35 protein-coding genes and 2 pseudogenes are annotated in these 44,209 nt (G+C 41.8%); 18 read left to right on the plus strand and 19 right to left on the minus strand.

Going from position 1 to position 44,209, the window contains the following annotated elements; genetic code table 11:
* Nucleotides 1-189 precede the first annotated feature (189 nt).
* Complete coding sequence (locus ABLA85_RS12765; protein WP_367964663.1) at nt 190-699, plus strand: SprT family zinc-dependent metalloprotease; 510 nt, start codon at nt 190-192, stop codon at nt 697-699.
* 111 nt (nt 700-810) lie between these two features.
* Here ABLA85_RS12765 and ABLA85_RS12770 read toward each other — a convergent pair whose 3' ends face one another.
* A complete protein-coding gene (locus tag ABLA85_RS12770) occupies nt 811-1,161 on the minus strand; it encodes a DUF6694 family lipoprotein (RefSeq protein ID WP_367964665.1) in 351 nt (116 codons plus the stop codon).
* Between the two features lie 421 nt (nt 1,162-1,582).
* On the opposite strand from ABLA85_RS12770, the gene ABLA85_RS12775 reads away from it, so the two are divergent.
* Nucleotides 1,583-3,064, plus strand: coding sequence for an aldehyde dehydrogenase family protein (locus tag ABLA85_RS12775; protein WP_367964719.1), 1,482 nt, complete (start codon nt 1,583-1,585; stop codon nt 3,062-3,064).
* Between the two features lie 135 nt (nt 3,065-3,199).
* Here the strand turns inward: ABLA85_RS12775 and ABLA85_RS12780 are convergent, their stop codons facing one another.
* The 8 genes and pseudogenes from ABLA85_RS12780 to rlmD form a co-directional block, all read right to left on the minus strand.
* Complete coding sequence (locus ABLA85_RS12780; RefSeq protein ID WP_367964667.1) at nt 3,200-4,144, minus strand: hypothetical protein; 945 nt, start codon at nt 4,142-4,144, stop codon at nt 3,200-3,202.
* 295 nt (nt 4,145-4,439) lie between these two features.
* On the minus strand, nt 4,440-5,732 hold the full coding sequence (locus ABLA85_RS12785) for a dicarboxylate/amino acid:cation symporter (RefSeq protein WP_367964669.1): 1,293 nt from the start codon (nt 5,730-5,732) through the stop codon (nt 4,440-4,442).
* Nucleotides 5,733-6,185: 453 nt separating this feature from the next.
* Nucleotides 6,186-6,395 (minus strand): annotated as a pseudogene (locus ABLA85_RS12790) (Anion transporter); the annotation flags it as partial.
* A 374-nt stretch (nt 6,396-6,769) separates the two neighbouring features.
* Nucleotides 6,770-8,071: a phosphopyruvate hydratase gene (gene eno, locus ABLA85_RS12795; protein ID WP_367964671.1), complete on the minus strand. Its 1,302-nt coding sequence runs from the start codon at nt 8,069-8,071 to the stop codon at nt 6,770-6,772.
* A 90-nt stretch (nt 8,072-8,161) separates the two neighbouring features.
* The gene (gene pyrG, locus ABLA85_RS12800; RefSeq protein WP_367964673.1) at nt 8,162-9,793 is read right to left on the minus strand and encodes a glutamine hydrolyzing CTP synthase; all 1,632 of its coding nucleotides are present in this window, start codon (nt 9,791-9,793) and stop codon (nt 8,162-8,164) included.
* 327 nt (nt 9,794-10,120) lie between these two features.
* A complete protein-coding gene (gene mazG / locus ABLA85_RS12805) occupies nt 10,121-10,921 on the minus strand; it encodes a nucleoside triphosphate pyrophosphohydrolase (protein ID WP_367964675.1) in 801 nt (266 codons plus the stop codon).
* Nucleotides 10,922-10,927: 6 nt separating this feature from the next.
* A complete protein-coding gene (gene relA / locus ABLA85_RS12810; RefSeq protein WP_367964677.1) occupies nt 10,928-13,168 on the minus strand; it encodes a GTP diphosphokinase in 2,241 nt (746 codons plus the stop codon).
* 9 nt (nt 13,169-13,177) lie between these two features.
* Nucleotides 13,178-14,560: a 23S rRNA (uracil(1939)-C(5))-methyltransferase RlmD gene (rlmD, locus tag ABLA85_RS12815; RefSeq protein ID WP_367964679.1), complete on the minus strand. Its 1,383-nt coding sequence runs from the start codon at nt 14,558-14,560 to the stop codon at nt 13,178-13,180.
* Nucleotides 14,561-14,613: 53 nt separating this feature from the next.
* On the opposite strand from rlmD, the gene ABLA85_RS12820 reads away from it, so the two are divergent.
* On the plus strand, nt 14,614-16,962 hold the full coding sequence (locus tag ABLA85_RS12820) for an ATP-binding protein (RefSeq protein WP_367964680.1): 2,349 nt from the start codon (nt 14,614-14,616) through the stop codon (nt 16,960-16,962).
* On the opposite strand, the gene dgt is transcribed toward ABLA85_RS12820, so the two are convergent.
* On the minus strand, nt 16,955-18,490 hold the full coding sequence (gene dgt, locus ABLA85_RS12825) for a dGTPase (protein WP_367964682.1): 1,536 nt from the start codon (nt 18,488-18,490) through the stop codon (nt 16,955-16,957). The two genes, ABLA85_RS12820 and dgt, sit on opposite strands and share 8 nt — an antisense overlap.
* Before the next feature lie 137 nt (nt 18,491-18,627).
* On the opposite strand from dgt, the gene mtnN reads away from it, so the two are divergent.
* Nucleotides 18,628-19,326 carry a 5'-methylthioadenosine/S-adenosylhomocysteine nucleosidase gene (gene mtnN, locus ABLA85_RS12830; protein ID WP_367964684.1) on the plus strand — a complete coding sequence of 233 codons (699 nt, stop codon included), beginning with the start codon at nt 18,628-18,630 and terminating at the stop codon, nt 19,324-19,326.
* A 198-nt stretch (nt 19,327-19,524) separates the two neighbouring features.
* Here mtnN and ABLA85_RS12835 read toward each other — a convergent pair whose 3' ends face one another.
* Nucleotides 19,525-20,652, minus strand: a complete 1,128-nt coding sequence (locus ABLA85_RS12835; RefSeq protein ID WP_367964686.1) for a hypothetical protein — start codon at nt 20,650-20,652, stop codon at nt 19,525-19,527.
* Between the two features lie 567 nt (nt 20,653-21,219).
* On the opposite strand from ABLA85_RS12835, the gene ABLA85_RS12840 reads away from it, so the two are divergent.
* The 3 genes from ABLA85_RS12840 to btuF all read left to right on the plus strand — a co-directional run bounded on the left by ABLA85_RS12840 (nt 21,220) and on the right by btuF (nt 23,079).
* Nucleotides 21,220-21,528 (plus strand): hypothetical protein, encoded by a 309-nt coding sequence (locus tag ABLA85_RS12840; RefSeq protein ID WP_367964688.1) that lies wholly within the window; start codon nt 21,220-21,222, stop codon nt 21,526-21,528.
* Between the two features lie 85 nt (nt 21,529-21,613).
* Complete coding sequence (locus ABLA85_RS12845) at nt 21,614-21,922, plus strand: hypothetical protein (RefSeq protein ID WP_367964690.1); 309 nt, start codon at nt 21,614-21,616, stop codon at nt 21,920-21,922.
* Nucleotides 21,923-22,227: 305 nt separating this feature from the next.
* Complete coding sequence (gene btuF, locus ABLA85_RS12850) at nt 22,228-23,079, plus strand: vitamin B12 ABC transporter substrate-binding protein BtuF (protein ID WP_367964692.1); 852 nt, start codon at nt 22,228-22,230, stop codon at nt 23,077-23,079.
* Nucleotides 23,080-23,185: 106 nt separating this feature from the next.
* Here the strand turns inward: btuF and erpA are convergent, their stop codons facing one another.
* Nucleotides 23,186-23,530 carry an iron-sulfur cluster insertion protein ErpA gene (erpA, locus tag ABLA85_RS12855; RefSeq protein WP_047681311.1) on the minus strand — a complete coding sequence of 115 codons (345 nt, stop codon included), beginning with the start codon at nt 23,528-23,530 and terminating at the stop codon, nt 23,186-23,188.
* Between the two features lie 280 nt (nt 23,531-23,810).
* Between erpA and hemL the strand changes: the two genes are divergently transcribed.
* The gene (gene hemL / locus ABLA85_RS12860; protein ID WP_367964694.1) at nt 23,811-25,094 is read left to right on the plus strand and encodes a glutamate-1-semialdehyde 2,1-aminomutase; all 1,284 of its coding nucleotides are present in this window, start codon (nt 23,811-23,813) and stop codon (nt 25,092-25,094) included.
* A 51-nt stretch (nt 25,095-25,145) separates the two neighbouring features.
* Here hemL and ABLA85_RS12865 read toward each other — a convergent pair whose 3' ends face one another.
* The 3 genes from ABLA85_RS12865 to hrpB form a co-directional block, all read right to left on the minus strand.
* The gene (locus ABLA85_RS12865; RefSeq protein ID WP_367964696.1) at nt 25,146-25,886 is read right to left on the minus strand and encodes a sulfite exporter TauE/SafE family protein; all 741 of its coding nucleotides are present in this window, start codon (nt 25,884-25,886) and stop codon (nt 25,146-25,148) included.
* Nucleotides 25,887-26,029: 143 nt separating this feature from the next.
* Nucleotides 26,030-28,495, minus strand: coding sequence for a bifunctional glycosyl transferase/transpeptidase (gene mrcB, locus ABLA85_RS12870; RefSeq protein WP_367964698.1), 2,466 nt, complete (start codon nt 28,493-28,495; stop codon nt 26,030-26,032).
* Between the two features lie 54 nt (nt 28,496-28,549).
* Nucleotides 28,550-31,051, minus strand: a complete 2,502-nt coding sequence (hrpB, locus tag ABLA85_RS12875) for an ATP-dependent helicase HrpB (protein WP_367964700.1) — start codon at nt 31,049-31,051, stop codon at nt 28,550-28,552.
* A gap of 166 nt (nt 31,052-31,217) precedes the next feature.
* Between hrpB and sfsA the strand changes: the two genes are divergently transcribed.
* The 7 genes from sfsA (at nt 31,218) to panC (ending at nt 37,472) form a co-directional block, all read left to right on the plus strand.
* The gene (gene sfsA, locus ABLA85_RS12880; protein ID WP_367964702.1) at nt 31,218-31,928 is read left to right on the plus strand and encodes a DNA/RNA nuclease SfsA; all 711 of its coding nucleotides are present in this window, start codon (nt 31,218-31,220) and stop codon (nt 31,926-31,928) included.
* A gap of 194 nt (nt 31,929-32,122) precedes the next feature.
* A complete protein-coding gene (gene dksA, locus ABLA85_RS12885; RefSeq protein WP_038269417.1) occupies nt 32,123-32,578 on the plus strand; it encodes an RNA polymerase-binding protein DksA in 456 nt (151 codons plus the stop codon).
* A 57-nt stretch (nt 32,579-32,635) separates the two neighbouring features.
* Nucleotides 32,636-33,550 carry a tRNA glutamyl-Q(34) synthetase GluQRS gene (gene gluQRS / locus ABLA85_RS12890; protein ID WP_367964704.1) on the plus strand — a complete coding sequence of 305 codons (915 nt, stop codon included), beginning with the start codon at nt 32,636-32,638 and terminating at the stop codon, nt 33,548-33,550.
* A 293-nt stretch (nt 33,551-33,843) separates the two neighbouring features.
* Nucleotides 33,844-35,202: a polynucleotide adenylyltransferase PcnB gene (gene pcnB, locus ABLA85_RS12895; protein ID WP_367964721.1), complete on the plus strand. Its 1,359-nt coding sequence runs from the start codon at nt 33,844-33,846 to the stop codon at nt 35,200-35,202.
* A 20-nt stretch (nt 35,203-35,222) separates the two neighbouring features.
* Nucleotides 35,223-35,705 (plus strand): 2-amino-4-hydroxy-6-hydroxymethyldihydropteridine diphosphokinase, encoded by a 483-nt coding sequence (gene folK / locus ABLA85_RS12900; RefSeq protein WP_367964723.1) that lies wholly within the window; start codon nt 35,223-35,225, stop codon nt 35,703-35,705.
* A gap of 44 nt (nt 35,706-35,749) precedes the next feature.
* Nucleotides 35,750-36,541, plus strand: coding sequence for a 3-methyl-2-oxobutanoate hydroxymethyltransferase (gene panB, locus ABLA85_RS12905; RefSeq protein ID WP_367964706.1), 792 nt, complete (start codon nt 35,750-35,752; stop codon nt 36,539-36,541).
* A gap of 73 nt (nt 36,542-36,614) precedes the next feature.
* Nucleotides 36,615-37,472: a pantoate--beta-alanine ligase gene (gene panC / locus ABLA85_RS12910; RefSeq protein WP_367964708.1), complete on the plus strand. Its 858-nt coding sequence runs from the start codon at nt 36,615-36,617 to the stop codon at nt 37,470-37,472.
* Between the two features lie 212 nt (nt 37,473-37,684).
* On the opposite strand, the pseudogene sfnG reads toward panC, so the two are convergent.
* Nucleotides 37,685-38,786 (minus strand): annotated as a pseudogene (gene sfnG, locus ABLA85_RS12915) (dimethylsulfone monooxygenase SfnG).
* 124 nt (nt 38,787-38,910) lie between these two features.
* Nucleotides 38,911-39,063 carry a hypothetical protein gene (locus tag ABLA85_RS12920; RefSeq protein ID WP_367964710.1) on the minus strand — a complete coding sequence of 51 codons (153 nt, stop codon included), beginning with the start codon at nt 39,061-39,063 and terminating at the stop codon, nt 38,911-38,913.
* Between the two features lie 255 nt (nt 39,064-39,318).
* Here ABLA85_RS12920 and soxR point away from each other — a divergent pair, with 255 nt between their 5' ends.
* Entirely contained in the window at nt 39,319-39,777 is a 459-nt protein-coding gene (gene soxR / locus ABLA85_RS12925; RefSeq protein ID WP_367964725.1) for a redox-sensitive transcriptional activator SoxR, read from the plus strand.
* 308 nt (nt 39,778-40,085) lie between these two features.
* Complete coding sequence (locus ABLA85_RS12930) at nt 40,086-41,084, plus strand: MBL fold metallo-hydrolase (protein WP_367964712.1); 999 nt, start codon at nt 40,086-40,088, stop codon at nt 41,082-41,084.
* Nucleotides 41,085-41,231: 147 nt separating this feature from the next.
* Here the strand turns inward: ABLA85_RS12930 and budA are convergent, their stop codons facing one another.
* The gene (gene budA, locus ABLA85_RS12935; protein WP_367964714.1) at nt 41,232-41,864 is read right to left on the minus strand and encodes an acetolactate decarboxylase; all 633 of its coding nucleotides are present in this window, start codon (nt 41,862-41,864) and stop codon (nt 41,232-41,234) included.
* A gap of 411 nt (nt 41,865-42,275) precedes the next feature.
* The gene (locus ABLA85_RS12940; RefSeq protein WP_367964715.1) at nt 42,276-42,851 is read right to left on the minus strand and encodes a helix-turn-helix domain-containing protein; all 576 of its coding nucleotides are present in this window, start codon (nt 42,849-42,851) and stop codon (nt 42,276-42,278) included.
* A gap of 95 nt (nt 42,852-42,946) precedes the next feature.
* Between ABLA85_RS12940 and ABLA85_RS12945 the strand changes: the two genes are divergently transcribed.
* Nucleotides 42,947-44,131 (plus strand): benzoate/H(+) symporter BenE family transporter, encoded by a 1,185-nt coding sequence (locus ABLA85_RS12945; protein ID WP_367964717.1) that lies wholly within the window; start codon nt 42,947-42,949, stop codon nt 44,129-44,131.
* Nucleotides 44,132-44,209: the final 78 nt, after the last annotated feature.

Consider the following 44,209-nt stretch of genomic DNA (forward strand, 5'->3'; position numbering starts at 1 on the left):
TTTTACCTCAGAATGTATAAAGCCCCTAGGTTACTAGGCAAGTGCTCTGCAAAACACCCAGTTATCCTTATAAAAAAAGAACCGCTCGTGCTTAAGCGAGCGGTATTAGCCGATACCAGCGGGCTTTTTAGTATTACAGCCATACATATTCGTTTTCGTTAGTTAAGTTATTATATAATTATTGCTGTTATGAAATTCGTTAAGGTTCCGCTTCCTCTCCAGCAAGCAGTCATGCGTACTTTGCGGCAAAAAATAGTTCAGGCAAATGATTTTCTTGAACAAACCTTTCCCGAACCCAATGTGACCTATCAACAACGAGGTACAATTGCGGGAAGTGCTCGTCTACAGGATTGGGAAATTCGCCTTAACCCAATTCTGCTCATTGAAAATCAACAGTCATTCATTGATGAAGTGATCCCCCACGAACTGGCTCATTTATTGGTTTACCATCAGTTTGGCAAAGTGGCGCCTCATGGCAAGGAGTGGCGTTATATCATGGAAACTGTGTTTAAAGTACCAGCCAATCGAACACACCAATTTTCAGTCCAGTCCGTTTGTAGTAAAACATTCATTTATTCTTGCCACTGCCAACAGCATGAACTCACCATCAGGCAGCACAATAAAGTGCTAAGGGGAAAAAGTTGCTATGTTTGCCGTCAGTGCGGAGAACGATTAACTCTATTGAAAGCTCATAAATAACGGTAACAAAATGCCCATAATCAGGGCACTCCGTTTAAGAAATCAGTAAGTTATCATTGAGCGTACTCAATAAGGTTTGCAACTTGAAAAATGACAGGCAGATGATTGTATTCATTTGTTAATAATACGCGTATTCGACTTAATTCTTTCTGCTTCGCTAATAACCTGATCGGCTGTTTTTCCATTCAGTGATTGATAAAACTTATGTTCCAGCTTTTCCATATCTTCATATTTGATACTTCCATACTTGTTATTTTTAAATAATTCATCAAAATCGATACTATTAAGCATGACAATATTCAATGAATCATCAAATTTTAATTTTTTATCTTCAGATAAAGTATCTCTTATTTTTTCGATGGATGTTTTTACTGCCATTTCATTTTTACCGTCAATCTTAAGTTGATTATCACACCCGGCCAACGTAAAACCTAACAAACAAATTAATAACAAATTTTTCATAATCATCCCCGCCAATGATTGATGGTATAATAATAGCAGAGTGCTGAGAAAATAAATCACCTTAACTAAAAAAATTATCATTAAATATAAACGTATTGATAATTTGTTTACTTATTATCTTGTATCATTAAGTTGTTTATGGTCATTAAAACTACTCCTCCGATAACATCTTGAAAAAAGACAGCAGAAAAATAGACCACACAAAATATAATCACATACCAATAATAATTCTCAAAATTTATTTCATGTGTTTATTATTTTATTATAAAAATCAGCTATCCCCCCTTAAAAATCAGCTATCCCCCCTTATTTATTGATACAAGATTTTTATATTTAAATCCGAATTTAAGAATTAATCCAATAATACTCTTTGAACAGATGGTTTAGCATACCCAAAAATCAAAAGTACCTGGAGAATATGATGAAGAAATTACATGATATCGCAAAAGAACTATTACCTGCTAAGTCTTATAAGATGCTGATTGGCGGTGAATGGGTTGATAGTGTTTCAAAAGAAACAATGAAAAGCTATAACCCGGCAACCGGAGAATTACTCACTGAATATGTGGCAGGAAATGCTCAGGATGTTGAACTTGCTGTTCAGGCAGCAACTAAAGCCTTACCCGCCTGGAGCAAAACTTCAGCGACAGAAAGACAATCCATCCTGTTAAAAATTGCCGACTTATTGGAGGCAGAAGCAGAGCGCTTTATCACCCTTGAAACATTAGATGGTGGTAAGACACAAACTTTATGCCGCAATTTTGATATTCCTTTTGCTATCGATCATTTCCGTTATTTTGCAGGTGTGATCCGCTCTCACTCTGATGCAATGGATGTTATTGATGATGATAATCTGAGTCTGGTGATCAGAGAGCCAATCGGTGTAATCGGGCAAATCATTCCCTGGAACTTCCCACTGCTGATGGCAGCCTGGAAACTCGCTCCTGCCTTAGCGGCGGGTAATACTGTGGTTATCAATCCTGCCAGCCTGACTCCCATGAGTTTGCTGGAATTGGGACGTATCATAAATCAAGTTCTTCCTGCGGGCGTTGTCAATATTGTCACAGGCCGTGGTTCTGTTGTCGGTCAGGCAATCCTTGATCATGAAAGTATTGACAAAGTAGCCTTTACAGGCTCAACAGAAGTCGGTTACAACGTTGCCGCCGCCGCCGCTAAGAGACTTATTCCCGCCACACTGGAGCTAGGAGGAAAATCAGCCAATATCATTTTCCCTGATGCCAATATGAAAAAGGCTGTCAAGTATGCAGCTAACGCTATTTTACTGAATCAGGGACAGGCTTGTGAATCTGGTGCACGTTTATTCCTGCATAAAGATATCCATGATTCATTCCTGCAATCGTTGAAAACCGTCTTCGAATCCGTTCGAGTCGGTGACCCAATGGATCCTGCAACTGAAATGGGATGTCAGGTCAGTGAAGAGCAAATGAATACTATCCTGGGCTATATTGATCTTGCCAAACAGGAAGGAGCAACCATTCTTACTGGTGGCAAACGCATAACAGGAGCAGGATATGACGATGGGTTCTTTGTTCAGCCAACCATTCTCACTAATGTGACCAACGATATGCGTGTGGCACAGGAAGAAATCTTCGGGCCGGTTCTCTGTGTTATTCCATTCAGTAATGAAGACGAAGTCATTGAGATGGCTAATGATTCAGAATATGGTCTGGCCGGCGCGGTCTGGACGCAGGATATTAATCGTGCTCTGCGTGTCGCTAAAGCTGTTAAGACTGGCCGTATGTGGATCAATACCTATCATGAACTTCCTGCCCACACACCATTTGGTGGTTATAAAAAATCAGGGCTTGGACGAGAAACACATAAAATGACTTTGGATGCTTATACCCAGGTCAAAAATATCTATATCAGCACCAAAGAATAATCATAAAAGAAATAATCGCCACCTTCGAGGTGGCGATTAAGATTATTTAATTTTCTATGTCAAAAACCATGCGGTTATTTTGACTGACAGAGTGTCATTATTAATATACGGCTAATATTTATTTTCATATGGAAATTAAGATATTCTTGCTCTTAAAAGATGACGGGTTTTATCTTGAAAATCAGTTCTTGCATGTAATCCATAATGATTATCAATGATAATTAATTGATCTGAATAATTAGGAAATATTTTCCTTTCTGCTGTATTTTGAATGAAATCATTAAAAAAATTCACTGCCCATAATTTTTCTGAAGTTTTCATAACAGCTTTTTTTTCAAAACCCTTTATAATGCAGTCATATCTAAATCTAATTTTATTACTTCTTTCCAAAATAGAACCACAAAATACGGGAGAAGATTTATTAAATGAATGTGGTGTTTCAAATGGAAAAATTTCATTAGACAATATAGATAAGCATTTAGGCCCATAAGAAACTTTCATCATTTGTGTAATTAAGTTTTTCACCGAAATAAAGATAGAGTCACCTCCATCAGAAGCTGGTTTAATTACATACATAGTTAAATATTTCTCAGGAAATTCAGAAAATGCAGAAAATGCAGAAAATGCAGAAAATGCAGAAAATGCAGAAAATGCAGAAAATGCAGAAAATGCAGAATCAGAGTGTAATGGGCATTCTCCATAGCGTTCAGAGAAAGTACTGTTAGATTTTATTATATCATTACGATGCTTAATATCCCAAAAATAATCATTAATACTATGAGATGTCAAATTTCCCAGTGAAGATAAAAAAACAAACAAAGCTAATTCTCTAGTTTCTTTTTTACAATTCTTCAATCCTAAATCATCAATAACAACATAGCCATTCTTATTTATTTTGTTTTCTATATTTATTGGTATAGTCTTTATTTCCGGCCATATTAAACATATTTTATTTTTATGTTTAGAATACCATTCTTTTAAAGATTCAGAATTATCTTTATTATCCTCAATAAATTTTAGCAAGGAATCAGGAATTATTGGGTTATAATTGTTTTTAATGCAAGTACTTTTATTTAACATTCTACCTCTCTAAAAAAGTTAATAATTTTATTAAAATAATTCTAAAAAATTAACTAATATCATAATAAATGTCAAGCATTACAAACCACTTATCTTTATGATTTTAATCGCATTTGTTAATTTAATACACTAGCACTATAAACTTTAATATAATAAAAATAGCATCAATATATTTTTTTATAATTAATTAATGTTATATTACATATATGAAACTAAAAACCACCTACTTATTTTTAGGTGATTTTTAGTATTTTTTATCGAGTTTTATTTCTTCTTATTTCTCAGAGAGAAAATATTATAATCCTTTCACGGAATTCAGCACCTCTGCATTTAAAGACTGGTTCATTTTTTCTTTATCTAAAGCATTTTCCCAGCGAGCTACCACAATGCAGGCACAGGCATTACCGACCAAATTGGTCAATGCACGACATTCAGACATAAAGCGATCAATACCTAAAATAAGTGCCATACCCGCGATTGGTACACTGGGGACGACAGAGAGTGTAGCAGCCAAAGTAATAAAACCAGCTCCTGTAATACCTGCTGCACCTTTTGAACTAATCATTGCAATTAATAATAAAGAAATTTGTTCTGTAATGCTTAAATGAACACCCGTTGCCTGAGCTATGAATAGTGCAGCCATAGTCATATAAATATTAGTGCCATCAAGATTAAATGAATACCCTGTAGGAATAACTAACCCGACTACAGACTTTTCACAGCCTGCTTTTTCCATTTTTTTCATTAAACTGGGTAAAGCGGCTTCAGAAGATGATGTACCTAATACAAGCAGGAGTTCATCTTTAATATATTTAATTAATTGGATAATAGAAAAACCATTATATTTAGCTACCGCCCCCAGAACAACCAAAACAAAGAACAATGCTGTAATATAGAATGTGGCAATCAGCATCATAAGATTACCAATTGATGAAATACCATATTTTCCAATAGTAAACGCCATTGCACCAAATGCGCCAATCGGAGCTAATTTCATTAACATACTGACCATTCTAAAAACAGGTTCAGAAAGGTTTTGTAAAAACACTAATATTGGCTCACCTTTTTTTCCTATTAACGCTAGTGAAAGGCCAAAAACAACTGAAACAAAAAGAACCTGAAGAATATTGCCATTTACAAGAGGACTGATAACGGTTTCAGGTATCACATCCATCAGAAAGCCGACAACTGATGCATCATGCGCTTTTTCAACATACCCCACGATTTTACTGCTATCCAACGATTCAGGTGAGATATTCAGACCATCACCGGGACGGATAATATTTGCGACAACTAAGCCAACAATTAAAGCAAGTGTTGAAAATGTCAGGAAATACAACATCGATTTCCCTACGACACTACCCACCGCCTTCATATTATTCATACTTGCGATCCCTGTTACTACGGTTAGAAAAATAACAGGAGCAATAACCATTTTCACAATCTTTATGAAAGCATCACCCAGTGGTTTGAGTGATTCGCCTATATCTGGATAAAAATGCCCCAGAGCAATACCCAGTACAATTGCAAAAATGACTTGTACATAAAGGATTTTGTACAACGGTTTCTTCTTTAAACTATCACACATAACATATCCTGATTTTAATATAACGAAAAATAAATCTCATTTTTACTTTATAATATTGAATTTAAATAATAATTTTGAGCACACTGATAAATTTACAATATGAGTTTTACTGTGCTGAAAATCCAGCAAACAACAGTTAGCAGCGAACTCAACAATCACCCAAAATGATATTCAATCTGAAACACCATGTGGCTGCCATATCTGTAATCCATATTGCACCTCTTATGCAACACAGTATCGCAGCTAAAGCTGACCGACTAAAGTCGGTGGTTTTAACCTTTCATATGGACGAATGAACATTGCGATAACACGTTTACTATTTCATTCCAGATTTACCAGTTCCAGATCAAAGTTATGATTCAGATTCGGAAATAACACAATCATAACCGACAACAGAATAATCACTATAGATACGCCATACTTCATCTACGTGATGAAATCCATTCACAGCTGGACTGCAGTGATAATGACGTGAATGGCTTCGGTCAGCCATAACACCCCGATAAATGCCATTAATGCCAAACCTGCATTTGCTTTTTCGCTATAAGGCAAAAACTTCAGCAAAGCAATTAACAAAATGATATCCAGCGCGAGAATAATTAAGCCTCTTTTACTTGAGGGTATTGGCCCAACCGCAGGGGTTAAAGATTCTGAAGCGTCCATGAAGACTCCATGTAACAATGAAACATAACTCCGTAATGTAAAAATAATAATTGATGAATCATTGCCCTAAATGTTAATGAATTACATTACATCTGAAATAATAAGGAGTCTGAACGATAAATAAAATACAAGGAGTGTAATTTTGGGATCTGCTACGTGATATTTGCTTATTTATTAATTAAAGGAGTAAAAAAAAGAACTCATTTTAAGGAGTTATATCACATTTATTATTTTACGAATGGTTAAATAATCTTCCATTATGCATAAAGAAAAAAGCACATTGCTAAAATTGTCTTTTTAAGAAAGGCGAAAGAGTATTACTCTTTCGCCAAAATATAAATAAATATTTATTTTTTATTGAAACCAGTCAGCAATTATGCCTGACCTTTCACTTCTCTCAGTCCATTGAAAGGAGCACGGTTACCCAATGCTTCTTCAATACGAATCAACTGGTTGTATTTAGCAACACGGTCAGAACGGCTCATAGAACCCGTCTTGATTTGACCTGCCGCCGTACCTACTGCTAAATCAGCAATGGTTGCATCTTCAGTTTCACCAGAACGGTGAGAGATAACCGCCGTGTAACCTGCATCTTTTGCCATCTTGATTGCAGCCAGCGTCTCAGTCAAGGAACCGATCTGGTTGAATTTGATCAGGATGGAGTTAGCAATCCCTTTTTCGATACCTTCTTTCAGGATCTTGGTATTGGTTACGAACAGATCGTCACCAACCAACTGGATTTTATCGCCCAGAACTTTAGTCTGGTAAGCAAAACCGTCCCAATCAGATTCATTCAGACCATCTTCGATAGAAACAATTGGATATTCTTTAGTCAGCTCTTCCAGGTAGTGAGTGAATTCCTGAGAAGTGAAAGTTTTGCCTTCACCTTTCAGTTCATAGTTACCGGTTTCTTCGTTATAGAATTCAGAAGCGGCACAGTCCATCGCCAGAGTGATGTCTTTACCCAGTACATAACCTGCTTTTTCTACGGCTTCTTTGATAGCCGCCAGTGCTGCTGCGTTAGATTCCAAATTTGGTGCATAACCACCTTCATCGCCCACCGCAGTACTCATACCTTTTGCTTTCAGTACTTTTGCCAGATTATGGAAAACTTCAGAACCCATACGCACCGCTTCTTTCAGCGTGCCCGCGCCTACTGGCTGGATCATGAATTCCTGAATATCCACGTTGTTGTCAGCATGCTCACCACCATTGATGATGTTCATCATTGGCAGAGGCATGGAGAATTTACCCGGCGTACCGTTTAGTTCAGCAATGTGCTCATACAGAGGCATACCTTTTGCCACTGCCGCCGCTTTGGCGTTCGCAAGGGAAACGGCTAAAATCGCGTTAGCACCGAAGTTAGATTTGTTTTCAGTACCATCCAACTCGATCATGATCTTATCGATATTGGCCTGATCTTTCGCATCCTGACCAACCAGAGCTTGAGCAATTGGGCCGTTAACCGCTGCAATTGCTTTCAGTACACCTTTACCCATAAAACGGGATTTGTCGCCATCACGCAGTTCCAGTGCTTCGCGAGAACCGGTTGATGCACCTGATGGTGCCGCAGCCAAACCAACAAAGCCGCCTTCCAAATGTACTTCCGCTTCTACCGTTGGATTACCACGGGAGTCGATGATTTCACGGCCGAGCACTTTAACGATTTTGGACATTAGGTTTTCCTCAGTACAAGTTAAATTTTAGGCAATTGATGGTCACACAAAGAATCGAGTAAAGCCCCATCGATCACCCCATATCTTATTTCACTGGCCTTTCTGGTACTTGCGTGCGGCTTCAACAAAACCGGCAAATAACGGATGACCATCGCGAGGCGTTGAAGTGAATTCAGGGTGGAACTGACATGCCACAAACCATGGATGGTTCGGGTTCTCAATGATTTCCACCAATTTATTGTCGATTGAGCGGCCAGCAATACGTAATCCCGCGTCTTCAATGCGTTTTAACAATAGATTGTTCACTTCGTAACGATGGCGGTGACGCTCAATAATATCGTCCTGACCATAAAGTTTACGTACCAGACTGTTTTCAGTCAGATGACACAGTTGGCCACCAACACGCATCGTTCCACCGAGATCGCTCTCTTCACTGCGTACTTCTAAGTTGCCGTTCTCATCACGCCATTCAGTGATCAGACCTACAACTGGTAACTTACATTCAGGCTCAAATTCAGTAGAGTTAGCCCTTTCCATACCTGCAACATTGCGTGCGAATTCAATCAGGGCAACCTGCATACCCAGACAAATTCCCAGGTAAGGAACTTTATTTTCACGAGCGTAACGTGCTGTCATAATTTTGCCTTCGATGCCACGACCACCGAAACCACCTGGCACCAGAATCGCATCCAGATTTTTCAACACCTCAACACCACGGGTTTCGACGTCCTGAGAATCAATCAGTTTGATGTTGACGGTCAGACGGTTTTTCAATCCACCGTGTTTCAGTGCTTCAATAACTGATTTATACGCATCCGGCAGCTCAATATATTTGCCCACCATACCGATGGTCACTTCGCCGGATGGATTCGCCTCTTCATAAATGACCTGTTCCCATTCAGACAGGTCAGCTTCCGGGCATTCGATGCTGAATCGTTTACAAATATAATCATCTAAGCCCTGAGATTTCAAGAGGGCAGGAATTTTATAAATAGAATCAACATCTTTCAAGGAGATAACGGCTTTCTCTGGTACGTTGCAGAAAAGTGCAATTTTTGCCCGTTCATTAGCTGGAATAGTGCGATCTGAGCGGCAGATCAAAACATCCGGCTGAATACCAATGGAAAGCAGTTCTTTCACAGAATGTTGGGTGGGTTTAGTTTTCACTTCGCCTGCTGCTGCCATATAAGGCACCAGAGTCAAATGCATAAACAGAGTATTCTCGCGGCCAACTTCTACCGCCATCTGACGAATAGCTTCAAGGAATGGCAGGGATTCGATATCGCCTACAGTACCGCCAATTTCCACCAGCACAACATCGTAACCTTCCGCGCCACGGATGATACGATCTTTGATTTCATTAGTGATGTGAGGAATAACCTGAATGGTTGCGCCCAGATAATCGCCGCGGCGTTCTTTGCGCAGAACTTCGGAGTAAACACGACCTGTCGTGAAGTTATTGCGACGTGTCATTTTGGTTCGAATGAAACGTTCGTAATGGCCTAAATCGAGATCAGTTTCAGCGCCATCTTCGGTAACGAAAACTTCCCCGTGTTGGGTTGGGCTCATTGTACCTGGATCGACGTTGATATACGGGTCCAGTTTCATAATGGTGACATTGAGTCCACGGGCTTCGAGTATGGCCGCCAAAGAGGCTGCGGCAATGCCTTTACCCAGAGAGGATACGACCCCGCCGGTCACAAAAATATAATTAGTTTTCATGCTGAACCTGAAAGTTTAGGTTTAAAAGGATGATGAATATAACAGGACGGGAAAGTAGTATACCCTAACCTTAAATGCGCTACAAACTCTATCTCTTTTATCTATCCAATTGTAGAAATTTCAAATTGTAGTAATTTCCAAATGAAACTAATCACGACATAGATCAAAAAAAGCCCGGCTAATCTTAAGAAAAATCGGACTTTTTACATTAGCCTTAACACCGCCGCATCTTGGTTCTCTTGGCCCTGACGCTAAAAAATGACCGCTCAAGTAACACTCATCCAGAAATACACGGTGTTGCACTTACTATGTGATGCAAGTTTATCCCTAAATTTGTTGTTTTTTCACCCGCTGCCACATTGCTTCCATTTGATCCAATGTGGCAGTTTCCAATGACAATCCTTTATCGTGAAGATGTCTCTCAACATGACGAAAGCGATTTTCAAATTTCTGACAAGCTTTTTGTAACGTCATTTCAGGTTTATGCCCTAAATGACGGGATAAGTTAACGACTGCAAACAGTAAATCACCCAGTTCTTCCTCCACACGCGCATCATTTACAACCGCCTGCTTCGCTTCATCCATCACCTCGTCAATCTCTTCATAAACTTTATCCAGAACGGGCCCGACGCTCTCCCAATCAAAGCCAACAGAAGCACAACGTTTCTGGATCTTATACGCCTTCATCAATGCAGGCAGGCTGGCAGGGATATCATCCAGCACGGAATGTTGATCTTTTTCCGCTCTTTCCGCAGCCTTGCGTTGTTCCCAACTACCAATGGCTTCTTCGCTGTTGATGCCTGATTGTTGATTGAAGATATGGGGATGCCTGCGTTCCAGCTTATCGCAAACCGCTTCGCAGATATCGTCGAAGTCAAACAATTGCTGCTCTTTTCCCATCTGGGCATAAAAGACAATGTGAAACAGTAAATCACCCAACTCTTCTTTCAGGGCATTGGTATCATTGCGCTCAATGGCATCAATGACTTCATAAGTTTCTTCCAATGTGTAAGGGGCAATAGTAGAAGAAGTTTGTACTTTATCCCATGGGCAACCATCTTGAGGATGGCGCAGTTGCGCCATAATCCCTTTAAGACGTTCAATTGAGGTTGTATTTATCTTATCCATATTTTTCTAATCACCATGCAGACGTCTGGCTTCAATGACATCAGGCAGTTGGTTGAGCTTCGCCAGCACTCGCCCCAACACCTGTAAATTATAAATCTCAATGTTCATATCAATCGTAGCCAGTTGTTGCTTCACATCACTGCGGCTACTGACACCAAGCACATTGACTTTCTCATTGGCGAGTATCGTGGTGATATCACGCAGTAATCCGCTGCGGTCATTGGCAATTACCCGCACTACAAGAGAATAACCACTGGAATAACTCTCTCCCCACACAGCGTCCACAACCCGTTCTGGTGCACTGATTTCCAGCTCAGCCAGTTGATCACAGCTTGCTCTGTGGATAGAAATTCCACGTCCACGTGTAATAAACCCAACGATATCATCTCCCGGAATCGGCTGGCAGCAACGGGCAATATGATGCATCAGATTACCAACTCCTTCTACGACAACCCGGCCATTGTCTTTTTGCGTATTATTGCGCGGAGAGTATGTTTTGTTCTCCAGACTACGGAGTGCCTCACGATCGGCTTCTTCTGCCGTGGTTTTATTAAATTTGTTTTGCAGGAAATTCGCCAGTTGGTGAATACGGATATCGCCCACACCGATACCAGCCAGAACTTCTTCTAACGAATTCACGTTATAGCGGGAAATAAGTTCTTTTTCGGCCTCTTTAAGCGTGACACCTAAATGTGTCAGTTCATTGTCCAACATCTGGCGTCCGGCAATAATGTTCTTATCGCGATCCTGCTTACGGAACCAGTTATGGATCTTCGCCCGTCCACGGCTGGTAGTGACATAACCAAGGTTCGGATTCAGCCAGTCACGGCTTGGGTTGGGGTGTTTCTGGGTGATGATTTCAATCTGATCCCCCATCTGGAGCTGATAACTGAACGGCACAATCCGCCCGCCAATTTTCGCCCCAATGCAGCGATGACCGACATCGCTGTGAATATGATAAGCAAAATCCAGCGGTGTTGAACCAGTCGGTAAATCAATCACATCCCCTTTTGGTGTGAAAACATAAACACGATCATCAAACACCTGACTGCGGACCTCATCCAGCATCTCACCAGTATCTGCCATTTCCTCCTGCCATGCGATCAGTTTCCGCAACCATGCAATCCGGCTTTCATAACTGCCTGATTTACCGCCTCCAATCGCTGTGCCTTCTTTATATTTCCAGTGGGCAGCTACTCCAAGCTCAGCATCATCATGCATCTGACGGGTACGTATTTGGATTTCAAGTGTTTTACCGTTTGGCCCCAGTACCACGGTATGGATTGATTGATAACCGTTTGGTTTCGGGTTGGCAACATAATCATCAAATTCATCCGGCAAATGACGATAGTGAGTATGTACTATCCCCAATGCCGCATAGCAATCCTGTAACCGTTCAACGACAATACGGACTGCACGCACATCGAACAGTTCATCAAAAGAGAGGGATTTTTTCTGCATCTTGCGCCAGATGCTGTAAATATGTTTGGGACGCCCGTAAATATCTGCGGAGATCCCTTCTTTGAGCATATACCGACGCAAGGTCGTGATAAATTTTTCTATATACTGCTCACGATCAATCCTGCGTTCATGTAAAAGATTCGCTATTTTTTTATATTCATCAGGATGCAGGTAACGGAAGCAAAAATCTTCCAGCTCCCATTTTAACTGCCCAATACCCAGTCGGTTGGCAAGAGGGGCATAAATATTGGAACACTCTTTTGCGACCAATACCCGTTCATCTTCACTGGCATCTTTTACTTCCCGCAAATAGGCGATCCGCTCTGCCAGTTTAATAACCACACAACGAAAATCTTCTACCATCGCCAGCAACATACGACGTACATTATCCACTTGAGTTGAGCAAGTGGAATCCGTATGTGTCGCTTTCAACTGGCGGATAGCATCCATTTCCAGCACACCGTGCACCAGATCTGTGATGGATTTTCCAAAGGTTTCTGTCACTATTTCATTGCTGACTATCTTGGCATCAAGGAAGGGAAAAAGCAGTGCTGCACGCATACTGTCATTATCCATACTCAACGTAGACAGGATTTCGACCATTTCAACACCGCGCCACAACAGTAGCTCTGCATTGGGCTGATCCTGAACCTTCTCGTAACAGTAATGCCATGTTTCAGCTAATTTTTTACTGGATTGTGGATTGACAATGTTTAAACTCGCGATCCACCTATCGACAGCAAATTCACCTGCTGGAGTGAGATGAGCACTTCTTACCGCAACCATAATTTCTCCCTACTCGATGGTCATCAGCTCACGGCAGAACAGTGCCATGGACTCCAGATGACCAGTGTGCGGAAACATATCCAGCATCCGCACACTAACAAGATGATAACCGGCCTCTAGCAAAACTTTGCTATCCCGCGCCAAAGTTGTGGGATTACAAGAAACGTAAACCACTTTTTCAGGGGCCAGTTTTACTATATGTGACATGACACCCGCAGCACCGGCACGGGCAGGATCCAACAATACCTTATTGAACCCCTGCGCAGCCCAAGGTTGCTGGTGAATATCTGATTCCAGATTTTCGTGGAAAAAACTGACGTTATTAAGCCCATTTAGCCGAGCATTATCTTGTCCACGTGCAACCAATGCCGCAACGCCTTCCACACCGACAACTGCCTGTACTTTAGTGGCTATCGGCAACGTAAAGTTCCCCATTCCGCAGAAAAGATCCAATACCCGGTCTTTTGGCTGTAAGTCCAGCCACGACAAAGCCTGAGCCACCATTTGTTGATTAACTTCATCATTAACCTGAATAAAATCCCGTGGACTGAAAACCAGCTTCAAACCATCCACCTGATACCACGGCTCCGATTGCCCTTCCGCTGAATGTTCAGCAGACAGAGATTCTGGAAGCAACGCCCCAAGAGACAACAGCTCAAGGGATTTTTCATCACCAGCCAGATAAATCGCGACCTTATACTGCTCAGAAAAAATGCGCAGTCTTTCTCTGTCTTCATGCTTTATGGGGTCAAGATGACGTAAAACAACTAATGGGCTATTATTCGCCAGAATTAATTCAACATGCCCCAGTCGCTTAACGGCTTTCAGGCTGTTTAAACACTGAGATAATGGCTGTAACAATTTTTCCAGTTCAGGGTGCATTACCGGGCAATGTTTAACATTCACCAAATCGTTGGTCTGGCTCTGACGAAAGCCCATCAATAAATTACGTTGTTTGACTTGATATTGCAGGCCGAGCCTTGCCCGACGCCGATACCCATATTCCGGGCTGTGGATAATGGGCTGAGCACTGATACTGACCCCTGTTTCCCGCTGGATAAGATGTTCAAGCACATCAGCTTTAGTTTTAGCTTGTAATTCAGCCGCAACATGTTGCTGTTGACAACCCCCACACACCTTGAAATGCGGACAGCGCGGTTCCACACGAAATGGGCTGTCTGATAACCGTTTTATTACCTTAGCTTTAGCAAACTGGCGTTTTTCCTCTGTCAGTTGAATTTGTGCCTGCTCACCGGGTAATAGCCCCTGGATAAAAATCGTTTTTCCCTGATGACGGGCAATACCCTGCCCTTGAGCATCAAGATTATCTGCGGTAACTGAAATAATACCTGGGTTTACGGAGCGACGGTTTGGAGAGTAAAATTGCACCATGATTCTGACTGACTTTGAAAAATTGAGTTTTGATTTTCCCACAATGGACGCTTATGACCAAATATAGCCTACGCACCCGTATGATGAGCCTGATTTTGGTTCCTGTTCTACTGGTCGGAACGCTTGTGAGTATATCATTTATCTCATACCGCTATTATGAGTTGAAGAGCCTGATAGTTCGTAGTGGGATCAGCATTATTGAGCCTTTATCCATTGCCAGTGAGGTAGGGATCAATCTGGATAACAGTAAGCGCGTAAAATCATTGATAAATAGTCTTCATCACCGCAATTCCGAAATCGTTATGGCTATTGCGATTTTCGATGAACATCATAAATTATTCGAAATTTCCAATGATAAATATGATGTCGATCTACTGCGTCTCAGGCCAAATGATCCCATACCGACAACACTGACTAAAGAAGAAGATAGTAATAGTATCGTCCTGAAAATGCCGATTATCTCGGAAACCAGTTCTGCTCATGAGGAGCGCAATCCTCTCAACAATGCAACTCCTATCGGTTATATTGCCATTGATCTGGATTTACGGGCTGCACAACTTCAGCAATACAAAGAAATCGCAACTTCTATCATTCTGCTGATCCTTTGCCTCGGAGGCACTGCGCTGTCTGCCCACATTTTGGTACGTAAGGTGACAGAACCCCTGGATTGTATGGTAAAAGCGGTTAACCGTATCCGTCAGGGGCAGTTAGACACGCGAGTCACGGGTGCCATGCCGGGAGAATTATCTGCGCTCCAGAACGGGATCAATACGGTGGCAAAATCCTTGTCAAAGTATAAAGATGAGATGCAACTGCACATCGATCAAGCCACTTCTGACCTACAAATTACGATGGAGCAGTTGGAAATCCAAAATGTTGAGTTGACTATTGCTAAGAAACGGGCACAAGAAGCAGTCAGGATAAAAACCGAGTTTCTGGCGAATATGTCCCACGAATTACGCACGCCACTCAACGGCGTTATTGGGTTTACCCGCCAGATGTTGAAAACACCAATAACATCTCAACAGGCTGAATATCTTTATGTCATTGAGCGTTCTGCGAATAATCTACTGAAAATTATCAATGACATTCTGGATTTTTCACGTCTGGAATCCAATAAACTGGTATTGGATCAGGTTCCTTTTCTGCTGCGTGACACCGTCAACGAAGTTATCGAATTACTGACACCTTCTGCCAATGTGAAAAATCTTCCTCTGTATCATTACATTGATGACAAGTTGCCAAATCTGATGATTGGTGATCCTATCCGCTTGCAGCAAATACTCACTAACTTAATTGGTAATGCCATAAAATTCACGGATAAAGGCAGTATTACGCTGGAAATCAAACTGCGTCAACAGAGACACCATATGGTACACATTGATTTTACCGTGACCGATACCGGCATTGGTATTAAATCAGAATATCGCCCTATTCTGTTTCAGGCATTCAATCAGGCTGATGCGAGTATCACCCGCCATTATGGTGGTACTGGGTTAGGATTGAGTATCACCAAAAAGCTGGTGAATGAAATGAACGGAGAAATCGATTTTACCAGCGAGCCAACTAAAGGGACGGTATTTTATTTTGATATCTGGTTGGAAAAAGAAGATATCCTGTCAGGCTTTTTACCAGAACGTTTGCCTCAGCCTCCCACGCTCCCCCGTTTGTCCATGACAGTCATGGCGGTAGATGATAACCCAGCCAATTTGAAATTAATTGGCACACTCTTAAATGAACAAGTGGAAAATACCATTTTATGCAGTAGCGGTATGGAAGCTCTGCAAATGGCAGAGAAACATCCACTAGACCTCATTCTGATGGATATTCAAATGGCGGATATGGATGGCATTCAAACTTCAGAACAGATCCACCGACTACCTGAGCATAAACAGACACCGATTATTGCTGTCACTGCTTTTCTCTGTGATGAAACTCGCAATAGAGACCATTCACCTTTTACCGACTATCTGTCCAAACCATTGGATGAAGTCCGCTTAAAAGCCCTGCTGAATCAATACAGCCCGACAAAAAAGCCACAAGCTATCGATTGGCAACTGGCATTACAACAAACTGCCGGTAAAGAATCATTGGCGCGGGAAATGTTAGAAATGTTCGTGCAACCTCTGCCAGAAATGAAGGCCATGATTGAGCAGGTTTTAACTTCAGAAGGTGAATCTCACCGCAAACAGTTTGCCCATCACGTTCATAAATTACATGGTAGCTGCTGCTACAACGGTGTCCCCAAACTAAAAGCGATTTGTGAACTCATTGAGAAACAGTTGAAACAGAGGACTCCTCTGGCCGATTTAGAGCCGGAATTGCTGGAGTTCATTGATGAGATCAACCACGTTATTGCGGCAGCTCCCGATATATTAAGAACTGCCAAAGAACTTACTTAGATACCATAAACTTACGATATTCCTCGTAAGCATAATGGTCTGTCATGCCACTGATATAGTCCTGAATGAGACGAGCACGGTAGTAAAATTCGAGCACATCTTTCTCAGCTTCATCAGTAGTGATGATCCCCTCTACAGCCTCGTTATAAGCCAGCCGATGTTTGGCGGAAAGTTTGTGCAACAGGCGCGTTTCAATAAAATATTTTTTGTGGAAATTATTTCGGTGTAATTCCAGAAAATCCTGTCGTGATAATTCCAGCAATGGGCTATATACATTCAATAAGCCGGTAATAATTCGGTAGCCCTGCAACTCCAGTTCCTCCACTTCCGGGTGATTAAATACCCGCTTCCGCGTAACACTTTTTAATGTACTCAATAAACGATACTCTTCGCCGTTATCTTCCAGCAAAGCATGGTTGAAAGTTCCTGCGTAAATTTCAGGCAGGTGATCAATAAAACGTTGAGCCGTATAGGGAACCAGTCGCCCGGTAATAAATACGCGCAGATACATAAAAAACTGTTCATGAATATTACGGCGGGCTTCATTGTTGGTTGTTTTTTTATAAGCCTGAGTAACTGTCAATTCAAACAAATCACCTTTTCTGTGACCTCCATTTTCCTCCCACTCCTGTTTTAAATACCCCACCAATTGCTCAACATTGAAAATACCCTTTTCAACAGCATCATCCAGATCTGCGATACAATAAGAGATATCATCTGCGGCCTCCATAATATATGTCAGTGGAAAACGACAGAATTCCCCTAATTGCAGCTCTTTTTTTAATTCACCAATAAAACTGTCTTCTGACCAGTAATAACCTTTTTTCTTCATCAGATAACTGAATTCTGCCGGAGATTCTTCAAGGCGGTAAGCCGGGCAAGTGTATTTCAGAATACAACCAATTTGGGCATAAGTCAGATTCAATTTAAGCAGGCTGTGCGCTAGCCGGATGGCCTGAGCATTACCTTCAAACTGGCATAGATCCATACGTAATTGGCGACGGAACAGATCTTTTTTCTCTTCACCACATAAACGTAACGCTGCGACCTGACACTTATCTTGTCGATTGGCATAGTCAGCGGACTCAGGTAAAAATTCAGGATCGAGCCGACGGGAAAACCAATCCTTGATTGCCGCCTCACCAAAATGACCAAATGGGGGATTGCCGATATCGTGCATCAAACAGGCCATCTCAATCAGGCTTTCAAAAGCAATCAATCGCTCATTCAGACCATATTTTCCCAATAAATTCTTTTTTGCCAATTCTGCAATAATCGTTTTTGAGATATAACGACCAATCTGCTGGACTTCCAATGAATGGGTTAATCGGCTACGCACGGAGGCATTACGTTCCAATGGAAACACTTGTGTTTTCTGCTGCAAGCGACGAATAGCTGCTGAATTGATGATCCGCCCGCGATCACTTTCAAACTGACGATTTACCTGCTCCTCGTCAGCAGAATGCATGGAAGTGTGTCTATATTTACGCTGGAAATTCAATTTTTGCTTGAAATCAATCTTAGGCATCAATCCCCCCATACCGAATAATACGATTATTTATGGCCGGAATATCCGGCAAACGGTTATTCAATGATACACTTCGGTTTAAATCAGGCCTATTCCGGTAGGCGCAACCCATTAATAACAAAAGTGAGTATGACACAATGAAAGTAGGTGTAATAGGTGCAATGGAACAAGAAGTGACTTTGTTACGCGACCAGATTGATGGTCTGCAAACATTGTCACGGGGTGGCTGTGAGATCTATACCGGAAAGCTGAATGGTGTTGACATCGCTTTGCTGAAATCCGGTATCGGTAAAGTCTCTGCCGCACTGGGAACCACCTTGTTGATTGAACACTGCCAGCCAGATATTGTGATTAATACTGGTTCTGCAGGCGGTCTTGATCCTAAACTGAAAGTGGGCGATATCGTAGTGTCTGAAGAAGTACGTTACCACGATGCGGATCTCACCGCCTTTGGTTATGAACCGGGTCAAATGGCACAATGCCCTCCTGCTTTTATTGCTGATAATCAATTAATTTCTTTAGCCGAAAAATGTATCCAGTCCCTTAATCTGAACGCAGTTCGTGGCCTGGTGTGTAGTGGCGATGCCTTTATCAATGGCTCAGAGCCATTAGCGCGTATCCGGGCTACTTTCCCGAAAGTCGCTGCGGTTGAAATGGAAGCAGCAGCCATTGGCCACGTTTGTCACCAATATAAAGTGCCTTTCGTTGTGGTTCGTGCTATCTCTGACGTTGCGGATCAGGAATCTCACATCAGCTTTGATGAGTTTCTGGTTGTTGCTGCACGTGAATCCACCCGAATGATCAATGCCATGCTAACCGAACTCAGTAAACAGTAACCGATTAGAGCCTAATGGAATAGGCTCTAATACAACTGAAAGTGCTATCAGCTCAGATGACAAATAATGCTTGTCCTCTTTTCTACTTATTGTTTTTTTCACCTATGTTAATGCATTCGTGAAAGTCACTGGCTAAATCCGGTCGTATCGAAACCAATCATGAATGTTCTGCTCTGCCCTGAATTCAATTATGGCTGATTAATAAAGAATACTTCCTTCCAAAAAACATGAAGCATTCCGATCAATCAAACATTCACAGTTTTCACCCATTACACCAAGTGCAGTCAACCACATCTCTTCGAGTCGTGCCCTTGCCATATTAGCTCCCTTTTCCCTAGCAAGAAGTGACAGTATATAAGTCGTTCCAGAAACTGTATAACCAGCTAGTTTTAATCGAGCACATTTTTCTGCCAGTAAATCTGGATTTTCCCTCATTTCGTTTAATGTCTTACGAATGAAATCATGCTGTGTAGCCATTTCTGCAACAATTTTGGAATTCAGGAAAGAATTTCTGGATACTTCATTTTTAATAAGATAATCAAGGGAAGACATCAAGTGATAACTTTCCATTGGCTTGATAACTGAGACATCTGCGCCATGCCATATATCCATTAATGACCAAAGATCCATTTCCTCTACATTACCAGGTTGTATCTTTTGTCCAGTATTATGACCTATGCTGTCAAGATAAACATATGCTACGCTTGTTTCACTATTTTGTGAGAACGAAAATATTTTTGTATTATTTCCCCCTTCGATAATTCCTTTTTTTGTTAATTTAACTTCTTCCGGAATGCGTCCTAAAGTCATTACTCCATACACATGATTACGAGATAATATGTATCCAACACGCTCTAATAAAGTGTAAGTTTTTTCTCTGTCAAAAGATTTATGATCGCGTAAAATCCCCCACTGACCATCTGATGTTAAAGCCAAACCGAAAGGATCAACAATAAGCTTTATCGGCAAATGTTTTATTTCCTGCTGTATCAGCGAAAGTATCGTTTCAAACGTTGTCATGCTCTTATTAATATCATTGAGATCTCCGGCATGTGAGACAAAACGCAGGGATATGTACTGTATACCCAGATGGTTCACACGTATAATTTCATCTACCGCCTTTTTCCATCCATAAGTAAAATAACCGGGTAATCCTTTTACTGGCTTTAGTGCATTTCTATCTAAATCTGAGCTGACATCAATAGCTTGAGAAAGAAAATCCGGGGTTATTTTGTGAATAATTTCAGAAAATATCCGACGGGAAAAATGGGGCTCCAGTAAAGCATATTCAATACTTACCATAATATATTCCTGTTTTTTAGCCAAAATCCCTACCTTTGAAAAATATTTTTAATTTAAATAAAAATTAGTTTCAACTTTTTTAAGAACATATTAAATAATACATTAATTATATTTTGATAGACTAATCAAAGCCTTATTATGAGGAATTCTCCAATGGTCGGTAAATATTAAACACCATATAAAAAAGATAATAAAGATTATATTAGGGCAAGGAAATTAAATTCTTTATTAAATCTATATAAGGATAGAGTAACATATTAACATTACTGGACAATACTGAATTCATAGCATCTGACGCCTTTACTGAAAGCATTTTATTTCTGATATTCATCATTTAACACTTATCGATCTGTTACTATTGTTATATTATTACTATTGTATATATTAGCCTGTCTAATTGTTTCTATTACTACTTGTGAGGTTTACCTGAAGAAGCAGGAGAGTTATCGATGTATTACTTATGTAATAAATATTAAGATGATAAGTTCATGCTATTTGAATGAAGTTTCTATATATTAGTGTTTTTATCATTTTTTCATAATAAGACTCATTTTATTTCCTTAATATATATGATATTGATAGAGGTTCAATATGAATAAAGATACAATGGATTATAATGACCCTGATGAACCATATTATGGACCATTTACAGTAGATGGAAATATTATTTATATAGATGTTGCAGCACCTAATAAAGATAATATATATATTACTATAGAGAATCTAGATACAAGAAAAACCATTTATGATGCTCAATTAGCCGATGGTATAAATGGGATAGTTGGATCTAAATTACTTTCAGTTTTAGAAATGGCTTTTGTATATGATAAGAAAGTGAGAGTGATGGGGTATGTAGATAAGAGAGGAAGCTTTATAGAATCGGTAGTTATATATAAATGATAAATTAGAATTAACTAACTGCTTTTTTTTACATAAAAATAAATTTTAATCTTGTTAAAAGATATAATATATAGAGGAATTAATAATGAATAAAAATGAAAAAGATCCTAATAATTTTGCAGAGCAGAAGAGTTCAGTTGGTGGGTATGTTGCTTCCCTTCATGTTGCATCTCCTGTTTCAAGTAATATATCTGTTAAAATAGTCGATAAATATAATCAAACATTACTTGAGGATGGTCGGCTAACCTATGGAATAAATTCAAGCCCTGGTGATAAGTTATTGAGAATTTTAGAATTAGCATTAGTGCATAATAAAATAGTGAAGGTAACTCATCATATACATGAAGGAACACATTTTATAGATAATATAGCGTTAATCAGAGAATTGAGTTAATAAAAATACCCACTATGAAAGTAATCCTCTGAGTCACGAGGATTATTTTTTTAAATCAGCAAACGGGAGCGGTTCTGTGTTAGATAGTTAGATTACTTATTAAAAATAGTATTTATGCCTGATGAAATCCCCTATACCCTATGAATATCAACCCTATGAACTCAGAATTCAGTGGTTGCTCCTCGAAATCTATAGTCATTTTCTTCATTTGTAACATTGATTACAGCAATATTACTATTGTCATCGATGAGAACATCTGCTTACAGAACAATTGGAACTGTAACACTAAACATGGAGCATAAATAATGAAATCATTTTGGAAAAATGCCTCTCATCACTCTACCTTGATAGCATTTTCATTTCTTCTATACAGCTTTTTATACATTTTCAGTACCCCGCTTTATGCGGCTGCATCCCGTGTTATCAGCCTTGCTCCTTCTACAACTGAGCTTGCCTATGCGGCAGGAATGGGTGACCAGCTTATCGCAGTCAGTGCTTACTCCGATTATCCTGAAGCTGCGAAAAAATTGGAGCAAGTGGCAGACTGGCAAGGCATCAATGTTGAAAGGATCATTGCCCTGAAACCTGATTTAATTCTGGCATGGCGAGGGGGTAATCCCCAAAGACCATTGGAACAACTCGCGGCGTTAGGCATTCCGATTTTTTATTCTGATGTGAAAAAAGTAGAAGATGTTGCAACAGATTTGGAGCGTCTGGCGGCCTACAGCCCACAGCCTGATATAGCCAAAAAATCTGCTGCGGATATCCGGCAAAAATTCAACCAACTAAAACAGAATTATGCCGGTTCAAATCCTAAACCCGTATTTATACAATTTGGCATAAATCCGATTTTTACCTCATCCCGCCATTCTATTCAAAGTGAAATTGTTTCCGTATGCGGAGGAAGAAATATATTTGCCGATAGCTCAGTTCCGTGGCCTCAGGTTAATCGTGAGCAAGTTCTTGTCCGTAAACCAGAAGTCATTGTGATGGGTGGAACCGAAGAACAAAAACAGAAAGTCGCAGAATTTTGGCAACCACAATTAAACGCCAGAATTATTATTCTTAACGATGATTGGTTCAGCCGTGCCGGGCCGAGGATTATTTTGGCGACAGAACAATTATGTCAACAGTTTAACGATGTTGAACGGAGATAAGCGATAAACAATGGGACAAGGGTAATGACAATAAACATGAGGGCAATGTTTTCATTGCCCTCATGTTTTGGATTTATGAATAAAATTTGATAAATAAATAGTGAAATCAGATGCTAAAAGAAGAACCACAACCGCAAGTGGTTTTTGCATTCGGGTTGGTGACAATAAAGCGAGAACCTTCCAATCCTTCGGTATAATCGACGCTACCACCTACCAGATATTGCAGGCTCATTGGGTCAACTACCAGCTCAACACCTTGTTTCTGAATTGTTAGATCACCTTCGTTGATTTGGTCGTCGAAAGTGAAACCATACTGGAAACCGCTACAACCACCACCTGTAATATAGACCCGCAAGCGCAGGTTCGGGTTATCTTCATCTGCAACCAATACCTTAACTTTGTTGGCTGCGGCATCAGTAAACTGCAAAGGTAGTGCAGCATCATCGCTCATATTTTTACTCCAGTCCGGTTTTCCGGTAAAAGTTCTCGGAAAGTTGTTGTATACCCAATAGAAAGGGTATAAACCTTCTGATCAGTTAACGGTGATTATCTAATACCTGACTCATTCGTTCAAGTTTTTGCCATATATACCCTATGGATTTCAAGATGCAGGGTATACACGATATCCCCCCACTCTATTCCTATGATTTAGTCTTATGATTTGGCTTACCTATTAGGGTCATTTAAAATAGCAGCCTCATATACCCATCGTCTTCCAGGAGCATTTATTAATGAGCCAGTCCGAAACACTTTACTCTCAGGCAAAACATGTCATCCCCGGTGGTGTTAACTCTCCGGTACGTGCTTTTAACGGCGTTGGCGGTACACCTGTTTTTATCCAACGTGCCGATGGTGCCTATCTTTATGATGTCGATGGTAACGCCTATATTGATTATGTTGGTTCGTGGGGGCCAATGGTTCTCGGACATAACCACCCTGCTATTCGTAATGCCGTCATTGAAGCCGCTGAACGTGGCCTAAGCTTTGGTGCTCCAACGGCTGCCGAAGTAGAAATGGCCAAACTAGTAACAGAACTCGTTCCTTCTATGGATATGGTTCGCATGGTGAATTCAGGTACAGAAGCGACCATGAGCGCCATCCGTCTGGCACGAGGTTATACTCAACGCGATAAGATCATCAAATTCGAAGGTTGCTATCACGGTCACGCAGACTGTTTGTTGGTAAAAGCAGGCTCTGGCGCTCTGACCATAGGGCAACCAAATTCGCCGGGAGTGCCTGCCGACTTTGCCAAACATACTCTGACCTGTATCTACAATGATCTGGATTCAGTTCGTGCCGCCTTCGAAAAATACCCGGAAGAAATTGCCTGTATTATCGTCGAACCTGTCGCCGGAAATATGAACTGTATTCCTCCACAACCGGAATTTTTACCGGGACTGCGTAAACTGTGTGATGAATTCGGTGCTTTGCTGATTATTGATGAAGTTATGACGGGGTTCCGTGTTGCTTTAGGTGGAGCGCAAGAATATTACAGTGTTGAACCAGATCTCACCTCTCTTGGAAAAATCATCGGTGGTGGCATGCCTGTAGGTGCGTTTGGTGGCCGTCAGGAAATCATGGAAAAACTGGCACCAACCGGCCCGGTTTATCAAGCCGGAACGCTTTCCGGTAACCCTATCGCGATGGCTGCCGGTCTGGCCTGCCTGAAAGAAGTTGCCCAGGTTGGTGTTCATCAGCGTCTGAGTGAACTGACTGACAAATTAGCGTCTGGCCTGAAAAATGCGGCATCAAAAGCCGGTATTCCTCTGGTGATTAATCATGTTGGCGGTATGTTTGGTATTTTCTTTACTGACGCAGAAAGCGTTACCTGCTATCAAGATGTGATGACATGTGATGTTGAACGCTTTAAGAAATTCTTCCATTTAATGCTGAATGAAGGCGTCTATCTGGCTCCATCCGCATTTGAAGCGGGCTTTATGTCCATCGCTCACTCAGATGAAGATATCCAGCGTACCGTTAATGCAGCAGCTCATTGTTTTGCTAAATTGAAGTAATCTGCTTCCTCCATAACACGACAATAATATTGTGGTGTTATGGATTATTGCTTACACCAAACCCCGTATTGCCTGAATTGCAGACATTACTGCCAATACACCTAACAAAATGAGCATCAACCAGCGGAAATGCTGCGCACTAATTCGTGTTCTCAGACGAGTACCAATAAAGAGAAAAAGGACAGATAACCCCATGAGTAACAGTACAGGCCACAAATAATCCGAAGAAAATAATTCGAATGCCTCATTACGCAATACCACCAATTGGCTGAATTTTCCGAGCAAAAAACAGAGATTCGCTGCCCGTGCAATTTCGTGACGATCATTGCTCATCGCCAGCAGGCACATGATCAATATGGGTGACATAGCATTTGTCGCTCCGCCAATGACACCCGCCACCAAACCAAATAGCGCCAAAATAATCGGACTTGCAGGTAAACGAAAATTATCACTGCGTACACTATTAATAATGTAAAACGCAATGACTCCACTCAACAGTAATTGAAGATAGGCAGGATTAATCAGAAATAAAAGTTTCGCCCCAATAAAACTACCTAATAATGAAAAGAGCGCCAGTAAACTGTATTTATGTAATATTGGGCCAATTTTTCCACCTGAAATCACACTTAACACATTAACCAACAATGTTGGCCATAATGCTAAGACTACTGCTTCTTTCAAAGGCATAAATAAACTTAATGCGGTTGTACTGGCAATAGGAAAACCAATACCACTGATACCATGTAATAATGCAGCGGTAATAAATAGCAGGGATAGGATAATAATATTCATAGCTTAGCTTCCACTAAGTATCACCTCGCCCAATTATCAACCTTAGATCTATTTTTCGACAAAACAACATCACCATGCTCATTTTTCCGATTCCCCACTCTTGAGAAGTGGGGAATGACATTTTAACACTGCTCAATTACAGGTTATTGCCCAAACATCTCACGCAACCAGCCCGGCGCCTCTTCTTTACCTTCCTCAATTGGCTGCTGCACGGATTGCTGGCATAACTCTTGTGGGTTATCCGTCCAAACCGGTAACATTCTGATACCATTTCCGGCACAGTTAAAGGAGCCATCTTCATTAACTGTCATATCAACAATACCTTCCGGTGGACGGTTATTCAGAGCCAATGGTGTTTCATTTGCCAGATAACGTTCGTAAATCTTCAATGCTCCTGTTGCTCCCGTCAGTTTGGTCGGGCCGTTGTTATCAAGACCGGTCCAGACAATCGCCACTTCCTTACCATCAATCCCGGCAAACCAGGTGTCACGCAGATCATTGGTCGTTCCCGTTTTCCCCGCCAGATTATATTTGCCATATTTTCCGGTCAGTGAACGGCCCGTTCCCTGCGCAACAACTTGCTGCATACCATATAACGTCAAATAAGCGGCTTGGGCTGGTACAGCTCTTTCCGCCTGTGGGTAACTTTGGTAAACCACGCTGCCATCCTCAGCAATGATAGAGCGCAGTGCGGAGAGTTTAGCCCGATTTCCTCCACTGGCAATGGTCTGAAACTCCTGCGCCATTTCCATCGGAGTCAGGTTGATAGCTCCCAACAACATTGCAGGTACTTTCTGGATTTCTTTAGCCGGAATGCCCAGTAACACTAAAGTATTAGCAATATGATCCAACCCCACATCCAGACCCAAATTGACTGTCGGGATGTTGATTGAACGTGCCAACGCATCTATCAACATCACTCGTTCGCTGAAATTACGGCTAAAGTTCCTCGGCTCCCACGGTTTACCACCAGCCTGAGGTATTGAGATAGGTTCATCCGCCAGCCAAGTGTTCAGACGATATTTATCGGGTTCACTCAATGCAGTCAGATAAGTTGCCGGCTTGGCAAGCGAACCGATTAAGCGACGAGCATCCATCGCACGGTTAAAACCCGCATACTGTGGCTGCGAGCCACCAACCATCGCCCGGACTTCGCCACTGAAACGGTCAACAACGACCATCGCCCCCTCTAAATTAGGCACATTACGCGACTTGCGCAGATCAGCAATACCTTGTTCTATTGCTTTCTCCGCTGCATCCTGTGCAACCGGATCTAATGTTGTGAATATTTTTACACCGGATAAATCATTAACTTTATCACCCAGCTTTTGCTGTAATTCCTGACGCACCATCTGCATAAATGCAGGCTGTGGTGTTATTACATCACTTTTGGGCTTTACACCGAGTGGACGAGCGCTTAGCAAGTCATATAGCTCCTGATCAATCACTTTTCGGTTCTGGAGGATCTTCAATACAACATTACGGCGTTTCAGTGCGGTTTTAGGATTACGCCACGGGTTATACCACGAAGCCCCTTTAACCATCCCTACCAATAATGCTTGCTGATCCAGACTCAGTTCATCAATCGGACGCCCGAAATAATAAAGACTCGCTAACGGGAAACCTCGGATCTGCTCATCACCACTTTGCCCTAAGTTAACTTCATTCAGGTAGAGTTCAAGAATGCGATCCTTGCTGTAGCGTGCATCCAGCAATAATGCCATTAAGGCTTCATTGGCTTTACGGCTTAAGGTACGTTCGTTAGTCAGAAATAAATTTTTGACTAACTGCTGAGTTAAGGTACTTCCCCCCTGAACTGCACGGCCTGCCAGTAGGTTTTCCAGCGCTGCACGAACAATCGAAAGGGGTCTGATGCCGTCATGCTCGTAGAAATAACGATCTTCCGTTTCTAATAATGTCTGAACCAGTAAATCAGGAAAGCCGGCACGCGGAACAAACAGGCGCTGCTCACCATTCGCAGACTGCATCATCGTGATCAGTTTTGGATCAAGACGGAAGAAACCAAACTGACGCTGGTTTTCCATATTTTCAATGCTGGCCAAGTGATTGTCATTAAAAGTTAAACGAGCCTGAATTTGCCCCTCTTTACCATCAGGAAAATCAAAAGGCCGACGCAACATTTCAATACCATTGCCCCTGACCACAAACTCACCTGCGCGGGTTATTTTAGTCACCTGCCGATACTGCATACCTTCCAATAACCGAACCATTTCAGCCTTACTGTAATTCATGCCCGGCTCAAGGTTTACCATACGGCCATATACCGCAGCAGGAAGATCCCAAACTTTGCCGTCAATGCGATGTCGGATTTTGTTATCCAGATAAAAACCATATATAACAATGAGTACTGTCAACACAATAAAGATTTTCAATAGCAGCAGCCAGACCCATTTTCCCCGCCTTTTTATCTGCGAGGATTTGTTCCCTTTTTTCGTCATGACTTCATCCTCATCGTCGTTATCATTTTCGCCTTCAAAATCATCATAGTCATAATCAGCCCGCCGATGACGTTTGTTCGCCTGACGCCCACGACGATGTCCCGATTTTTTACCCTTACGTCCGATTGGCTGACGATCATCATCAGACATACCGAATTCTCCAATTGTTCATGAAACGTATAAATATTGAATTTATTAAAATAATTACATATATTTTTTCACGCGCCTCGTCGGCGCTGCATTAGCAGGGTCATCTGGCCATAAATGCTTGGGATAACGCCCTTTCATCTCTTTTTGTACCTCTCGATAAGCTCCCCGCCAAAATGCCGCGAGATCTTGGGTGATCTGCAATGGACGATGAGCCGGAGACAACAACTCAACAACGACAGGAATTCGCCCTTTCGCCAAAACCGGATTTTGCTGCTCGCCGTACATTTCTTGCATTCTGACTGACAATACGGGTGGCTTATCGTAGAAATATTCAATGCTGATCCGGCTTCCAGTTGGCACAGTGTAATTAGTAGGCAATTCATTATCCAGTATTTGCCGCTGCTGCCAATCAAGAAGAGTCACAAGAGCTGATGACAGCTCAACTTGTCGCAATCTCTTCAAATCTTGCACATGTTCCATTTCCAATGCAGGTTGCAGCCACTGTTCAAGAGAATCCAATAAAGCATCATCATCAACAGCAGGCCATGCAATTTCCGGCAGCCATTCTGCGGCCCGTTGCAAACGAATTCGCAACTGCGATGCTTCCTGTGACCAAGTCAAAGCTGCCAGTCCCTCCTGCCGGACCCAATTCAGCAGGGCTTCCTGCAATTCAGTCGCAGAAGGTTTTGCCAAAGGCTGTGCCTTAACCGTCAAACGTCCACATTTCAGCCGCTTCCATGCACGCAGCGTTCCCTTATTATCATCCCATTCAATAGCTGTCTGTTCTGTAAACAAAGCAGGATATTGCCTGATTATTTGTTCAATATTCAACGGATAGGCAAGCAGAATGCGTGCATCCGGTGTTTTGCTACCTTGCTGCAATGCCGGTGCTACCAGCCATGTTTCATCTGAAAGCGACTCTTCCCGCGCCAATACAGCACCCAAGCCAGTAGCCAGTTGAAAACGCCCAAGGTTGTCACGATTTTTCGCAATTCGGTCAGGAAACCCCTGCACCAATAACTCAGGCACATACTCCAGATTAATGCGGTTAGGATCTGCAACAGTATTATCTGCCAGGCTTCTGACCAGACTTCTGAATAGTTGTTTTGCCCGTTGCTGCCAATGAGATTGATTGGAAGTAAGACAATGGATGAGATCCGGTTGCTCCCATCGTGGCGGCTCCTCAAGGATCGCAACCAGTTTCGCTGCTGTTGCCAGTGCTTCCCCCACCGATTCTTTCTCCACACATGAGCCTTTACCTGAACACCATTCTCTTGCCAGACATAAAATAGCGGCCAAACGAGGCTCGCAACCGGATTCGGTCATTCGCCAACCACGGGCTGTTAATTGCTGCTTATCATCCAGTGCTCCCAAGCGAGTAAGTAGAGCTTGGGCAACAGCCAGGGCAGCTTGTGGTGGATTGTCTAACCAATGTAACTGACTACTGTCACGACATCCCCACTGTAATAAAGAAAGCAGCAAGTTACTCAAATCGGAATGCAAAATTTCTGCTTCACTGTGCTCTGTAGCACGCTCAGCCTGATCTTGACTAAATAAATGCCAACACACACCAGCTTCCAACCTGCCTGCTCGACCAGCTCGTTGAATCATTGATGCCTGACTGATGCGTTGGGTAATCAAACGGGTTAAGCCGCTCTTCGGTTCAAATCGGCTGGTACGTTCCAGACCACTATCCACCACCAGACGAATTCCCTCAATCGTCAGACTGGTTTCTGCAATATTAGTCGCCAGTACCACCTTACGCATTCCTGCCGGAGCGGGCGCTGTTGCTTTGCGTTGTTCTGTTAGTGATAAAGCGCCATATAGTGGGCACAATAATGTATCGTTATTAACCTTGCCCTCCAACTGAGTCAATACACGCTGAATTTCACCCGCTCCGGGTAAAAATAGCAATAAGGAACCTGTCTCCTGCTGCAATAAACGTAATACAGTGGAAGCCACTGCTTGTTCAAAAGGCAGATGAGCAGGAAGTGGATGGTAACTTCTCACCACTGGATAACTACGGCCTGCTGATACAACCACAGGTGCTTCAGGTAACAGAGAAGAAAGATGCTGATTATCCAGCGTGGCTGACATCACCAGAATGCGCAAATCATCGCGCAGCCCTTCCTGCACATCCAGCAACAGAGCCAGCGCGAGATCGGCCTGTAAACTGCGTTCGTGAAATTCATCAAGAATGACGAGAGAGACATCACTCAATTCAGGATCTTGTTGCAGCATACGGGTCAAGATCCCCTCGGTCACTACTTCAAGGCGTGTGGAAGCACTGACTTTAGTCTCCGAACGCATTCGGTAACCTACCGTCATACCTACTGGTTCATTCAATTGCTCTGCCAGACGTTCAGCAACACTACGCGCTGCAATACGTCGTGGTTCCAACATAATAATACGTCCGCTAAACCGGGTATTATTCAGGATTGCCAGCGGTAATCCGGTTGATTTTCCCGCGCCTGTCGGAGCATGTAATAAAACCTGTTTTGAGGTCTCCAACTGCGTTATGACAGAGTCTACAACGTCATAAATAGGTAATAACAAAGGCTCACCATAGCAATTAACTTTCAAGGGCTGTCATTGTAGCATTGGTGATTTTAATTTCAGTTCACGTTTAATTTCATCTTCATGTTTAATTTTAGTTCATGCTCAAGTGACTTCGTGCAAATGACTTAATGATAGTGAACCTGTTAGTTATAAAGGAAAGTTTATGGAATTTTCGCCACCATTGAAGCCTGCCACATTAATTCGTCGCTATAAACGTTTTCTGGCTGATGTCCTTACTCCAGAAGGTGAAACGCTCACTATACACTGTGCCAATACTGGCGCGATGACAGGCTGTGCAACTCCCGGAGATACTGTGTGGTATTCCACATCAGATAATCCTAAGCGTAAATATCCCAATAGCTGGGAGCTGACACAAACTCAAAACGGGCATTGGATTTGCGTGAATACACTACGAGCTAATGATCTGGTTTATCAGTCTATTGAAAAAAATCTAATTTCAGAATTATCCGGCTACGAAAAAATCAACCGCGAAGTGAGCTACGGAAAAGAGAAAAGCAGGATAGATTTATTGTTAGAGTCAAAACAAAAAGTTAATTGCTATATTGAAATAAAATCGGTCACCTTATTGCAAGACAATAAAGGATATTTCCCTGATGCTGTGACAATTCGTGGGCAAAAACATTTACGTGAACTATCATTGATAGCGCAACAGGGACAACGTGCTGTCCTGTGCTTTGCTGTTTTACATTCCGGTATCAGCCAAGTGATGGCAGCAAAACATATTGACCACGATTATGCTTTTCTTTTGGAACAAGCATGCAATTTAGGGGTCGAAGTAATTTGTTACGGGGCCAGCATGACAGAAAACAGGATGGTTCTAAGTCACAAATTGCCTTTTGTATCAATGGGATGATTTGTAAACAGATCATGCTAATGAGGTAAGTTTTGCAACATATTTAGGCAGTAAACACGGCTGCCTTCACACCATTGCAAAACTAATGGTAGGAATAATTGCCAACCTCGCAGTCATCTGCTATTTATAGCGGCCTATTTTTTCCCCCTACTGTTGGGGGGTCGTTTGATAGTGCGTGTGTAAGGAGAAGCATTATGCAAGAAGGGCAAAAACGTAAAACCTCGTCCTTGAGCATTCTCGCCATAGCAGGGGTAGAACCTTACCAGGAAAAGCCAGGCGAAGAATACATGAACGATGCCCAGTTAACGCATTTCAAGCTGATTCTGGAAGCATGGCGCAATCAACTCAGGGATGAAGTAGACCGTACTGTATCTCATATGCAAGATGAGGCAGCGAACTTCCCTGATCCGGTTGACCGTGCGGCGCAAGAAGAAGAATTCAGTCTTGAATTACGTAATCGGGATCGTGAACGTAAGTTGATCAAGAAGATCGAAAAAACGCTGAAGAAAGTCGAAGACGATGACTTCGGCTACTGTGAATCCTGTGGGGTTGAAATCGGCATTCGTCGTTTAGAAGCTCGCCCTACAGCTGATTTATGTATTGACTGTAAAACGTTAGCTGAAATTCGCGAAAAGCAAATGGCTGGCTAACTAATGGGTTGAGTACGGCGCTGAAAGGCGCCGTATACTCCCTTAACTGATCCTGACATGACTCAATCCGAACACTTTCCATTGTATAAACATCCTCCGTTGTATATTGGGCGTTTTGCGCCATCTCCATCTGGCGATCTCCATTTTGGTTCTCTGGTGACAGCACTGGGCAGTTACTTACAGGCTCGTGCTTGCCAAGGAAAATGGCTGATGCGAATTGATGACATCGATCCTCCGCGAGAAGTTTCCGGCTCAGCAAGCAGGATATTACAAGCATTAGAGCACTACGGCCTTCACTGGGACGGAGAAGTACTGTATCAATCCCAACGTCACGATGCTTACCGGGCGATACTTGAGCAGCTACTACAACAGGAAAATAGTTATTACTGTAACTGTACCCGCCAGCGCATTCAGCATTTGGGCGGATTTTATGATAGTTTCTGCCAGCATTTACACCTGCCAGCCCGTAATGCCGCCATTCGCCTGCAACAACAGTGTCCCGTTTATGGTTTTCACGACAAATTACAGGGAAATATCACCGTATCTGCAAAAATGGCTGAAGAAGATTTCATTATCCATCGCAAAGATGGTTTATTTGCCTATAATCTTGTCGTTGTTATTGACGATAACTATCAAGGCATCACTGAAATTGTCAGAGGAGCAGATTTGATCGAACCTACCGTTCGCCAAATATCTTTATATCGGTATCTGAATTTTAAAACGCCAGATTATGTACATTTGCCCCTTGTATTAAATAAAGAGGGCAATAAACTTTCCAAGCAAAATCATGCAAAACCGATCCCTCTTGATGATCCACGTCCATTGCTAATTGATGCGTTATCATTTTTAAACCAACCAACTATTGCAGGCTGGCAAGATCTCACCACAGATCAATTACTAAAACAGGCTATCATTGGTTGGAATATAAATCATGTTCCACCCCAAAACACAATCAATAGACAATTTAAATAAAGTGTTGCTATTGGCACTGCAAGCATTCTCAAAGAATGTCCAGTAAGTTATGATTAGCGGCTGTTTTTTTGTTTTAATTTGATTCGTCACTATCGAGGTGTACCATTTTTAACCGAGTAGCAACTTTCTGCCGTAATTTGCTGATCCGCGAAACCAAGATAAAACGCGAAACACAGGCAGCCAGTGAAAGGCCAGTCACCGTATCTGACCATTCTGCTCAAACAGAGAGCAGCACTCTGCCTAAACATAGCAGAGTGAATCGCATATCTTCATCAAATGCCGAAAACATCAAAATGAAGAAAACATCTGGAAAGGCAAAACCTTCTGCCCCCCTGATCACCGTAATCCCACGGGACCAGCACCCTATTTCACGCAAAGATATCAGTGAAAATGCATTGAAGGTTCTATACCGCCTGAATAAATCTGGCTTTGAGGCTTATTTGGTAGGCGGCGGTGTACGTGACTTATTGCTGCACAAAAAACCGAAAGATTTTGACATTGCCACCAACGCAACACCAGAGCAAGTACGTAAGTTATTCCGTAACTGTCGCCTTGTTGGTCGTCGTTTTCGCCTTGCCCACATTATGTTTGGGCCAGATGTGATTGAAGTTGCCACATTCCGTGGGTCACATGAACAAACTGAATGCAATGACCGCAATCAGTCACACAAAGCTCAAAGTGGGATGTTACTGCGTGACAATATCTTTGGTTCAGTGGAAGAAGACGCCATCCGCCGCGATTTCACTATCAATAGCCTCTATTACGGTATTGAAGATTTCGCACTACGGGATTATGTCGGTGGAATGGCCGATCTGGAAGAAGGGGTCATTCGCCTGATTGGTGATCCGGAAACCCGCTATCGCGAAGATCCGGTACGGATGCTGCGTGCCATCCGTTTTGCCAGCAAGCTAAACATGACTATCAATGAGACCACTGCCGAACCTATCCCACGTCTTGCGTTTCTGCTAAGAGAGATTCCCCCCGCCCGTCTATTCGATGAATCTCTGAAACTACTACAGTCAGGGCACGGTTACAGTACTTATAAGCTACTGCGTGAATACCAGCTATTTGAACCATTATTCCCGCTAATCCAACGTGGATTCACCCAACACGGTGATTCAACGATGGAAAAACTGTTGCAGCAGGTATTAAAAAATACCGATTATCGTCTCCAGCATGACAAGCGGGTCAATCCTGCTTTCTTATTTGCGGCAATATTATGGTATCCACTGATTGAACATGCGGAAAAACTGACGCAGGAAAGTGGCTTACAGTATTACGATGCCTTTGCTTTGGCGATGAATGATATTCTTGATGAACAGTGCCGTTCAATTGCCATTCCAAAACGCTATACCACAACTATGCGTGATATTTGGCTATTGCAGCTTCGCCTGCCGCGCCGTCAGGGGAAACGAGCAAATAAATTGATGGAGCACCCAAAATTCCGGGCTGCTTTTGATTTACTGGAATTACGCGCCAGCATTGAACCACGTCATGAACTGAAAGAACTGGTGCACTGGTGGACAAAATTCCAACAATCAACACCTTCACAACAGCGGAGCATGATCTCTGAACTTGGCTGTGAACCTGTTCGTCGCAGAACACGCCATCACCGGGGTAGTCATAATCGCCCTCGCCATAACAGGAATTAACTGGAATCATGTCTAATACTATGACCAGGGTTTACATCGCTATTGGCAGTAATCAGGCAGATCCTTTGCAGCAAGTTGATAATGCACTTGCTGCCCTGAAAACAATCCCTGACACGACTTTTATTGCACACTCCTCATTTTATCGAACTAAACCGTTGGGACCACAGGATCAGCCAGACTATCTCAATCTGGCTGTTGTATTGGGTACTCACTTACTACCAGAAACCTTGCTTGATCACACTCAAGCGATAGAACTGGCTCAAGGACGTGTCCGCAAAGACGAGCGTTGGGGGCCGAGAACACTTGATCTGGATATCATGTTATTCGGTGATCAAGTGATTAATACTGAACGCCTAACTATTCCCCACTACGGTTTAAAACAACGCGAATTTATGCTTTATCCGCTTGCAGAAATTGCACCAGATCTCGTGTTTCCTGATAAAGAAACATTGGCAGAACGATTAAAACATGTTCCAGAAAATGGCCTGACGTTTTGGTTGTAGCACAGTACCCAAAAATAAAGGGTATAACTATTCAGGAGGTAATAATGAAACCAATATCTCTGGCTGACCTGAGCCAGTTAAAAAAAGAGAAACGTAAGTTTGCGACAATTACGGCTTACGATGCTAGCTTCGCACACCTGTTTGCTGCCCAAGGTATCAATGTCATGCTTATTGGCGATTCACTCGGCATGACCGTGCAAGGGTTTAATTCTACCTTATCGGTTACAGTGGAAGATATTGCCTACCATACCCGAAGCGTCCGCGCTGGTGCTCCCTATGCTTTTCTGATTGCCGATATGCCTTTCATGAGTTATGCCACTCCAGAGCAAGGCTGCAATAATGCCGCTGTTTTAATGCGTTCAGGCGCTAACATGGTCAAAATTGAAGGTGGAAGTTGGCTGTGTGAGACAGTAAAAATGCTGACTGACCGTTCTGTTCCCGTTTGCGGGCATCTGGGGCTGACACCACAAGCCGTTAACATATTAGGGGGCTATAAAGTACAGGGGCGTGATGAACCCACTGCTCAACAATTAATTAACGATGCTATTGCCTTAGAAAAAGCCGGGATGCAGTTATTGGTACTGGAATGTGTGCCAGCAGAACTGGCACGGAAAGTGACTGAAGCGCTGGAAATCCCGGTTATTGGCATTGGTGCAGGCAATCAAACTGATGGACAGATCCTCGTCATGCATGATGCTTTGGGCATTACCCCGAAACCACCAAAATTTGCCAAAGATTTTCTCAAAGAAACTGGCAACATCAGGGATGCCATCAACCTGTACATTGAACAAGTGGAAAACGGCACTTACCCCGACCAAGCACATTCATTCAATTAATCTATACCCTATGGACTTCAAGAAAGACGACGGGTATACACAGCATGACGGCCAATTATAAAGGAGTAGAGCAATGCTGATTATAGAAACAATCCCCATTTTACGCCGTGAAATCCGTCGTTGGCGTCAGGCCGGAAAACGAATTGCCTTTGTGCCGACAATGGGCAATCTGCATGATGGTCATATGGCTCTGGTTGATACCGCCAAAGCCCAAGCTGACGTAGTCATTGTGAGCATTTTTGTCAATCCAATGCAATTTGATCGCGAAGATGACTTAGTCAACTACCCGCGAACTCTACAGGAAGATTGTGAAAAACTGAGTCGCCGCAATGTTGAGATGGTTTTTGCTCCTAATGCCAAGGAAATGTATCCGAATGGCTTAAACGGCAAACAGACTTTTGTTGAAGTACCTGAACTCTCTTATATGCTTGAAGGTGCAAGCCGGCCGGGGCATTTCCGTGGAGTCACCACGGTTGTCAGCAAACTGTTCAATCTGATCCAGCCTGATCTGGTTTACTTCGGTGAAAAAGATTTTCAGCAATTGCAGGTTATCCGCAGAATGATTGCTGACATGACTTATGATATCACTCTGGTTTCCATACCTATTGTCCGCGATAAAAATGGGTTGGCACTCAGTTCACGCAACAATCTTCTGTCTCCAGAAGAGAAAAAAGTAGCGCCTCTGCTAAACCAAGTCATGCAATGTGCGGCTGAAAGGTTGAGAAATGGCGAACGGGATATTGAACAGTTGCTTGCAATAATGTCCACTCATCTACGAGAAGAAGGTTTTATGCCGGATGAGATATTTATTCGTGATGCAGAAAATCTGGAACCTTTAACATCACAGAGCAAAAAGGCTGTGATCCTGATGGCGGCATGGTTAGGAAAAACACGCCTGATTGATAATCAACAGGTTAACTTAGCGGCTTGATTTTATGTTGGGGATGTGAACCACTATATGATCCACATCCCTATATGATCCACATCCCCGTGAAAAAACAGCAACCATACATATCGTTATCCAAAATCCGCACTTTTGTGTTTGGCAATATCAATGCCGATCACGATATTATCAGACATTAAGGTTAGCCTCTTTGGCAGAGACATAGAAGTTATCGCCACGGATCACCACCCGTGGTTTCTTCATGCTCTTAACTCCGATGTTAACTGTTGTTCAAGTACCCGGACACGAGGGATAACCTCACGTCCAAAGAATTCAACCTCCTCCTGACAATGGAGGAATCCTAGCAACAATAGATCTACGCCTACTTTCTTATAGTCGATAATCCGTTCAGCTATTTGTTGCGGTGTACCAATCAACCTCGGTTTAAAACCATCATTATACTGCACCAAATCATCAAAGCTGGATTTCGCCCAGTTCCCTTCTTTTTCCGGAGAAGCCAAGCCCGCATTCTGTGTCTCATGCTGAAAACCTTTCACTGCTTCCACATCAGCGTGATCAATAATCTCTTGCAGCACCTGCTGAGCTTGTTGCTCACTGTCTCTGGGCAATCACAAACGCATTCATACCAATTTTTACTGAATGCCCGTTTTGCCGGGATTTAACCTGAATATCTTCGATTTGTTGACGCACGCCTTCTGTACTATTACCGTTAGTGAAGTACCAGTCAGAAACCCGTGCAGCCATGTCCCGCGCGGCTCGTGAGCTACCTCCCTGAAAAATTTCCGGCTGCGGATGAAGAGGTTTCGGTTTTAAGCTGTAATTCCGAAAACGATAAAAATCTCCGGCAAAAGTGAACTGTTCTTCCTGCCAGATCCCCCGCAGGCAGCGAATAAATTCCTCAGAGCGTAAATAGCGCTCTTCATGATCGAGCTAGGGTTCACCAATGGCCTTAAACTCACCACGAAACCAGCCACTGACAATATTCACGGCAATACGTGCATCGGAAAGGTGGCTAATGGTAGCTATCTGCTTGGCAGCTAGAGCAGGATTCCAGGGACCGGGCAGCAACGCTGCAATGACTTTCAACTTTTCAGTTGCCGCCAGCAAATCTTGAGAAAAAGTTACTGATTCGTGCTGATTTTCGGCACCATATCCGGCAGTAAAACGAATTTGTGTCAAGGCATAATCAAATCCGGCGTGTTCAGCGATCTGTGCTAATCGTCGGTTATATTGTGCATCCCACTGAGTGCGCTGAGGAATTTTACTGACTACCAGGCCGCCAGAAACATTGGGCACCCAATAAGCAAATTGTAATGGATAGGGATAATATGCTGTTGTCATGATTGGCTCTATGAAGCGTCCCGTTTGCAAAACAATGCCGTCGCTTATACAAACAATACCATTGCCTCAGCAACCTTTCAGCCTTCATCCTTTGGTAACACGTTAATCTTGATCAGTACCCTCACTAACTGGCGCTGACGTAATCTTTTTGGTGTTCCTGTTTGGCCAGGCGCTCCGCACCACCAACGCTCTCACCAAAAGGCCCTGTATTAACAGAACAAATTGTTGGACTATGACTATTTGTTGTTTGCAACGGATATACCTGCAACAGTGGCATAACTCATTACCTGACGAGCAGGCACATCAAGAGCATCTTCAGAAAAACTGCCAAAATAAAAATAGAGGGGAGGGCCATTTTTCTGAACCGATGGAAACAATAACTCAGACCCTTCCACCTGTAAATATTTACCTTGCTAATCACTTTTTCACCTGTCCAATAGACGCGAATGTCGAATCAACAAGAGTATTTTTCTAATTGACAGAAATATCAGGTATGACTATAAAACTTCAAGTTAACTTAAGATCAACAGAAATGGCAAAAGATAAAGACATTGATTTTAATAGGGCTTTGACCATCGGAGAAGTAGCAAAACGTAGTGGAGTTGCTATATCAACACTTCATTTTTATGAGTCAAAAGGGCTAATCAAAAGCTCACGTAACCAGGGAAATCAGCGTCGTTTTCCTGCCATTGTTCTGCGTTATATCGCGATTATCAAAGTTGCTCAAAGTACAGGTATTCCTTTGAAAGAAATACAAAAAATATTGAGTCAATTCCCACCCAACAGCAAACTAACGGCAGAACAATGGCGCATACTCTCTTCACAATGGCGGGATATGCTGGATCAACGTATTACAAAGCTAACCCAGTTACGCGATAATCTGGACAGTTGCATCGGTTGTGGCTGCCTTTCACTGACTGAGTGCCCGCTACGCAACCCAAATGATATATTGGGAGAAAAAGGAGCAGGGCCAAGGATTTTATTGCAATAAGAATAAGTTATTATCTCAACATCAATTTAAATTAATCTGACAATCTCATTTTATGAGATAACAAAAAATGAATCAGGACTGTTTCTAAGGATCACTTATTAAAATTGATTTAATCCTTTTTAAAGAGAGCAGATGTTTTTTTGACACCATAATATCGTGTTAACTATTTTTTTATCTTATATCATTCAACCAATTATTAACTTATCAACATTTAAATCTGTATCTATCCTATTTTTCATTAATTAATTTATTTTTAATAACACTGATAAATTATAGTTATTTTATTCCCTTAATTTCTGGAGTATTTAATGAAAAATATTTTTAAGAAATCATGTCTTGCTATTACATTGGCCCTCGCAGGCGTGATGGCAACTTCTACAATGTCCACTGCTTCGATGAAATTTGCTGAACAACCTGCAAATCAGGTTCCTGGTTATTATCATTATCTCGTTGGTGATTTCACGGTTACCGCTGTTTATGATGGACACATCGATCTTTCCCCTGCTTTACTAAAAGGTCTTGATGAAAAAAATATTCAGGCACTGATCGCTCGAATGTTCCAGATTGAAAATAAAAAGGGCATTCAGACAGCAATAAATGCTTATCTTGTTAATACCAAAGCAGGTTTGATATTAATTGATGCAGGCAGTAGCCACTGCTTTGGCCCCACAGCGGGCAATATCATTAATAATATCCGTTCTGCGGGTTATCAACCAGAAGAAATAAAAGCCATATTACTGACACATATGCACCCGGACCATGCTTGTGGCATTACTTCACCGGAGGGTAAAGCCCTATTCCTGAATGCGACTGTATATATTTCTGAGGAAGAAAATAATTTCAGATTGAACCCTCAGCTTATAGCTTCAACTTCAGAAAAAAATCAGTCATTCGCTAACAGGGTTCAAGAAGCTGTAGCACCATATATTGCTGCAAAGGCATTGCATACTTTTAAAAGTGGAAAAGAGGTTATTTCCGGCATCAAAGCAATATCCACTTTTGGTCATACCCCCGGTCATACTTCATACCTGATACATTCAGGCAAAAGTCACATGTTGATTTTGGGTGATATCGTACATTTTCATGCAGTACAACTGCCACATCCCGAAGTTTCTATTGAATTCGATGTAGATAACAATAAAGCCATTGAAGCACGTAAATCTATTTTCGAAAAAGCCTCGCATCAACAATGGTTAATTGGTGGTGCCCACTTACCCTTTCCGGGTATCGGACATATTCGTAAAGAAAAACAGGGATATAAATGGGTGCCGGTGGAATATTCAAATGTCTTAAAAACAAGTAACTGATATCCAGAGCAGGGATTGAAATGACTCATTCCCTGCCTTAAATGAAATTAAAAAAATATCGTTTTTCTACAGGCCCCTTATCATCTTTCAGTTTTTCTAATAATATCATGCAGATTATTGATTTTGAGGTCGGCATTAAGATATTCACTATTTATCTGGCAGATGGATTTTTATATCTTGTTTTAACTCGTAACTTAAAAGACCATTATGTAATTCAAAATCAATAACGTGTCCACCATTTGTCCGGGCTTCATCAATAAAATGAATGTGAAACTCTGCAACAGAAACACCGTGAAAGATATCTGGTGTCCAAAATCCAACCATCACACCGCAGATATCATACAATGTCTCTTCGAATTGTTCTGTCACTGCTTTAATAGAAGGTTTTTCCTGACAATTCATACGACGAAACCGGATATTTTTAAAATTACCTTCAATCTTTATCGCAGCAAAAATATTATCAATATTTAACTGAGAGGATAATTCTAAATAAAGAGATTTCTTGTTGATATTTGAAACAGGAAACTGCTCATTAGGATTGAAATATGTCAACTGTGCGAACGGCAACTGTTCGTGAGCATAGAAACGGCGTACATTACCCTCCCCCTGAATTTCAAAAAAAGTATCATCCAATGCAATCATTTCACCTGCGAGTGCATGTAAGTAGCCAATACCAAATGAGCCACCTTGACTGATTTCCGATATTGTAAACATTCCATCAAAAACACCAGACTTCAAAGCATGTATAGTGGAATACTGATGTATTATTCGGCTATTCATATGCCCTCTCTCTTGCTACTTGCTATATACCCGTCGTCTTTCAAGTTGCATCTTGAAATCCATAGGATATATATGCTGCAATTTTAAATCTGATTGGATAGATTAAATATATCAGATGAATATTTCAGATTTTTTACCATATTATAAATTAATATCGCCAGTAGTTAGTCATTGTCAAGGAAATTATATTTCCTGCTTATATCAAACATTAATAATTCAAATTTATTTTATCTTCACACTTTAATTTCTTTAATAAATAAGGCTTAATCTACATTCTTATTTATAAGGCATCTATGTTAATAATTTAATTATCTTATCTTAATAATAGATGAGATAACATTAAGATATGGCGATTTAAATCGCCATCTTAACATCTGTATGAGCAATCTGTACGCCAACTCTTTCAGGTAATTATGTAGGTAATGAGTGATGTGGGTAATGAATGAGGTTATGGATAACGACAATATCATCACCTGAATTAGCATAAGCATGGTTGCAACTGGCATGAAAACGCATTGATTCACCTGCTGAAATTTTATGCCAAGTGTTATTAATACGCAGATCTAACACTCCACTGAGCACAATAACATGCTCTACCACCCCAACTTCATGTGGAGAAGATTCACTTGAAACCCCTGGTAACAATTCTATTTTGAATAAATCGATGAAAAATTCATCATCAAAGGGGATCAGTGGAGTGACTCGCATACCTGAATTGTTTTGTTCAAAGATCGGTAATTCATTAAATCGATGTAATACAGGCTGAAGCTGAGGCTCTGTTCCCTCCAGGAAGGTTGAAAAGGCGATATTAAAACCTGTTGCAATTTTCCACAGTGTAGAAATCGTCGGACTTGATTGACCGCGTTCAATTTGCCCAAGCATCGCCTTACTAACTCCCGTCAGTTTAGCCGCCTGACTGAGGCTTAACCCTCGAGAAGCTCTTAATGACTTAAATTTTTCGGCAATTTTCGGTGTGATATCACTCATTGGTGCCTTCTCAAAATAAATACATGGGTTGAATGCTAAAACAGACGATGATATTCTCATCATCGTCCGTTATAACATCCGATAGGTAATATCGTATGCCTAAGCAATCATTTTTTAGAGATTTTTCACCAGCAACGCTTATTACAGGTTTTGTTGCGGTATTAGTTGGTTATGCTAGTTCAGTTGCGATAATTCTCCAAGCATTGGCAGCGATTGGTGTCGAATCATCACAAATTGGTGCCTGGCTAGTTACGCTCGGTATTGGGATGGGAATCTCAACAATTGCGTTATCACTTTATTATCGCACTCCCATTTTAACGGCCTGGTCAACACCGGGAATTGCATTGTTGGCGACACATTTTCCGAATACCTCTGTCAATGAAGCCATTGGTATTTTCATCTTCGCTTCAACATTAATGTTGATATGCGGTATTACTGGGCTATTTGCCAAATTGATGAACTACATCCCGCACTCCATCGCTGCCGCAATGCTTGCCGGAATATTACTCCGCTTCGGTTTGGATGCCTTTGCAATACTACAATCCAACTTTTGGCTTTGTAGCATCATGCTACTTATTTACTTAATTTTCCGCCGCTACTTTCCATTATACGCAATAATTTCAACACTTGCGGCAGGGGTTATTCTCTGTATCCTCAGCGGCAGTTTAAATTTGGCAGGTGAAAGCATCATATTCTCCACGCCTAAATTTGTCATGCCACAATTTAGCGCGACCACACTTATTGGTGTAGGCATTCCATTTTTTATCGTCACGATGGCATCACAAAATGCACCGGGGATAGCTACTCTACAAGCGGCGGGATATCCACCTCGTACATCCAAATTACTTATTTGGACATCATTAGTAACCATTATTCTGACACCTTTTGGGGGATTCAGTATTTGCATTGCCGCAATTACAGCAGCCATTTGCATGGGAAATGATGTCCACCCAGATCGGGATAAACGGTATATTGCCGCTGTGAGTGCTGGTTTTTTCTATGTACTGGCTGGCATTTTTGGCGGAACCATCTTCTATTTATTTAACGCTTTTCCAACGCCATTTATAAAGATTTTGGCCGGATTAGCCCTTCTTGGCACTTTTACAAATAGTCTGAATCTGGCAATCAAAAATGAAACTACAAGGGATGCCGCCATTGTTTGTTTTCTAATCACAGCATCAGGAGCAAATTTACTGGGGATCAGCTCAGCATTTTGGGGATTGGTTGGCGGGATTATTGCGCACTTGATATTTAAAAAACGGGCAGTGATAACATCCTGACTTTGATGATGAATACTCGGTATCCAATAGAAAATTACTATCACTATAGGGCAGAAAACGGTCATGTATTGAATGGTT

Origin of the sequence: Xenorhabdus sp. SGI246, from assembly GCF_040838225.1 — a bacterium.
GTDB lineage: Bacteria > Pseudomonadota > Gammaproteobacteria > Enterobacterales > Enterobacteriaceae > Xenorhabdus > Xenorhabdus indica.

Excerpts from the sequence above, each read along its gene's own strand:
- ABLA85_RS12765 (WP_367964663.1), top strand. The coding sequence starts at position 190 with ATGAAATTCGTTAAGGTTCCGCTTCCTCTCCAGCAAGCAGTCATGCGT.
- ABLA85_RS12770 (WP_367964665.1), bottom strand. The coding sequence starts at position 1,161 with ATGAAAAATTTGTTATTAATTTGTTTGTTAGGTTTTACGTTGGCCGGG.
- ABLA85_RS12775 (WP_367964719.1), top strand. The coding sequence starts at position 1,583 with ATGAAGAAATTACATGATATCGCAAAAGAACTATTACCTGCTAAGTCT.
- ABLA85_RS12780 (WP_367964667.1), bottom strand. The coding sequence starts at position 4,144 with ATGTTAAATAAAAGTACTTGCATTAAAAACAATTATAACCCAATAATT.
- ABLA85_RS12785 (WP_367964669.1), bottom strand. The coding sequence starts at position 5,732 with ATGTGTGATAGTTTAAAGAAGAAACCGTTGTACAAAATCCTTTATGTA.
- eno (WP_367964671.1), bottom strand. The coding sequence starts at position 8,071 with ATGTCCAAAATCGTTAAAGTGCTCGGCCGTGAAATCATCGACTCCCGT.
- pyrG (WP_367964673.1), bottom strand. The coding sequence starts at position 9,793 with ATGAAAACTAATTATATTTTTGTGACCGGCGGGGTCGTATCCTCTCTG.
- mazG (WP_367964675.1), bottom strand. The coding sequence starts at position 10,921 with ATGGATAAGATAAATACAACCTCAATTGAACGTCTTAAAGGGATTATG.
- relA (WP_367964677.1), bottom strand. The coding sequence starts at position 13,168 with ATGGTTGCGGTAAGAAGTGCTCATCTCACTCCAGCAGGTGAATTTGCT.
- rlmD (WP_367964679.1), bottom strand. The coding sequence starts at position 14,560 with ATGGTGCAATTTTACTCTCCAAACCGTCGCTCCGTAAACCCAGGTATT.
- ABLA85_RS12820 (WP_367964680.1), top strand. The coding sequence starts at position 14,614 with ATGACCAAATATAGCCTACGCACCCGTATGATGAGCCTGATTTTGGTT.
- dgt (WP_367964682.1), bottom strand. The coding sequence starts at position 18,490 with ATGCCTAAGATTGATTTCAAGCAAAAATTGAATTTCCAGCGTAAATAT.
- mtnN (WP_367964684.1), top strand. The coding sequence starts at position 18,628 with ATGAAAGTAGGTGTAATAGGTGCAATGGAACAAGAAGTGACTTTGTTA.
- ABLA85_RS12840 (WP_367964688.1), top strand. The coding sequence starts at position 21,220 with ATGAATAAAGATACAATGGATTATAATGACCCTGATGAACCATATTAT.
- ABLA85_RS12845 (WP_367964690.1), top strand. The coding sequence starts at position 21,614 with ATGAATAAAAATGAAAAAGATCCTAATAATTTTGCAGAGCAGAAGAGT.
- btuF (WP_367964692.1), top strand. The coding sequence starts at position 22,228 with ATGAAATCATTTTGGAAAAATGCCTCTCATCACTCTACCTTGATAGCA.
- erpA (WP_047681311.1), bottom strand. The coding sequence starts at position 23,530 with ATGAGCGATGATGCTGCACTACCTTTGCAGTTTACTGATGCCGCAGCC.
- hemL (WP_367964694.1), top strand. The coding sequence starts at position 23,811 with ATGAGCCAGTCCGAAACACTTTACTCTCAGGCAAAACATGTCATCCCC.
- ABLA85_RS12865 (WP_367964696.1), bottom strand. The coding sequence starts at position 25,886 with ATGAATATTATTATCCTATCCCTGCTATTTATTACCGCTGCATTATTA.
- mrcB (WP_367964698.1), bottom strand. The coding sequence starts at position 28,495 with ATGTCTGATGATGATCGTCAGCCAATCGGACGTAAGGGTAAAAAATCG.
- sfsA (WP_367964702.1), top strand. The coding sequence starts at position 31,218 with ATGGAATTTTCGCCACCATTGAAGCCTGCCACATTAATTCGTCGCTAT.
- dksA (WP_038269417.1), top strand. The coding sequence starts at position 32,123 with ATGCAAGAAGGGCAAAAACGTAAAACCTCGTCCTTGAGCATTCTCGCC.
- gluQRS (WP_367964704.1), top strand. The coding sequence starts at position 32,636 with ATGACTCAATCCGAACACTTTCCATTGTATAAACATCCTCCGTTGTAT.
- pcnB (WP_367964721.1), top strand. The coding sequence starts at position 33,844 with ATGAAGAAAACATCTGGAAAGGCAAAACCTTCTGCCCCCCTGATCACC.
- folK (WP_367964723.1), top strand. The coding sequence starts at position 35,223 with ATGACCAGGGTTTACATCGCTATTGGCAGTAATCAGGCAGATCCTTTG.
- panB (WP_367964706.1), top strand. The coding sequence starts at position 35,750 with ATGAAACCAATATCTCTGGCTGACCTGAGCCAGTTAAAAAAAGAGAAA.
- panC (WP_367964708.1), top strand. The coding sequence starts at position 36,615 with ATGCTGATTATAGAAACAATCCCCATTTTACGCCGTGAAATCCGTCGT.
- ABLA85_RS12920 (WP_367964710.1), bottom strand. The coding sequence starts at position 39,063 with ATGCCACTGTTGCAGGTATATCCGTTGCAAACAACAAATAGTCATAGT.
- soxR (WP_367964725.1), top strand. The coding sequence starts at position 39,319 with ATGGCAAAAGATAAAGACATTGATTTTAATAGGGCTTTGACCATCGGA.
- ABLA85_RS12930 (WP_367964712.1), top strand. The coding sequence starts at position 40,086 with ATGAAAAATATTTTTAAGAAATCATGTCTTGCTATTACATTGGCCCTC.
- budA (WP_367964714.1), bottom strand. The coding sequence starts at position 41,864 with ATGAATAGCCGAATAATACATCAGTATTCCACTATACATGCTTTGAAG.
- ABLA85_RS12940 (WP_367964715.1), bottom strand. The coding sequence starts at position 42,851 with ATGAGTGATATCACACCGAAAATTGCCGAAAAATTTAAGTCATTAAGA.
- ABLA85_RS12945 (WP_367964717.1), top strand. The coding sequence starts at position 42,947 with ATGCCTAAGCAATCATTTTTTAGAGATTTTTCACCAGCAACGCTTATT.